This window comes from Kitasatospora sp. NPDC032757 (assembly GCF_055579305.1).
Map to the genome: position 1 here is coordinate 1 of NZ_JBVINN010000023.1, position 55,114 is coordinate 55,114.

Sequence of the window (55,114 nt, forward strand, 5' to 3'; positions counted from 1 at the left end):
TCCCCCCAACCCCCCCCGACAACCCCCGCCCCCCCCCACCCTGCTCTCCCCCGACAGAAAACCCCCCCCCCCCCCCCCCCTCCCCCCTCCACCCCCCCCCCCCCCCCCCAACACCCCCCCCCCCCCCCCCCCCCCCCCCCCCCCCCCCCCCGGGCCCGACGCGTTGTGCGGCCCATTCCGGCGGGTGCGAAGGCTGCCTCCGGCCTGCCTCCATTGCCGCCCGTCCGTTCGGCCTCGTCCGCCTAGCATGGGTATCCCCGAGGACGAGTTGCGCATATCTGGACAGCAATTCCTCGCACGATCTCCTGGGCGAATCCCCCCGCCGGCGCTGTGCAGCCTTTCACGCGGTGATCGCATTCCTCTGGGGTCCAATGAGCGAGTCAAGGAGTGAGCCATGCGTACGCAGTTGATCGGCAAGATCGACCTCGACCGGACGAAGCTGTCGGACGACCTGGAGGCGAGCTTCGGCATCAACTTCGGCGAGCCGTACGACGAGTTCGTCTGCGGCCGCCCGTGGAAGAGCGCCATGCTGATGACGCCCGGCGGCGGTGAGGGCACCGTCCTCTCGCAGTTCGACCCGTCCGAGCCGGCCGCGTTCACCGCCGACGGCGAGCGCCTGCCGTACGTCCAGGAGCTGATCCGGAAGCACTTCGCGACCGAGCACATCACCTTCGCCCGTCTGGTGGCACTCAGCAACAGCGTGCTGGTCCCGCACCGCGACTACGTCGAGCTGTCCGACGACGTCTCGAAGGCGCGGATCGCGCACCGCGTGCACATCGTGCTCTCCACCGCCGAGGACGCGATGTTCAACGAGTCCGACTCGGTCTACCGGATGAAGGAGGGCGAGGTCTGGTTCATCGACGTCACCAAGCCGCACAGCGCCGGTGTCGTCGGCGACACCCGCCGCGTCCACCTGCTGATCGACGTCGCCAACGTGGACGACGTGGAGAAGCTGTTCAAGTTCGAGCACGAGCTGACCGGCGGCATCCCGGAGGCCAACCTCTGCGAGCGTCCGGAGCTGACCGCCGAGGAGCGTGAGGGCATTCACGCGCTGTCGGGGGTCATCGACGAGGAGAACATCATGGAGGTGCTCGGCCTCGTCATCAGGAAGCACTACCGCAAGGACGGCGGCCCGAAGTTCGTCTGGAGCACCATGACGGAGATCGCCCGGCTGAGCGGCGACGAGCGGATCGTCAAGAAGGTGGCGGACCTGTACCACCACACCAACCTCGAGCGCATCGAGAAGTAGCGGCCACACGACGAGGGGCACTTTCCACTCGCGGAACGGGCCGATGCGGTGGCCAGGGACTCCTGACGGGCCCTGGCCACCGGCACGCACACCGCGCCACGAATCGGGCGAGCTGACGGGAATCATCAATGACAGTCCACCACCACCACATCGGCATACAGACTGCGGACCTGGACAACTGTCTGGCGTGGTACCGCGACTACTTCGGTGCCCGGGAGACCTGGACGCTGGACACCTTCTCGGAGCTGACGCTCAGCCGGCTTCCCGGGATCACCCGCCTGACCGAGGTGATGGTCGGGGACGTCCGGTTCCACCTGTTCGAGCAGACCGGTCAGGACGACCGGCTGCCCGGCGGAAACACCGTGCAGTTCCAGCACACCTGCCTGTCGGCCGACTCGCCGGAGCGGCTCCAGTGGTGGCGGGACCACTGGGTGGAGCTCCACGAGTCCGGGCGCTACCACTTCGCCCGGCCGGAGGGGCCCACCGACATCGTGATCGACGCGGACGGCATCCGGAGCTTCTACACCTACGACGTCAACGGCCTCGAATTCGAGTTCACCTACGTGCCGGATGGTTCATGAACATCAGCTTTGAGGCACTGTCCGCCGAGCTGTCCACGCCTGAGGGCTGGACCTTCGCCGGCCGCCCCTACGGCCTCGAACCGCTCATCCTGCCGCCGCCCGCGGCTGCCGACGAGGAGCTCGGGCGACTGCGGCTGGACGCCGCGTCGGGCCCCGACCTGCGCGAGCTCTGCCCGGCCCTGCTCGCGCACGGCGACTCCCCGCTGCCCGGAGGCCCGTCGTCCGGCGTGGACGCCGCCACGGACGCACCGGATCCGAGGGTCCACTGGTTCCGCTGGATCACCGGCCACCAGATCTCCTTCGTCATCTGGCGGCTGCTGGCGCAGGAGATGCGTACCGCGACCCTCACCGAGGGGGTCCGGCAGGCGAACGCCATCGCGGCGATGTCCGCGTACGTCCGCGGCTACTGCGCGATGCTGCTCTACACCGGATCCTGCTCGCGCGAGGTCTACGAGGAGCTGATCCGGCCCTCGATGTTCCTGGCGCACCCCGGCTTCAGCGGCACGTGGGCGCCCGACTTCACGGCCGTGCGCCAGGTGTTCCGCGGGAGGCAGCTGTCCTGGCTGGGCGGGGGGTCCGTGGTGGCCGAGCTGCGCCGTGCGGTCGCCGTCAGTCACCTGGTCCACTCGGGCGTCGCCGCCAAGCTCGTCCCGGCCGGCGGCTCGCTGCTCCAGGAGGCCGTCTCGACCGGCGGCAACCGGCGCTCGAACCTGCTCGGGATCCTGTACGACAACTACTTCATGACCGCCCGCGCGCACGACGCCGACGACCAGGTCGTCCCGCAGCTGCTGCGCCGGCTGGAGGCGGTCGCCCTCGACCTGGTCGCGCACGGCCTGAACTCCGGGGGCGAGGACGAGCAGCGGCCGCCGGAGCTGCGGGACGCGGACGTGCTGGAGGTCGAACGCGACCTCCTCGGAACCATGGTGCGGGTGGCCGAGCACGCTGCGGGGCTCGACTCCAGCGACCTCGACCTGCAGCCGCAGTCGGTCTGAGGGAAGTGACGAGATGCGATACGGTGCGCTGATTCTGCCCGACCGCCGCTGGGCGGACTCCCGGCGGCGATGGGTGCGGGCCGAGGAACTCGGCTTCGACCACGCGTGGACCTACGACCACCTGATGTGGCGCTGGCTGCGGGAGAAGCCCTGGTTCGGGGCGGTACCGACGCTGGCCGCGGCCGCCGCGGCCACGTCGCGGATCCGGCTGGGCACCATGGTGGCCAGCCCGACCTTCCGCCACCCGGTCACCTTCGCCAAGGAACTCATGGCGCTGGACGACATCTCCCAGGGCCGGATCATCTGCGGCCTCGGCGCGGGCGCCGGCGTCTACGACGACGAGGCGACCGGCGGGAAGTCGCCGAGCGCCCGTGAGCGCGGTGAGCGGTTCGCCGAGTTCGTGGAGCTCACCGACCGCCTGCTCCGCTCGCCCGAGACCAGCTACCGGGGCGCGTACTTCACCGCGCACGAGGTGCACCTGCACCCGGGGTGCGTGCAGCGCCCCCGGCTGCCGTTCGCCGTCGCGGCGACCGGCCCGCGTGGCATGCGGCTGGCCGCCGAGCACGGCGACCTCTGGGTGACGGCCGGCGAGGCGGGCAACTTCGAGCGCCGGCCGTACCAGGACCTGGTCCCGCTGTTCCGCCGGCAGATGGAGGCGCTGGACCGGGCCTGTGAGGCGGCCGGCCGGGACCCGGCGACCATCGACCGCGTGCTGCTCACCGGCGGGATGGTCGACGGCACCCTGGAGTCCGCCGGTTCCTTCTTCCACGCGGCCGAGCTGTACGCCGGGATCGGCTTCACCGACATGGTGGTCCACTGGCCCCGGGAGGAGTTCCCGTACGAGGGCCGGGAGACGATCATGGAGGAGATCGCCGCCCGCTTCCCGAGCCGGACCTGATGTCGATGACGCCCGCGGTCGGCTCGGGATCCCGCCCGGCCGTCCCGCGGACCCGCGTTCGCAGCCGGTCGTGGAGCTCGGCGACCAGGTCCTCGTTGCGCCAGCGCCGGAAGAAGGCCCATCTGCGGTGGCAGTAGCCCTCCGGCTGCCCGCCCCTACCCTCCAACCACGCCGGTACCGGCATTGCATCGCGCACGATCACGGACAGCTACCTGCTGCGGCGCTGCGAGGGCTGAGGTTTCTCCGAGGGACAAGAGGGTCGTCACAGTCCGTCGCGGCCCCATTCGGCCCCGATCGGCTCGCGCCCGTCGCCTGAACACAGTGTCGTTGTGTACGCGGACGTTCCGGTGCGCACGGAATGGGCTGCACCGGTCCCTCAACGGCGAGGAGGAATACGGAGCATGTCGATACGCGGATTCACAGTGGGCCGCCGGCGCCGTGCGGTGGCTCTCGCCGCAGTGGTGATCTGCTCGACGATGGTGACGGTGCCGGAGCTCGCCCGGGCCGACGGTAGGCCCTCACCGTCGGTTCTCGCCCCCCGGCTCGACTGGAGTCCCTGCATACCCGGCAGCCCTTTCGACTGCGCCACCGCCGAGGTGCCGCTGGACTACGGCAACCCCGGTGGTCGCACCATCGACCTGGCGGTCGTCCGGAGGGTGGCGACCGACCCCGGGCGGCGCATCGGCACCCTGTTCGTGAACCCCGGCGGCCCCGGCGGCCCCGGGACGGTGCAGGTGCCCCAGAACTACGAGGACCTCCCGCAGGAGGTGCGGGAACGGTTCGACATCGTCAGCTGGGACCCCCGCGGAGTCGGCAACAGCACCGCGGTCAACTGCTTCGGCAGCCCTGAGGAGGCCGCCGCCTGGGCGGCGACCAAGCCGGCCGGGTTCCCGGTGGGCGAGCAGGAGCGGGCGAGCTGGATCGCCGCGTTCAAGGAGCTGGGCCGGCGCTGCGAGCTGCGCGACCCCGAACTCCTGCTCCATGTGTCGACCGCCGACACCGCCCACGACCTCGACCTCCTCCGCCAAGCGGTGGGCGAACCGCAGCTCAACTACCTCGGGGTCTCCTACGGCACGATCCTCGGTGCGACCTACGCGAACCTCTACCCCGACAAGGTCCGCGCCATGGTCCTGGACAGCAATATCGACCCGCAGGCCTGGACGAACCACGGCTCGGACGACGCCCGGCTCCCGACGTTCCTGCGGATGGGGTCGGACGCGACGGCCGCGGCGACCCTGGACAAGTTCCTCACCCTGTGCGGGTCCACCGCCACCGCGCGCTGCGCCTTCTCCGCCGGCAGCCCGGAGGCGACCCGGGCCAAGTTCGACCAGCTGATGCAGCGGCTCCGGAAGCAGCCGGTGGGCGCGTGGACCTATGCCGGCACGGTCGCCGACACGGTGAACAGCCTCTACATCGCCAACCCCGGCTGGGCCGACCTCGCCGGCCGGCTCCAGGAGCTGTGGGAGGGCCGCGTGCCGGAGCCGTCCACCCCACCGCCCCCGCCGCCGGTCCGGAACCCCGCTCCGTACACGGGTGACGAACAGGGGGGTGCCGTGCTCTGCGGCGACAGCCCCAATCCGCGTGACCCCGCCGTCTACCACGCGTTGGAGGAGACCGCCGCCGCCCGCGCGGGCGACGCCGGACGCTTCTGGACCTGGGCAGCGGAGCCGTGTTCCACCTGGCCGGCCCGGGCGGCCGACCGGTACACGGGCCCGTGGAACAACCCCACGGCCGCCACCGTCCTGGTGGTCGGCACCGTCTACGACCCGTCCACCCCCTACAGCAACGCGCAGGCGATGGCCAAGGAGTTGGCCAAGGCCCGCCTGCTCACCAACAACGGGTACGGGCACACCGCGCTGTTCAACCCCACCAGCTGCATCCAGGCGCACGAGAGCCGGTACCTCGCCGACGGCACCCTCCCACCGCCCGGCACCGTGTGCGAGGCGGACACGCCGCCCTTCTCCACGGCCGAGCCGCACGGCGGCGTCGCCGCCGGTGGGGGCGGGATGGCGAGCACTGTCTCCTGAACCGACGCCGACACCGCCTTTTGCCGGTCCGGGCCCACGGCGGTCAGCTGCGCGGAGGACGGCCGGTCCAGTGCAGGAGGAGCAGACTCGCCAGTGCGGCCAGCGCGCACCAGGTGGAGACGAACGCCAGCCGCCACAGCAGCGCGCAGACGACGGCGCCCACCCCGGTGAGGAGGCCGAGGCGGCGGAGCAGGCGGTCGCCGCTGAGGAGGAGCGAACCGACGGTGGCGAGCAGGTAGCCGGTCAGCAGGACGGCCGGGTGGGGGAGACCGATGGCGTAGCTGAGGGTGTGGCCGTGTTCGGCGGCCGCCACCGGGTGGACGGCGACGGCCACGGCGAGCGGGACGGCGACGAGCAGCCCGAGGAGGACGAAGGGCAGGAGCACGCGCCGGCGGGCCGGTTCCCGGGCCGCGCACCAGACGCCCGCCGGGACGAGCACGGGCAGCAACGGCAGCGCGATCGCCGCCCAGGCCGTACGCGCCCACCCGGCCGGTCCGGCGGGTAGCCCGCCGTCGATGCCGTACCAGACTGCGGCCTCGACCAGCTGGTGCACGCCCAGGACGAGGGGGAGCGCGGCGAGCGGCAGCCGTTCCGGCCGGCCGGCGCGGTGGGTCCGGACCAGGCAGAGCACGCCGATGCCGGACACCACGCCGCCTGCGACCAGGTCCGCCTGCGCGCTCCAGCACATGCCGCCGCCTCTCCGCCGCCGTTGGTCCCGCGGTCGCCGGGCCGTTACCGGGAGCCGCCGGAGCGGCCGGAGCCATCGGAGTGGCCCGAGTGGCCCGAGCCGTCGGTGTCGTCGGCGGCGGGGCGGCCGCCGGTGGGGTGCGGCGGGTCCGGGGCGCCGCGGCCGCCGGACCCGGGCCCGCCCGCGGGCCCGCTCGTCGCGAGCCCCTCGTCCTCCACCGCCTCCCCGTCCACGTCCTCCGGAAGTTCGCCGACGGTCTCCAGGAGGTCGCGGGTGGTGCCGGGCATGGCGGGGTGGCGGCCGATCACGATCACGCCGATGACGATGGCCACCAGTCCGGCCGACTCCCAGGCCAGCGCACCGGGGGTCACCCGCAGGCGGTCCCCGAGGAAGCCGACCGCGCACACGATCCCGGAGATCGGCTGGGCGGCGGTCAGCGCGGGCAGCGACATCCGCAGCGGCGCGGCCTCGAACGCGCTCTGCACCAGCAGCAGTCCGACCACGCCGGCCGCCACCACCGCGTACGGCTGCCAGCTGCGCAGGACGGCGTCGAGTCCGTCGTGGTCGAGGCGCTGGGTGGTGGTCCGGGTGAGCGCGTCCTGGAGGCCGTAGAGCAGGCCGGCGGCCAGGGCGAGCAGGGTGGCCTCCTCGAACAGCGGCAGCCGGCGGGCGAGGGAGACCAGCAGCAGGGTCAGCCCGGTGACCGTGCCGACGACCAGCCAATGTCGCAGCTCCCCGGCCGGTGGACCGCCTCCGCTGGGACGGCCGGCCACGATGAAGGCGGTCACGCCGAGGCCGAGCAGCAGCACCCCGGCCCAGCCGGAGCGGCCGAGGCTCTGGTGGGTGAGCACCCGGGAGAGCGCCATCGCGAACAGCAGGTTGGTGGCGAGCAGCGGTTCGACCAACGAGACTTCGCCCTGGTTGAGGGCGAGCGCGGAGAGGATCAGACCGCTGACCATGAAGCCGGTGCCGAGCAGCCACTCCGGCATCCGCACCAGGTCGAGCAGCAGTCGCCAGTGCAGCAGGTCGGAGCGCGGCGCCCGCTGTGCCGCGTGCTGCTGGAGGACGAAGCCGAGGCCCAAGCAGCAGGCGGCGCTGAGTGCGAGAAGGAAGACCGCCACGGAGGGACCACCCGAACGTCGCTGCCGGCGCCGGACCGTCGGTCCGTGGTTCGACCGCGGCTGTGGCGCGCTGTCGCCAGCCTACCGCCGGGGCGGGACACCGACCCCCGGGACACCGCGGGCCGGGGCCGGGAGCGCGGGGCCGGGAGTGCCGGCGGAGCGCCGCGCCCGCCGCGCTTGCCGCCGCAGGCGCAGCGGGCGCACGCTGGTGTGAGCAGCCGCCACGGGGTCCGCATCCGTGCCGGTCTGAACAGGCACGTCGGGGGCCGGCACCAGGAGGTGTGGCATGCACAACCAATGGGACGTGGAGCTGAGCTTCGAGGAAGACGGTGTGCACACGGGGTGCAACGCGAGGCTGACCGGCGCCAGGGCTCCGGGCCTCAGCGCCCACGGGGAGGCGGTCAAGAGCGCGGAGGACCGCCCGCTCGCCCGGATCGGCGAGGAGGTGGCGGCCTCCCGCGCGCTGGAGGAGCTCTCCCGCAAGCTGCGGGCGCAGGCCACCGGCGAGATCGAGGACGAGGGGCACCGGCCCGGCTACCTGATCTACTGACGACCGCCCCCGCCGGCACCCGCCGGGCTCATCGCTCACCCACCGGGACCGCCGCCGGCCTGACCGGGCCCACGGAGAACGGCGGCGGCCCCCGGCGGGCGGGAAGGCGGCCGCGGGCGGGAGGAGCGGGGCATTGAAGCCGCGTGACGTCCGGTCATGTCCGGGCCTGTCGTCACGTTCGGTCAGGTCCACGCCTGGACCGGGGGGAGTGGTCAGGCGGGGGGTGTGGGGAGGGGAGCGTCGGCGGTGCTGCGGAGCGGGGCGTCGGCGCGGCCGCCGAGCCAGGCGAGCAGGGCGTGGCCGGGGGCGGCGACGGACGGGCCGGTCGGTGCGAGGGTCCGGTGGAGGGCGGAGGGGCCCGCAGGTCGGCGTCGGTCAGGCCGGCGAGTGTGTCGGCGAGCCGGGCACCGGAGCGGACGAGCTCGTCGACGAGGTCGGAGCGGGAGGCGGGAGGAGCTGTGGTCATGACGGCGGGACCGGGCCGCTCGCTCCCAGGACGCTGCGGCAGTGCGCCCGGGCCGGGTCGGACAGCAGTGGCCGCCACCGGGTGAACAGGTCGAGCAGGCCCGCGCCGTGGCGGGTGCGGAACTCCGGGCTGACGGCGGCGAGGTCCAGCTCGTTGGCCGCGGTGAGTTCGGCGAAGTCCCGGCGTTCCCGGAGGCTCGGGCACCGCTGCGTGCCGGTGAAGCGGTCGACGAACGGGCCTGCCTCGTCGGCCAGTCCGCGGTAGGAGGAGGCGCGGTCGCAGGAGGCGTAGAAGTGGACGAGCGCCTCGGCCTCGGTGCCGATCGCCTCGACCAGCTCCGCGCGGCGCCCGGGATCCAGCAGCGCGACCGGGAAGCCGTCCGTCCCGTAGAAGGCGTGGCAGAGGCCGGCCGAGACCAGCGCCGGGCGAGCGCCCCACGCGTCGAGAAGGGCGGCGACCCGCTGCAGGTGCGCGAGCAGTGTGCCGCCTGGGTGTTCCACCCCCTCGGCTCCGGCCGCCCGCAACATCGCCAGTGCTGCTGCCGTCATCTCGACCTCACCTGTCCGGACGATCGCGGGTGCGTGCGGGACCTGCCCCCGATCATAGGAGCCGCCGGCCGCCTGCCACACCGTCACCGGTGGGGTCGCGCCCGCCCGGAGCCCGGGCGGTGGCCCTCAGGCGCGTCCGGGGTGTGGAGCGAGGAACTCGGTGAGCCGGCGGTTGAGTTCGGCCGGCCGGGCCGTCAGGAGACTGTGGTGGGAGGCGCCGGGGAGGACGGTCACCGTGGCCTCGGGGAGGGCCTGCCGGGCGAGGGTGGCGACGCGGCGGGCGTCGTGCGGGCGGCTGTGCTCGGCGAGCAGCACCAGGGCCGGGGCGCCGAGGGTGCGCAGACGGGCGGTGTCCGGGCGGCGGCCGGTGACCGGGCGGACGGCGGGGTACTCGGCGTGGCCGAGGGCGTACACCTCGCGCCAGGCCGGGTCGAGGCCGGTGCCGCCGGTCTCCCAGTCGAGGTAGCGGCGCGCCTTGCCGGCGGTGCGGGGCGGCAGGAAGAGGGGGAGGACGCGGAACAGGTAGCCGGGGCGGAAACCGGTGAAGCACTGGGTGGGGTCCAGCAGTGCGAGCCGGCGGACGCGGGCCGGGGCGTGCAGCGCGTACTCCAGCGCGATCCAGCCGCCGTACGAGTGGCCGCAGAGGTCGGCCCGGGGGACGGCGAGGCCGTCGAGGACGGCGTCCAGCCAGCCCAGCAGGCCGGGCACGCCGGCGAGCGGCGGGCCGTCGAGGGTGCTGCGGCCGGGGTCGCCGATGAGGTCGACGGCGAGGACGCGGTGGCCGGCGGCGGCGAGCGGGCCGACGTTGGCGAGCCAGCCGGTGGAGGTGGCGCCGCCGCCGTGGAGCAGCACCAGCGGGCGGCCGTCGCGGTGGCCGCAGGCGTTGACCCGGGTGGTGCCGTGCGGGGTGCGGACGGTGAGGGCCTCGACGGGGACTGGCCAGCGGGCCAGGGCGGCGTCGTAGGCGGCGAAGAAGGCGTCGAGTCCGGCCTCCGGGGGAGCGGCGGTGCCGGTGGCGTCGGACGTTCTGGCGGAGCGTGCTGACATCATGCCCTCCGGTGGGCGGCGAACTTACTCGCTGAACAATAATCTCGCTGAGCGAGATAATAGTCGCACGGATGTGCCCGGGGAAGGACGACAGGGTGGACAGAACCGAGGAACCGATGCAGCTGGTCCATCTGCTGCGCGGGCTGACCGTCGAACTCGACCTGTTCGGCGCCGAGTTCGCCGGACGCAACGGCCTGCACCCGACCGACCTGCGGGCACTGATCCACCTGCTGGACGCCGCCCGGGCCGGCACGGTGGTGACCCCCGGGCGGCTCGGCGAGGCGATGCGGCTCAACTCGGCGGGCACCACCGGCCTGATCGACCGGCTGGAGCGGCTCGGCCTGATCCGCCGCGAGCGCGATCCTGGGGATCGCCGCAAGGTCCAACTGCTGGTGGAGGATCAGGCGATGGAGCTGGGGCAGACGTTCTTCGGGCGTCTGATCGCCGATCTGGTGGCCGCGATGGGCCGGTTCGACGAGGCGGAGCTGGCGACGGCCCGGCGGTTCCTGCTGGCCATGACGGAGGTGGTCGCCGCGGCCCGCGACGAGGAGTGACCGGGCCGACGCGAGGGCGGAGTGCCCGGGCCGACGCGACGGAGCCGACGCGACGGTGGAGGCGGACCCGGCCGGCGCGGGGTGCCTCAGGCCGGCCCGAGCGCCCAGCTGACGACCGAGAGCGTCGCCATCGAGACGAGGGTGGACCAGAGCACCGAGTCCCGGGCCAGCGCGGTGCCCTTCCCGTACTCGCGGGCGTAGGTGAAGACGTTCTGCGCCGTCGGCAGGGCGGAGAACAGTACGACGGTGAGCAGTTGGTGGGGCGGCAGGTGGAGGAGGAACGCGCCGACGGCGAACGCGGCCAGCGGCTGTATCAGCGTCTTGACCGCGACGGCCACCCCGACCTCCGCGTACCGGGCCGTGCCGGAGGCCGCCGGGCGGTGGTGCAGCGACATGCCGAGCGCCACCAGCGCGGTCGGCACGCCGGCGCCGCCGAGCAGCGTGCAGGAACGGTTGAGTTCGTCCGGCAGGTGCCACCCCGTCGCGGAGGTCACGGCGGAGACCACGGCGCCGGCGGCGACCGCCAGCAGGATCGGGTTGCGCAGCGGGAGCGTGCGCAGCGCGCGACGGCCGGCGCGCCCGTTGTCCAGCACGGTCAGCACGGCCGGCGTGACCAGCAGGATCTGGAACAACACCACCGGCGCGACGAAGGACGCGTCGCCGAGCACCTGCACGGCGACGGGGATGCCGAGGTTGGCCGAGTTGACGTAGCCGGCCGCCATGCCGCCGATCGCCCGCTCGGGGAGCTCCCGGCCGAACAGCCGGTGCGCGGCCAGCAGCCCGAGCCCCGTCGCGACCACCGTTCCGGCGGCGAAGGCGAGCATCGAGGGGTTGGCGAACCGGTCCAGCGGCTCGCGCGCGATCATCAGGAAGAGCGCGGCAGGCATGGCCACATGGAAGACGAACCGGTTCAGCACCGTGTCCGCGTGCGGCCCGAGCAGGCCGCTGCGGCCGACCAGGTAGCCGACCCCGGTGAGGGCCCAGACCGGGGCGAAGCCGGAGAGCAACGGATGCAGGCTGGGCATGGTTCCTCGGAGGGCTCGGGTCGCCCCGGTCGGGACGGCGACGTGGCGGCCTGGCGGCGTGGCGCGGTGGCGACACGCGTGTCGGCCGCCCGTGGGCGGTGCGTGGGTGCGGCCGGGGGTCGCCCGGCACCGCCGCAGTCAACCAGATGCCCGGAGGCCTACGATGACCTGGTGGACTATCTGAGCCTGGCCGAGGTGGAGACGATCGCACGGCGCGCGCACGAGGGGCAGGTCGACAAGAACGGCCACCCCTACGCCGAGCACCTCGCCGCGGTCGCCCACGGCGTGGCGGACCGCGGCGGCAGCGCGGAGCAGATCGCGGCAGGCTGGCTGCACGACGCGATCGAGGACGACGCGCTCACCCGGGACTGGCTGGCCGCGGCCGCGCTCCCGGACACCACCAAGGCGATCGTCGACGCCCTCACCAAACGCCCGGGCGAGCCGCTGGAGGAGTACACCGCCCGCATCCTGGCCACCCCCGGCGCCCTGTTGGTCAAGCAGGCCGACCTCGCGCACAACGCCGACCCGGTCCGGCTGGCCAGTCTCGACCCCGCGACGGCCGAGCGGCTGGCGGCCAAGTACCGCCGCACGCGCGCGCTGCTCGGCCTGGACGAGGGCTGACGCTCGGCTGACGGGCCGTCGGCTCCCGCTGCCGGCCGTCGGCGGTGGGACGAGCCGGTGAACGGCCGCCGGCGCCGGCGCGGTGACCGGCGGGTTGGGCGCCCGGCCCGGGAACGGGCGAGAGGGCCCGTGCACGCGGATCACGCGTGCACGGGCCCTCTCGGTCACCCCGGTTCTCCCTGTCCGATCCCCGGGGTGAGGGGGGACAGCGGTCTGACGGCGGGCGTCGGAGCCCCAGCGGCTCAGCGGCTCAGCGGCTCAGCTGCTCGCCTGCGCGGTGGCTCGGAGACTCGGTGACTCGGCGGCTCGACGGTCCGGCTTCTGCCGGAGTGGAGCGGCTTAGTACCAGTGGTGGGTCTGCCAGAACGACCAGGCGGCGTTCGGGCTGCCGTAGCGGGTGTTCATGTAGTCCAGCGCCCACTTGATCTGGGTCTTCGGGTTGGTCTTCCAGTCCGCGCCGGCCGAGGCCATCTTGGAGCCCGGCAGCGCCTGGGCCAGGCCGTACGCGCCCGAGCTCGGGTTGGTCGCGGTCACGTTCCAGCTGGACTCGTGGGAGATGATCTGGCTGAACGAGGAGAGCTGGTTGGCCGGCACGATCTGGGCGGCGATGGCCTGCGGAGAGGCGGTCGCGGCCGAGGCGGTGGCGGGCATCAGACCGGCACCCAGGGCGGTCACACCGGCGGCGCCGGCAAGAAGAGCAGCGGAAGTGCGCATACGGAGCTTGAAAGCGGGCATGAAGAACAGGACCTCAATCAGGTTGGGCCGGTGTCACGCCCCGCCTCGACCGATGGCCGGACAGGGGCCGATACGGTCGCGGGGCGTGACTCGGCAGCTAGCCGTTTCCCGGCGGGACAGGTGCCGGGCGGCTGACGACTGAGCCATTGTTGCCAGACCGGATCGGCCGTCGCCAAGACCCCCTGTTTACGATGCGTCGTCGTAGTGCGGGGCTGCGCCGTGGATTCGAAGGGCCCGCCACGGCGGCCGCCGAGGTGCCCGCTGACGTCGGCGGATGCGCCCGAGGAGCGTCCGCCCGGACTGCCGCCCGCCGACCACTACCGGTCGTCGTGGCGGCCAATCGCGTGTGAGCGCACTCACCGACCGCCCGCCCGGGGCCGTCACCCACCGGACGGCCGGCGCCACTGCGTGTACAGACGATCTGAGAGCGGCGCCACACCCCGGCGGGGCCGCGGCCCCCGGCTCAGCCCCGCGGGCGGACGTGCAGGTCCAGCCCGCTCGCCCCCGCCTCCTCCACCCCGGGCAGCAGCCGCATGTCGTGGTCGTAGTCGCCGCCGACGAGCGTGCGGAACGGCACCGGCTCGTCGGTGAAGAGGCCGTCGAGCCGTCGCGCGTACGCGCGACGCGCCTGCGCGAACCGCTCCTCGGGCAGGTCGTTCGACTCGAACACCCCGAACGGCTCCAGCGGTGCCACCCCGGCGAACCAGAACAGGCCGTGCTGGAGCGGGTACAGGACGTCGGCCAGGCGCCCGTGGATCCCCCGGTCCGAGAAGGCCGACTCGCGGGCGCCCATCGTCGCCGACACCAGCGCCCGCCGCCCCGCCAGTGCGCCCTCGCTGTAGGGCGGCGGAACGGCCGGGCCGTAGCCGAAGCCGGCGGTGAACACCCGGTCGATCCAGCCCTTCATGATCGCGGGAGCCGAGAACCACCACATCGGGAACTGCAGGATCACCGCGTCCGACCAGAGCACCTTCTCCTGCTCCGCCGCGATCTCCGGTGCCAGCCGCCCCGCCAGCGTGGCCCGCTCCGAGGCGGCCATCACCGCGAGCCGCCCGTCCGCCGCGTGCTGCGGGAAGTCGTCGGCGTCCACCGCGGCCTTCCACTTCATCGCGTAGAGGTCGGACACCTGCACCTCGTGCCCGGCCGCGCGCAGGTGCTCGACGGCGAAGGCGGTGAGGGAGGCGTTGAGCGAACGGGGCTCCGGGTGGGCGCTGACGACAAGGATCTTCTTCCGCGGCTGCGGCGTGGCATCGGTCATGCGGACCACACTCTCCCGGGCGCCGCCGGCCGGCCAGAACCCTGTTCGACCGTCGGACCGGTGGTCCTGGTACTGCGAGGGCCACCCATACTTGACCGTATGAACGGGGTGGACCGCATCGAGCGCACGGCTGTGACGGACAAGAGGGACGGGACCGGCCGCACGGACGGCGGCAGCACAATCGACGGGACCGAGGGGATCGACGGGGTGGGCGACGCCCGGCGCGCGCTGGGCGGCTTCCTGCGCGCCCGCCGCGGCCGCGTCGCGCCGGAGAACGTCGGGCTCGCCGGGGGCCGCCACCGGCGGGTGCGCGGGCTGCGCCGCGAGGAGCTGGCCCAGCTGGCCGGGATCAGCGTCGACTACTACGTGCGCCTCGAACAGGGCCGGGCCACCCAGCCGTCCCCCGAGGTGCTCGACGCACTCGCCCGGGCGCTCGGCCTCGACGCGGCGGAGCGCGGGCACCTCGCCACCCTGGCCGGGGCCAGGCGCGGCACCGCGCCCCGGGTGACGGCCAGCCCGCTGTTGCAGCGGCTCCTGGACACCATGGCCCCCTTCCCCGCCTTCGCGACCGACCACCGCCTCGACGTGGTGGCGTGGAACAGCCTGGGCGCGGAGCTGATCGGCGGCCTCGCCGACCCGCCCCGCCGCGGCCGCAACAACGCCGGCTTCCTCTTCCTCGACCCGGCCTCCCGCGACGTCCACCCCGACTGGGAGGACCGGGCCCGCGAGGCCGTCGGTCAGCTGAGGGTCGCCGCGGGCCGCTACCCGGACGACCTGGAGCTGGCCGCGCTGATCACCGAACTGTCGGCCCACAGTGCGGACTTCCGGCGGATCTGGGCCACCGGCGAGGTCGTGATGTGCTCGGCCGGGCGCAAGCGGCTGCGCCACCCGGTGACCGGGCCGCTGACCCTGGACTTCGAGACGCTGCACGTGCCGGCCGCGCCCGGCGAGACGGGCCTGGTGGTGCACGTGTTCAGCGCCGGGGAGGGCAGCCCGGAGGCCGCCGCCCTCGACCGGCTGGCCGCGTCCCTCACCGCCGCGCCGGCCCCGGCCGGGCACACTCCCTGACGAGTCCCGCGCGACCGGGCCGGGCCGGGCCGGGGGCGGATGCGGGCGGTGGTGTGGTGCCGGCCCGCCCGGCCGCCGTCCTGGCAGGATGGCGGCATGGAACATGTGCTTGGAATCGGTGGGTACTTCCTGCGGGCCGCCGACCCGGTGTCCCTGAATGCGTGGTACCGCGACTGCCTGGGCCTGGACGCCGATGAGCACGGCCTGTGGCGTCAGGGAGCCGGGCCGACGGTCTTCGCGACATTCGAGTCCGGGACCGACTACTTCGGCCCCCGCTCCCAGCAGACCATGCTCAACTTCCGCGTCCGCGACCTGGACGCGATGCTCGCGCAACTGCGCGCCAAGGGAGCGGACGTCGCCGAAGGGACGCAGGACATGGAGGGGGTCGGTCGATTCGGCTGGGTCACCGATCCCGAGGGCAACCGGGTCGAGTTGTGGCAGCCCGCCTGACCTCGCCCTCACCGCAGCACTGACTCGCGTCGGCCCGCCCCGACCCCGCCCGGGGAACTCGTCAGCCCAGGACGTCCCCCAGCCGGCGGTGCCGGGCGGCGCGGGTGGCGAGGCGCTGCGGCTCCGGGGTGGCGGTGAGGGCACCGAGCGCGGCGCCGATCGCCTGCCCGAGCCGGTCGCAGAAGGCGGCCGGCTCCTCGGCGGCGTCCGGCCGCTCGGGCACGACGGTGTCGACCAGGCCGACGTCCGCCAGGTCGTAGGCGCCGATGCCCTGCGAGCGGGCCAGTTCGGGCGCGTGCGCGCCGTCGCGGTGGACGATCGCCGAGGCGCCCTCGGGCGGCAGCGGGGCGAGCCAGGCACGTTCGGCGGCGAGCACCCGGTCGGCGGGCAGCAGGGCGAGCGCGCCGCCGCCCGAACCCTGGCCGAGCAGCACCGCGAGGACGGGTGTGCGCAGGGCGAGCAGGGTGGTGAGGCAGTGCGCGATCTCGATGGCGATGCCGTCCAGCTCGGCCTGGGCGGAGAGTTCGGCGCCGGCCGTGTCGACCACCGTGACCAGCGGCAGCCCGAGCTGTTCGGCGAGGCGGGCGCTGCGGCGGACGGCGCGCAGGTCGGCCGCGGTGAACGGGCGTTCCCGGCCCGGCTCCTGCCGCTGCTGCCCGATCACCAGCGCGGGCCGGCCGTTCAGCACGGCGAGCGCGCGCACCAGCGCACCGTCCCGGCCGCCGGGGGCGTCCAGCAGGACCAGCTCCTCGGCGGTGCGGCGCAGCAGCTCACGCGCGCCCGGCCGGTCGGGCCGGCGGGTGCTGCGCACGGCCTCCCAGGCGTCGGGGCGGACCGCGGGGCCGGTGGGCCGGGCGTCCGTCCGGGCGTCGCCGGGCGCGGGCGTCGGCTCGAGGGTGAGCACGGCCAGTGAGCGCCGCAGGACCTCGCGCAGCTCCTCCGGTGGGACCACCGCGTCCACCAGGCCGCGCCCGGCCAGCGTCTCGGCACGCTGCACGTCGGCGGGCAGCTCCACGCCGCGCAGTTCCTCGTACACCCGGGGTCCGAGGAACCCCAGCCGGGCGCCCGGTTCGGCGAAGACCAGCTGCCCGAGCGTCCCCCAGGAGGCGAACACGCCGCCCATGGTGGGGTTGCGCAGGTAGGTGAGGTAGGGGAGGCCGGCCGCGCGGTGGGCCTGGACGGCGGCGGTGATCCGCAGCATGCAGAGGAAGGCCGCCGAACCCTCCTGCATCCGCGTCCCGCCCGAGACCGGCAGGGCGACCAGCGGCAGCCGTTCGGCGGTCGCCCGCTCCACGGCCCGGGTGATCCGCTCGGCCGTGGCCACCCCGATCGACCCGCCGAGGAACCCGAACTCGGAGGCCACCAGCGCGACTGCCCGGCCGCCGATCAGTCCGGCTCCGGTGACGACCGCCTCGTCCGTGCCGGTCCGCTCCCGCGCCCGGGCCAGCGCGGCCCGGTAGCCGGCCTCGGCGGGCTCCGGGCCGAGTGGCTCGTCCCAGCTCCGGAAGGTGCCGGAATCGACCAGCAGGCCCAGCAGTTGACGAGCCGTCAGAGAAGTTCCCGTACCCAACGTCCACCCCGTCACCCGAGCGCCACCCGCACCGACAAGATCCACCCTACGCAGCGGCGGCGGGCCCGTCCCGGTCCGACGTGCGGATGTGAGCAGGCCGACAGGCTCGGGGAGCCGGCAAGCCCGTCGCAGCCCGCGCGGGCCTCCGGCACGCCCCGAGGGACCGGCCCGATCGCCCGGCCCCGGCCTCAGCCGCGGGCGATCGCCGGCTCCGGTCGCCGCCGGGCCGCGTCGTCGTACGTCCGGTCCTCGCATGCCCGGTCGTCGTACGCCGGGTCGTCGCGTGCCAGGTCGAGGCATGCGCGGTCGTAGCGGGCGGCGACCAGGCGGGCGAGGGTGTCGTGGGCGCCGAGCGGGGCGCTGGTCCAGCGGGCGGCGGTGCCGGCGGCGCGGTCGGCGAAGAAGCCGGGGCCGAGGAGGTGGGTGGCGACGGCGACGTGCTGGTGGCCCTCGGCGTGCAGGGCCTCGACGGCCTCGCGCGGCGTCGGGCGGGCGGCGGACAGGTAGGCGGGGACGACGGGCCGGCCGTCGGCGAGGCGCGCGGCGAGCAGGCGGGCCATCCGGCGGGTGTCGGTGACGGCCGCCGGGTCGGAGGAGCCGGCCGCGGCGAGCACCACCGGGCCGGCGCCCGCGGGCCGCCCGCTCTCGTCGAGCCGGTCGGCGAGCACGGAGGCCAGCAGCGGGTCGGGGCCCAGCGCGGGGGCGAGCCGGACGTGCGGCGGCCGGGCGGGGGCCAGCGCGCCGGGGATGTCGACCCGCAGGTGGTAGCCGGTGCCGAGCAGCAGCGGCACGAGGACGGCCGGCCGGTCGTCGCGGAGCCGGGCCAGTGCCTGGGGGAGCGAGGGCGTGGCGAGGTCCAGGAAGCAGCAGCGGACGTCCAGTCCGGGCCGCTGTGCGCGCACCCGTTCCAGCAGCGCCCTGGTCGTGGCGACCCCGGCCGGGTCCCGGCTGCCGTGCGCGACGGCGAGCAGCACCGGACGGTCACCCCGCCCCGGGCCCGCGCCCGGAGGCGCCCCCGGCCCCGGCCGCACGCCGGCGCCCATCAGCCCGCCGCCAGGCGGTAGCCGCGCTTGGGCACCGTCCGGATCAGCCCGCCGTGCGGTCCGAGCGCCGCCCGCAGCCGCCCGACCGCCGCCTCGACGGCGTGCTCGTCCGCCGTGGCGTCGGCCCAGGCGGTGCGGAGCAGTTCGGCGCGGCTGAGTACGCGGCCCGGCCGCTCGGCGAGGGCGCGCAGTACGGCGGCGCCGCGCGGGCTGAGCCAGTGGCTCCGGCCGTCGACCAGTACGGCGTTGCCCTGGAGGGTCAGCACCCGCCCGGCGAGGGCCACCTCCTGTCGGCCCCTCCCGGGCAGCGCCTCGGCGAGCAGGCGGACCAGCGAGCCGAGCCGGCCGCGTTCGGGGAAGACCACGGGCAGGCCGAGTTCGGCGAACGGCCGGGCGCAGAGCGCGCCGACGCAGACCGGCAGGACGTCCCCGCGCAGCGCGTCCAGCAGGGGTCCGCGCAGGCCCTCGGCGGTGGCGGTCTCCATGAACGCGGTGACCGCCGGGGCGCTGGTGAAGGTGAGCGCGTGGACCTGGCGCCGGACGGTCTGCTCGACCAGCCGCCGCACCGGTGCCGGGTCGTCCGGCGGCTCCCAGCGGTAGACGGGGACGGAGATCACCTCGGCGCCGCGCTCGCGCAGGGCGGCCGCGAAGGCGTCCAGCCGGATGCCGTGCTCCTGGACGGCGATCCGGCGGCCGGCCAGCGGGCGGGCCAGCAGCCAGGTGAGCAGCTCGTCGGTGGCCTCGGAGTCGGGCGAGAAGCCCTCGCCGAGGCCGCTGGCCCGGACCGCACCGGTGGCCTTGGGGCCGCGGCTGAGCACCACCGCGTCCCGGCAGGCGTCGGCGAGGGCGGCGCCCCGGCCCCAGCCCTCGGCGGCGCTCATCCAGCCGCGCCAGCCGACGCCGGTGGTGGCGACCACGTAGTCGAGCGGCGCCGCGAGACAGCGTTCGGTGGCCTGACGCAGGGCCAGGTCGTCGGCGAGCGGGGTGATCCGCAGGACCGGCGCCTCGACCACCTGGGCGCCGCGCCGGGTGAGCAGGGCGACCAGTTCGTCGCGGCGGCGCGCGGCGGTGACCCCGATGCTGAAGCCGGTGAGGGGGCCCGGCTGTGCAGGGGGACGCGGACCGGCGGGTGTGGGGGAGGGTGCCATGGCCGCAAGGGTGCGGTGGCCGCGTTACGCGGGGATTGCCCGCCCGTCACCTGCGCGTTAGCGAATCCGCCCGTCCGGTTACGACTGATGTCCGGCCGCGCACCCCGGTCCGGCGAGGGCGTGAGCGAGGCGTACCGCGCGCGCAACACGGGGGACCCGGCGGCGAAACGATCACCGGTCAGATTCGTCGCCATGACGACGACCACCGACACCCACTGCCCGTACTGCTCGCTGCAGTGCGGCATGCGGCTGCGCACCGGAGCTCAGGTGGGTGCGGCCCGGGCCGAGGTGCTGGAGCGGCCGGACTTCCCCGTCAACCGTGGCGCGCTCTGCGGCAAGGGCCGTTCGGCGCCCGCCCTGCTGGCGCGGGACGTCCGGCTGACCGGGCCGCTGCTGCGCGACCGGCCGGGCGGGCCGCTGCGGTCGGCGGGCTGGGCGGAGGCGCTGGACCGCGTGGCCGAGGGCCTGGCCGCGGTCCGCGAGCGCCACGGGGCGGACGCCGTCGGGGTGTTCGGCGGCGGCGGGCTGACCAACGAGAAGGCCTACCAGCTGGGCAAGTTCGCCCGGGTCGTGCTGCGCACCGCCAACATCGACTACAACGGCCGGTTCTGCATGTCCTCGGCGGCGGCCGCGCACCGCAGGGCGTTCGGACTGGACCGCGGACTGCCGTTCCCACTGGAGGACATCCCGCACACCGACTGCCTGATCCTGGTCGGCGGCAACCCGGCCGAGACGATGCCGCCGGCGCTCCGCTACTTCCGCGAACTCCGGGAGAACGGCGGCACGTTGATCGTGGTCGACCCGCGCCGCACCCGGACGGCGGACGAGGCGGACCTGCACCTCCAGCCCCGGCCCGGCGGGGACCTCGCGCTGGCGCTCGGCCTGCTCCACCTGGTGATCGCGGACGGCCGGGTCGACGAGGAGTTCGTCGCCGCCCGCACCACCGGCTTCGACCGGGCCCGGGCCGCCGCGATGGCGCACTGGCCGGACCGGGTGGAGCGGCTCACCGGCGTCCCGGTGGCGCAACTGCGCACCGCCGCCGAGCTGTTCGGCGGGGCGGCGACCGGCATGGTGCTGACCGCCCGCGGCCCGGAGCAGCAGAGCAAGGGGACGGACACCGTCGGCGCCTGGATCGACCTCTGCCTGGCCACCGGCAAGGCCGGCCGGCCCCGCTCCGGCTACGGCTGCCTGACCGGCCAGGGCAACGGCCAGGGCGGTCGCGAGCACGGCCAGAAGGCCGACCAGCTCCCCGGCTACCGCTCGATCGAGGATCCGGCGGCCCGGGCCCACGTGGCCGGCGTCTGGGGCGTGGACCCGGCGGCGCTGCCCGGCGCGGGCCGCTCCGCGTACGAGCTGCTGGACGGGCTCGGGCGGCCCGGCGGCGCCCGGGCGCTGCTGCTGATGGGCTCCAACCCGGTGGTCTCCGCGCCGAACGCCGCCCACGTGACGGCCCGGCTGCGCGCCCTGGACCTGCTGGTCGTCGCCGACCCGGTGCTCTCCGAGACCGCCCGGCTGGCGGACGTGGTGCTCCCGGTCACCCAGTGGGCCGAGGAGGACGGCACCACCACCAACCTGGAGGGCCGGGTCATCCTCCGCCGCCGTGCGCTGGACCCGCCCGACGGCGTACGCGGCGAGCTCTGGGTCATGCGCGAACTCGCCGCCCGCCTCGGCGTGGTGGACGGCTTCCCGGCCGAGGCCGAGCCGGTCTTCGAGGAGCTGCGCCGCGCGTCGGCCGGCGGGGACGCCGACTACGCGGGCATCAGCTACCGGAGGATCGCGGCGCAGGACGGCGTCTTCTGGCCCTGCCCGGACGAGGCGCACCCGGGCACGCCGCGGCTCTTCCTCGACCGGTTCGCCACCCCCGACGGCCGCGCCCGGTTCGCCGGCGTCACCCACCGCCCGGCGGCGGAGGAGCCGGACAGCGACTACCCGCTGTACCTGACCACCGGCCGGGTGCTCGCCCAGTACCAGAGCGGCGCGCAGACCCGGCGGGTGCCGGAGCTGAACGCCGCCGCGCCGGGCCCCTTCGTGGAGCTGCACCCGCGGCTGGCCGCCCGCCTCGCCGTCGCGGAGGGCGAGCTGGTCACGGTGGTCAGCCGGCGCGGCCGCGCGGTGGCGCCGGCCCGCGTCACCGACACCATCCGGCCGGACACCGTCTTCATGCCGTTCCACTGGCCGGGTGCCGGGCGGGCCAACACCCTCACCAACCCGGCGCTCGACCCGGTCTCCCGGATGCCGGAGTTCAAGCTCTGCGCGGTCCGGGTCGAACGGGCCGGGGAGGTGGCGTCATGAGGACCGCGAAGGACCGCAGGATCGCGGTGGTCGGCGGCGGCATGGCCGCGGCCCGCTTCGCCGAGCGCCACACCGCGCTGGGCGGCACCGGCAGGGTCACCGTCTACGGCGCCGAGGCCCGCGCCCCCTACAACCGGGTGCTGCTCGCCGACGTGCTCACCGGCCGCTACGACGCCGAGGCGATCGCGCTGCCGCTGGGCGGGGCCGAACCGCGCCCCGGCTGCGAGGTGGTGGCGCTCGACACCGCGGCCCGCACGCTCGGCCTCGCCGACGGCACCGTGGAACCGTGGGACGACCTGGTGCTCGCCACCGGCTCAAACCCGGTGCTGCCGCCCATTCGCGGCCTGCGCCGCGCGGACGGCCGCGGCCTCACCGAGGGCGTCCACACCCTGCGCAGCCTGGACGACTGCGCCCGGCTGGCCGAGGACGCCGTCGTCGCCCGCCGGGCGGTGGTGATCGGCGGCGGGGTGCTCGGCGTGAGCGCCGCCCGGGCGCTGGCCGTCCTCGGCGTCCCCGTCGAAGTCGTCCACCAGGGGCCCTATCTGATCGAGCGTCAACTCGATGCCGAGGCCGGATCGGTGCTCCGGGCCGGACTGCGTGCGCTCGGGGTCGAGACCTACACCGGCAACCGCGCCCGCGCCCTGCGGGGCGAGGAGCGCGTCACCGGCGTCGAGCTGGCGAGCGGGTACCTCCTGGAGTGCGACCTGGTGGTGCTCGCCTGCGGCACCCGGCCGCGGACCGCGCTCGCGCACGCCGCCGGCGTCCCGGTCGCCACCGGAGTCCTGGTGGACGACCGGCTCGCCACCGCGGTACCCGGCGTGTACGCGATCGGCGACTGCGCCGAACACCGCGAGACCGTCCACGGCCTGGCGCTCCCCGCCTGGGACCAGGCCGACGTGCTGGCGCTCCACCTCTCCGGCGCCGACCCGGACGCCCGCTACACCGGCTCCCGGCCGCCGGCCCGGCTCAGCACCGGCGGCCTGGAGTACGCGGCCTTCGGCGACGTGGACGAGACCCTCGACCCGGGCCTGGACGTGCTGCGGCTCACCGACGCGACCCGGGGCAGCTACAAGAAGCTCGTCCTGCGCGGCGACCGGCTGGTCGGCGCGATCCTGCTCGGCGACCTGTCCGGCGTCGACGGCCTGGCCGAGGCCTGGCAGCGCGACGACCCGCTCACCGGCCACCCCCTCCACCTGCTCACCTGAGCACCCACCCCTTCCACCTGCTCACCTGAGCACCTCCTGCTCACCCGCACACCCACCCCCCTCAACTCCCCACCCGCACGCCCGCACGACCCCGAGGAGTACCGCGATGACATCCCACACGCCCGACCGACCACGGGACCTCGTCCTCGTCGGCCACGGCATGGTAGGCCAGCGCTTCCTGGAGGCCTGGACCGAGCAGCCCGGCGCCGGACGCTGGCGGGTCACCGTGCTCGCCGAGGAGCCGCGCCCCGCGTACGACCGCGTCCACCTCAGCGCGCTGTTCGACGGTCGGACACCCGAGGACCTCGCGCTCTGCCCGCCCGGCTTCCTCGCCGAGCACGGCATCGACCTGCGCCTCGGCGACCCGGTCACCGCCGTGGACCGCGCGGCCCGCACCGTGACCACCCGGTCCGGCCGGGAGGTCCGGTACGACGCCCTGGTGCTGGCCACCGGCTCCGTCCCGTTCGTGCCCCCCGTCCCCGGCAAGGACGCGGCCGGCTGCCACGTCTACCGCACCATCGAGGACCTCGACGCGATCCGCGCCGACGCCGAGCACGCCAGGACCGGCGTGGTGGTCGGCGGCGGCCTGCTCGGCCTGGAGGCCGCGGGCGCCCTGCGGGCCATGGGCGTGGCCACCCACGTGGTCGAGTTCGCGCCCCGCCTGATGGCCGTCCAGGTCGACGACGGCGGCGGCGAAATGCTCCGGCGCAAGATCGAGGACCTCGGTGTCACCGTCCACACCGGCGCCGGCGCCAACGCCGTCGAGACCGCCGCCGACGGCCGGGTCCGCGCGCTCGCCCTCTCCGACGGCCGTGAACTCACCGCCGACCTGGTGGTGTTCTCGGCAGGCGTCCGCCCGCGCGACCAGCTGGCCCGCGACTGCGACCTGCCCGTCGGCCCGCGCGGCGGCATCGTGGTGGACGAGCACTGCCGCACCGCCGACCCGGACGTACTGGCCATCGGCGAGTGCGCCCAGACCGTGGACGGCCGGGTCTACGGCCTGGTGGCGCCCGGCTACCAGATGGCCGAGACCGCCGCCCGCGCGCTGGCCGGCAACCCCGGCCCCGGCTTCACCGGCGCCGACACCTCCACCAAGCTCAAGCTGCTCGGCGTCGACGTGGCCAGCTTCGGCGACCCGCACGGCAGCGCCGAAGGCGCCCTCGACGTGCTGTACAGCGACAGCCGTCTCGGCGTGTACCGCAAGCTCGTGATCGGCGCCGACGGCGCACTTCTCGGCGGTGTCCTGGTCGGCGACACCGAGGCGTACGGCACCCTGCGGCCGCTCGCGGTGGCCGGCAAGCCGCTCACCACGGCGCCCGAACAGCTGGTGCTGCCCGCCGGGTTCGCCGCCGCGGGCCCGATAGCGCTCCCCGACGAGGCGGTGCTCTGCTCCTGCCACAACGTCACCCAGGGCGCCGTCCGCGCGGCCGTCCACGAGCAGGGCTGCGAGAGCGTCGCCGGGGTCAAGAAGTGCACCCGGGCCGGCACCGGCTGCGGCAGCTGCATCAAGCAGCTCACCACCGTCGTCAACGAGGAGCTGGCGGCCACCGGCGTTGCCACCCAGACCGGCCTCTGCGAGCACTTCCCGCAGAGCCGCGCCGAGTTGTACGAGATCGTCAGGGTCACCGGCATCGCCGGCTTCTCCGAACTCCTCGACCGGTACGGCAGCGGCGAAGGCTGCGAGGTCTGCAAGCCGACCGTCGCCTCGATCCTGGCCAGCCTCGGCGGCGGCCACATCCTGGACGGCGAACAGGCCGCGCTCCAGGACTCCAACGACCACTTCCTCGCCAACCTCCAGCGCAACGGCTCCTATTCGGTCGTGCCGCGGGTACCCGGCGGCGAGATCACCCCGGAGGGCCTGATCACCATCGGTGAGATCGCCCGCGACTACGGCCTCTACACCAAGATCACCGGCGGCCAGCGGATCGACCTCTTCGGCGCCGGCGTCGACCAGCTCCCCGGCATCTGGAGCAGGCTGGTGGACGCCGGCTTCGAGTCCGGACACGCCTACGGCAAGGCGCTGCGCACCGTGAAGTCCTGCGTCGGCGAGACCTGGTGCCGGTACGGCGTCCAGGACTCCACCGCCCTCGCGATCGAACTGGAGCTCCGTTACCGGGGGTTGCGCTCCCCGCACAAGCTCAAGTCCGCCGTCTCCGGCTGCGCCCGCGAGTGCGCGGAGGCGCATAGCAAGGACTTCGGCATCATCGCCACCTCGGCCGGCTGGAACCTCTACGTCGGCGGTAATGGCGGCATGACGCCCCGTCACGCCGACCTGCTGGCCGCCGACCTGGACCGCGAGACGCTGATCCGCACCATCGACCGCTACCTGATGTTCTACATCCGCACCGCCGACCGTCTGGAGCGCACCTCGGTCTGGCTGGACCGGCTGGAGGGCGGCCTCGACCACCTGCGCGCCGTGGTGATCGACGACTCGCTCGGCATCGCCGCCGAACTGGACCAGCTGATGGCCAATCACATCGCTGGCTACCAGGACGAATGGGCCGCCACCCTGGCCGACCCCGACCGGCTGCGGCGCTTCTCCTCCTTCGTCAACGCCCCCGGCACCCCCGACCCGGCCGTCACGTTCGTCCCCGAACGCGGCCAGATCCGACCCGCCCGCCCCGGCGAGGACGGGCGCATCCTCACCACCCCCACCCTCGCCCCCACCCCGGTCCTGGTGGCCGGTCCCCGACTGGAGGTGCTCACCCCATGACCGTGGAGATCCACGACGGCACCCGCTGGCAGCCCGTCTGCACCCTCGACGACCTGCAACCCGGACGCGGCGTGGCCGTGTTGCTCGACGGCGCCCAGGTGGCCGTCTTCCGCGACCGCACCGGCGCCCTGCACGCCGTCGACAACCGCGACCCGTTCAGCGGCGCGCACGTCCTCTCCCGCGGCCTGCTCGGCAGCCGCGGCGACCGGCCCACCCTGGCCTCGCCGATGTACAAGCAGGTCTTCGACCTCACCGACGGCCGCTGCCTGGACGAGGACACCGCCCCCGACGGCAGCCCCGCCGTCCTGCGGCTCTGGCCGGTCCGCAGCAGTGACCCCCGCGCCACTTCCCGGACGGAGAACGCGGCATGAGCAACCGAACCATCAAAAGGTGCGCGCGGGCGACTGCCCCCGCCGAGGGAAGCGAGGAGGACGCATGAGCGAGCGGAGCGAGCGAGTCATTGAGGGGTGCGTGTGGGCGAATGCCCCCGCGGAGGGAAGCGAGGGGGACGCATGAGCGAGCGGAGCGAGCGAGTCATTGAGGGGTGCGCGCGGGCGACTGCCCCCGCCGAGGGAAGCGAGGAGGACGCATGAGCGCCGTCGTCGAGACGCAGTCCGCCGGCGGCAGAGCCGGCACCGGCCCGCTCACCCACTGGGACCCGGAGGACGCCACCTTCTGGGAGCGGACCGGAGCCCGGATCGCCCGCCGCAACCTGGTCTACTCGGTGCTCTCCGAGCACATCGGCTTCTCCGTCTGGAGCCTCTGGTCGGTCCTGGTGCTCTTCCTCGGCCCCGAGTACCACATCGACACCGCCGGCAAGTTCACCCTCACCGCCCTGCCCACCGCCCTCGGCGCCCTGCTGCGCCTGCCCTACACCTTCGCCGTGGCGCGGTTCGGCGGCCGGAACTGGACGGTGGCCAGCGCCCTGCTGCTGCTCCTCCCCACCGTGCTGGCCGCTCTGGTGCTCACCCCCGGCGTCTCCTACGGCACCCTGCTCGCCGTGGCCTGTGTCGCCGGGGTCGGCGGCGGCAACTTCGCCTCCTCGATGGCCAACATCAACGCCTTCTACCCGCACCGACTCAAGGGCTGGGCGCTCGGCATCAACGCGGGCGGCGGCAACCTGGGCGTTCCGGCCGTCCAACTGCTCGGCCTGTTCGTCCTGGCCACCGCGGGCGCGGCCCACCCCAGGCTGCTGCCGCTGCTCTACCTGCCGCTGATCGTGCTCGCGGCGGCCGGCGCCTGGGCACGGATGGACAACCTGGCCGCCCCGCCGCGCGGCCAGGCCAGGGCGCTGCGCGAGGTGGCCCGCGACCCGTACGGCTGGGCGGTCTCCACCCTGTACATCGGCACCTTCGGCTCGTTCATCGGCTTCGGCTTCGCCTTCGGCCAGGTGCTCCAGGTCCAGTTCCACGACCGATTCGACACCCCCGTGAAGGCGGCCGCGCTGACCTTCCTCGGCCCGCTGCTCGGCTCGCTGCTGCGCCCGGTCGGCGGCCGGCTGGCCGACCGCTGGGGCGGCGCCGTCGTCACCCTGGTGACCTTCGTCGCGATGGGCGCCGGGACGGCGGTCGTCCTGGCGGCCTCCCGGGCCCACTCGCTGCCGCTCTTCCTCTCCGGCTTCATCGCGCTCTTCGTGCTCAGCGGCATCGGCAACGGCTCCACCTACAAGATGATCCCGGCCCACTACCAGGCCCGCGCCCGGGCGGCCGTCGCGGCCGGCGCCGACCCCGGGGAGGCCGAATCCGACTCCCGCCGCCGCTCGGCCGCGCTGATCGGCCTCGCCGGCGCGGTGGGCGCGTTCGGCGGAGTGCTGGTCAACCTGGCCTTCCGGCAGTCCTTCCTCGCCAGCCACAACGGTGACGCCGCCTACCTGGGCTTCCTGGCGGCGTACCTGTTCTGTTCGGCGCTCACCTGGGCGGTCTGGCTGCGGCCCCGCGCGGCGCGCTGACGACAGGTCGATCGCGGGTGACCGGCCCCGGGGCGTCGAGCGCCCCGGGGCCGGCGCCCGACCGGGCAGTGCCGGGCTTCGCCTTCCGCGGCGCCGGGCCCCTCCGTCGGGGTTGCTAGGGTCCTGGCATGGCACCAGGCAGCGCACAGACCCCCGGACGGCTGCGGCGCGACGCGCAGCGCAACCGTGACCTGCTGCTCGCCACCGCCCGCGACCTCTTCGCCCGGCACGGTCTCGACGTGCCGCTGGACCAGATCGCCAAGGAGGCCGGGGTCGGAAACGCGACGCTGTACCGGCACTTCCCCACCCGGGAGGCGCTGATCGGCGAGGTGTTCGCGGACGTCGCCGCGGTGCTCGCCGACGCGGGGGAGGAGGCCCTGGCCGCCGAGGACTCCTGGGGTGCGATCGAGCACTACTTCGAGCGGATCTTCACGCTGGTCGCCGCGGACCGTGGCATCAACGACCTGGTCACCCAGGCCATCCCGGCCGTCCCCGCGATGACCGGGATCAGCCGGCAGAACGCCGAGACGGTGGGCGCGCTGGTCGCCCGGGCGCAGCAGCAGGGCACCATGCGCGCCGACGTCGTCACGCTGGACCTGCTCTTCCTGCTCGGTCCGCTCTGCCGTGCCCTGCCCGCCACCACCGAGCTGCGCCCGGATCTCTGGCGCCGCTACCTCGCCCTGCTGCTGGACGGCTTCCGCGCGCAGGCCGCCCACCCGCTGCCGGTGCCGCCGGTCGGCGAGGAGCACCTGGACGAGATGTTCGCGGGCCTCTGGGACGCGGACAGGCCGGGAACCGGCGGGCCTGGGGTTGGCGGGCCGGAGGCCTGAGCCGCCCCGACGCCCGATGGCACCCGCCGGGTCGTGGAGACTCGGTGCCGTACCCGCCGGGGAGGCGGACTGGTTGCCGATCGGCGACGACCGGGCCCGAGGCGGTCAATCCCCAACACGACGGAAGGCCAGGCAGACCACGGGAGTGTCGTCCTCCACCAGGGTGCCCAAGCGATCCAGTAGCGGCGGTGCCCGGCGCGCCACTCCTCCAACGAGGCCCGCCCCGAGGCCCGACGGCCTCACCCCCGCGGGCGGCGTCCGTGCAGCTCGCGGTGGGCCGCCAGCAGCCGGCCCGCGGCCGCCTCGTCCACCGGCCGGATCGCCTCGCGCAGGGTGAGCCCGGAGACCCGGTCCAGCCGCCGCCCCAGCCAGCCGGTGACCTCGGCGGGGTGGTGTTTGACCCCCTCGCGAAGCGTCCAGCCCACCGCCTTGCGGACGAAGAACCGGGGGTCGGTCAGCAGCGGATCGGCGAGTGCGGTGAACTCCTCGAAGTGGTGCGGGAATTCGCGCGGGTCGCGGAGCGCGAGGACGTACGTGAGCACTCCGCCGCGCCGCACCCACTGTTCCTCGTCGCGGCTCCAGCGCAGGAAGTCCGCCGCCGTCTCCGGTGCCCGCAGCAGCAGTGCGCCGGCCACCTTGGGCGCGAGCAGGTCGACGTGGGCCCAGGTCGCGCACTCCCGCAGCAGGCGCTCCAGAAAGGCGGTGTCCTCCGGGAGGAGCAGTTCGGCGCGGTACTCCAGGAGCAGCAGCGCGCAGGAGCGGGACTCGTGTACCGGCGGTGCCCACAGCTCCTCGGCGAGCTCCAGCACCCCGGCCCGGTCCAGCCCGGGCGCGGCCCGCAGGGTGTTCCGGACCAGCGCCCGTATCGCCGGCACCGGCACCCCGAGGTGGTCCAGCCCGCTCTTCAGGTACGCCCGCTCGGCCTCCGCCCGGCCCGGCACGGCACTGTCCTCCAGCGCGGCCCGCAGCCGCCCGGCCACCACCGCGGCCGGCTCCGGCGCCCGGCCGGGGTCTCCCAGGTGTGCCATCAACTCACCTCGTGGTAAGGAAACTTCAGTTCCGCAGCCCAAAGGTACTCGCAGGCCGGGCGGGCCCCGCGCGGTTCGGTCCGGCGGTAGACCTCCTGCCAGACCGCGCCGACCGGCTCGTTGCGGTACGCGATCCCCGGCCCCTCCCGGCGGTACCAGCGGACGACCTCCAGGAAGAACGGCCCGGTGTCGTCCTCGCCGTAGTACACCACGGCCCGGTCCCCGGTGGTCAGCCGCCACCGGCCTCGCGCTGCGGCACGCCGGCCCGCCCGAACTGATCCCCTTCGCCTACCTGCGCCTCGCGGTCACCGCCGCCACCCACGGCCTGCTCCCCACCGGCCGCCCGTCCCTCCCGTACTACCTGGAGTTCACGCCCACCCCCTCCCCGCACCCCGAACGGCAGGTCGCCGTCGACGTCTACGTCCTGCCGGGCAACCCGCCCGCGCCCGCCTGACGTCAGGGCCGCGTACGGATCCGCGCCCCGCGCGTCAGAAGTCCGTCAACGAACGGCCGGCCCGTGCACCGCCCGGCTTTGCTGGAGCCGACAGCACATCAGCACCAGCCGGAAGGACGGGCAGGGCCATGGCGGACAACGGCGCCGGAACCGACAGCGAAGCGCTCGACACGTACGAGGCACCCGAGGGCCACCGCCGGATCGTGGTCGGGGTCAGCGGCTCGCTGGGCAGCCTCGCCGCCCTGCACGGCGCCGTCGCCGAGGCCCGCCGCACCGACGCCGAGGTGCTGGCCGTGCACTGCTGGACCCCGCCCGGCGGCGAGTTCGGCTACCGCCGCTCCCCGTGCCCACCGCTGCTCAGCGCCTGCCGCGACGCGGCCGCCGCCCGGCTGCGGCAGGCCCTGGACGAGGCGTTCGGCGGCGGCTACGCGGGTGTGCGGCTGCGAAGCCAGGCCGTGCGCGGCGAGACCGGCCAGGCACTGGTCCGCTCCGCCGACCGCCCCGGCGACCTGCTCGTCCTCGGTGCCGGCGGCCGCGGGGTGCTTGCCCGCGCACTGCGCCCGTCCGTGACCGCCTACTGCGTCCGGCACGCCACCTGCCCGGTCCTCGCCGTCCCCAAGCCGCCGCTGCAGCGCGAACTCGAAGCGCTCCAACGCCACCACACCCTCCTGCGACCACTCGCCGTCGGGCGGTGACGACCCCATGACCCGGCCCTCCCGGCTCCCCGTTGCGATGTCCGCCGCGGTGACCCTGCTCGCCGCCGCCGCCCTGCTGCCCGCGCTCGCCGTCCTCGGGGAGCTGCGCCCGACGTGGGCCGCCCTCGCCGCCTACGCACTGCTCTGCGCCGCCGTCGGCCGCCACTCCCGCCCGGCCGCCGCCCCGCTGATCGCCCTGGCCGCCTGGCTCTTCCACAACGGTTTCGTCGAGCACCGCCACGGCGCCCTCGGCTGGGCCGGCCCCGCCCCCGAGGCCGGCCACCTCCTCCTCTTCACGGCGGCGGCCCTTCTCCTCTCCCTCCTCACCACCACCCGGAGCCCCGCCCGGGCGGCCGCCCGTGATGCCCGCGACGGCTGGCACCGGGCGGCCTGACCGGCTAGGCCATCCCGGCCGCCTCCGCCAGCACCCGCGCCGTCGCCCGCCCGGCGCGCACCGCGTGCTCGGCCCGTCCGGGCACACAGCGCTGGAGGGCCGGGTCGTACTCCGCGAGGACCACGCCGGCGTGGTCGGAGTCCAGCTCCAGAAGGTGCGAGCCCTGCGCAAGGGCGGTGTGCAGCTCCCGCGAGCACTCCACCGGCACCAGCTCGTCGCGCGTGCCGTGCACCAGCCAGAGCGGTATGGGGGAGGGGCGGCCGGCGAGCAGCGGCAGCGGCACCTCGCCGGTGGTGACGGCGGGGCGGACGTAGCTGGAGGCGATGCCGACCGCCGCCGTCGGGCGCACCCCGGCCGGCGTGCCCGGGTGGGTGGCCAGGGCGACCGCCTCCTTCCCGCCCATCGACCACCCGGCCAGCACGAACCGCGCCGGGTCGCCGCCGTATGCGGCCGCGTGCCGCCGCGCGTGGTCGAACGAGGCCCGCAGGTGCGCGGCGCCCCCGTCCTCCTCGTCCGACCGCCAGTCCGGGACCAGCACCAGCAGCCCCAGCTCCGCAGCCTCGCGTGCCAGCGGCCGCATCGCGTCCCGTTCGTCGGCCCCCCGGCCGTGCCAGAGCAGCACCACCGGCAGTGGCCCGCCGGCGTTCCCGGTCGGCCGGTGGATGTCCATGAGCCGGCCGGGGCCGTACTCGACGGTCTCGTGCGTGGTCTGGTCGTTGCTGGTCATGCGGGGTTCGCCTCCGGTCAGGGCAGGGGTTGTCAGCTGGTAGTGTTCTTCCTGTTGCGAGAGAGATGATCTCTCGTCAGGCGTCAGTGGTGCTACCGGAGCACGTCCTACTTTCAGTAGGAAGAGTCCGTTCAACCCGGGCCTGGCGCTCCACAGTCGGACGAGGTCCGGTGCCGTTCCAGGTGCCGGGCCTCGTCCGCGTTTCGCGGGGCATGCGGGCCGGTGGCCGGTGTGCGGCGCGGGTTGGGGGCAGGGGCGCTGACCTGCTAATGTTCTTCTCGTCGCGAGGGAGATCATTCCTCGTCAGGCGTCAGTGGTGCTACCGGAGCACGTCCTACTTTCAGTAGGAAGAGTCCGTTCAACCCGGGCCTGGCGCTCCACAGTCGGACGAGGTCCGGTGCCGTTCCAGGCGCCGGGCCTCGTTCGCGTTTCGCGGCGTCGCCGGGAAACAGGGATCCTGTTCCGGCTCCGAGCGGGAGTGCCCTGGCGTGATCTGCCCGAGCGTTTCGGGAGCTGGAAGACCGTTTACGAGCGGCATCGGCGCTGGTCCGCAGACGGGACCTGGGACAGGATCCTCCATGCCGTCCTGGCCGACGCCGATGCTCAGGGGCGAGTGGACCGGAGCATGGTGAGCGTCGACTCGGCCTCATGCCGGGCCCACCAGCACGCGGCCGGGGCCCGCACAGAACACCGCGGATCCCGAAAAAAGATCGACACCTCGGCAGCACCGCCCCGACGAGGGACTCGGACGCTCCCGGGGCGGCCTGACGAGCAAAGTCCACCTGGCGGGGGAAGGCGGCTGCAGGCCGCTGGCCCTACTGATCACGCCGGGCCAGTGGGGTGGCAGCCCCCAACTCATCCCTGTCCTGCAGCGCATTCGGGTCAAGCACCCCGGCGGCGGGCGTCCGCGCACCCGCCCTGACCACCTGGGCGGCGACAAGGCGTACAGCTCTCGCCGCAATCGCCACTACCTGCGCAGACGCCAGATCAAGCACACCATTCCGGAGCCCAAAGACCAGCGCGCCAACCGGCAACGTCGAGGCAGCCGGGGTGGCCGGCCGGCAGGCTTCAACAAGGACATGTACACGCGCCGCAATGAAGTCGAGCGCACGATCAATCGACTGAAGCACTTCCGCGCCGTCGCGACGCGCTATGACAAGCGCGCCTGCTTTCACGGGACTGTCAGTGTTGCGTCGATCCGGCTCTGGCTCCGCGGATAGATCAAGTATCCCAACATCCGGACGCGTCTGTCACCGTCCTCCGGGAGGAGATTTTGTCATGATTTGCGCACCTAAGGTTGCGAATGACCAGCGAAAACCTCGATCTGACTTGGAGTAGGGATGGCATCCGACGTCGCCGCAGTGGCCGCAGAGCTCACCGCCATGGTTGCGGCAGATCACCGGGCCGCGCGCCAGGCGAACAGCGCTGACCCGGCGGAGCAGTTGGCGTGGCGCCGCTTGACCGCGCAGCACGCGGATCGTCTCAGCGAGATCATGGACGCGCACGGGTGGCCGACCGCGGAACTGGTCGGCGAGGACGCCGCTCGGGCTGCGTGGCTGATCGCGCAGCACGCCGACCGTCAGCTCGACGTTCAGCGGCGCGCGCTGAGGCTGATGGAGCAGGCGGTGGCCAGCGGTGCTGCCAGCCCGTGCGATCTCGCCTTCCTGCGTGATCGCACGCTTGTGAACGAAGGGCAGAAGCAGATCTACGGCACGCAGATCGCCGGCGTGAAGGACGGCTCGCCGATCCCGTGGCCCTGCGAGGATCCCGAGCACATGGACGAGCGCCGTGCAGAAGTCGGCATCCCGGCGTTCGCTGAGTACGTCGCTCAGTTCTCGCAGACCTGAGTCACTCTGGGCATTCGGCGGATCACGCTCGCGCCTGATCCGCCGGACAGACCCTCATGCGGTGTCGAGGGACGCGGGGCGGGTGTAGCGTCCCGATCATGGATGTGGGATCTGTGAACCGGGAACGTGCCGACGGGCAACTCGCTCTGATCGCCGAGACGATGGGCCTCGCCCGCCGCCTCGGCATCGGCGTCTGGCTGCGTGGCGGCTGGGCGATGGACTTCTTCCTCGGTGAACTCACCCGGGACCACGAGGACATCGACTGGTTCGCCCCGGCCGCCGACGCCCCCGTCCTGGCCGCAGGCCTGCGCGAACTCGGCTACCGCCCGCTCGACGCCGGGCCGCCCGAGCAGCAACTCGACTTCATGAAGGACGACTTGGAGTCCAGCTTCGCCCTGCTGGACTTCGCCCCCGACGGCCGGGCGCTGGTCGCCGGCGGCCCCTGGGCGGGCACCCCCTGGCCGGCAGGCCTCCTGGACACCGCACCCGGACGGCTCGGCGACGTCGAGTGCCCGATCGTGAGCCCCGAGGCGCAGATCGAGATCAAGCGGATGATGCCGGTCTGGGACGCGCGCAGGCCGCGCCGCGCCAAGGACGCCGCGGACATCGCCCGGCTGCGGGCGGCGCTGGGCCGAGTCTCCTGACCGCCGGGCCAACACGTAGGGCTCGCGGTCGAGTCGGGCCCACAGCGCAGCACAGCACAGCCGAGCCCGGGCCTCGGTGAGCACGGTACTCCGCGCCGTCCCGGTCGCGTCAGGCCGTCTCGGCCCGTTCCCCCCTCCCCGCGGCATCCGTCGGCTCTGCTCCCTCCGCCGGCTCCGCCGAGTCGCCCCGGGGCACGGTGATCAGGGTGAACGCCGCCCCGCCGTCGTCCCGCACCACCGCCACCCGTCCGAACGGTGTCGGCTCCGGCCCGTCCAGCACGCTCCCGCCGAGCCGGACCGCCCGCTCCACCGTCCGGTCGGTGTCCGCCGTGCCGAAGTACACCGCCCAGAGCGCCGCCGGACCGTCCGGATCCACTCCCGGGTTCCCGCCGATCCCGCCGGCCGGCTGCCCGCCGGCCCGGAACACCGTGTAGTCGCCCGCCGGGCGCGCGTACTCGTACCCGAGGACCTGGCGGTAGAACGCCCGGGCGCCGTCCGGGTCGGGGGAGAGGTGCTCGTTCCAGGTGAACGTGGCCGGCTCGTTGACCAGGCCCGCCCCCGGGTTCAGCCGGGCCTGCCAGAGGCCGAAGACCGCGCCGAGCGGATCCACCGCGAGCGCGCTGCGCCCCAACTCGGCCACCTCGCCCGGCTCCCGGGCGATCCGTCCGCCGGCCTGCCGGACCGCCTCGGCGACCCGGTCGGCGTCGTCCACCGCGAGGTAGGTCAGCCAGGCGGAGCCGTCGCCCCCGGGCCCTCGGGCGATCCCCGCGACCTGCGCCCCGCGCAGCGTCGCCACGGTGTACCCGCCCGGACCGTCGTCCGGCTCGTCCTCCGGCTCGTCCTCCGGCCCGTTCTCCGAGCCTTCGCCCGGGCCGTCGTCCGCCCCGACGAACTCCCACCCGAACAGCCCGCCGTAGAACCGCCGGGCCCGGCCCAGGTCCGGCCCGGCGGCCAGTTCGACCCAGCACGGCACGCCCTCCCGGTACCTGTCCGCCTTCGGCATGCCGTCCTCCTCGGTCCTCCCGCCAGCCTCCGCCGCGCCCGGACCTCCGGCAACCGGACCTCCGGTAACCGGACCTCCCCACAGCCGGGATGCCCCCCGCTGTGCTCAGGCCACTCCGCGCGGCCGGAACTGGATGCTGATCCGCGGGCCCACCGGCCGGGCCGTCTTCGGAACGGCGTGCTCCCAGGTCCGCTGGCACGACCCGCCCATGACCAGCAGGTCCCCGTGCCCCACCAGGTGCCGCACCACCGGTCCGCCACCGCCGCGAGGCCGCAGCAGCAGCGCACGCGGCTCCCCGACCGAGACGATCGCCACCATGGTGTCCTCGCGTTCCCCGCGGCCGATCCGGTCCCCGTGCCAGGCCACGCTGTCCCGCCCGTCCCGGTAGTAGCAGAGCCCGAGTGTCCGGAACGGCTCGCCCAGCTCCGCCGCGTAGTGCGCGCTCAACGCCGCCCGCGCCGCCCCGACCACCGGATGCGGCGGCGCGTCCCCCTCCCCGTACGAGGCGAGCAGCCGCGGCACCTCCACCACGCGCTCGTACATCTCCCGCTGCTCCGCCCGCCACGGGACCTCCGCCGCCAGCTGTTCGAACAGCAGGTCCGCCCCCGTGACCCACCCCGTCACCACGTCCACCCAGGCCCCGTCCCCGAGCACCTGCCGCCGCACCCCGGCGAGCGTTCCGAGCGCGATCCCGCCCGGGCCGGCGTCGTCGAACAGCGAGGGCTGGAGGTGAACGGTGCTGCGCATGGCTCCAGCGTACGCCTTAATCGAACACATGCTCGATATCAAGGGAGCATCGGCTTCCCCTTCGACCGACCGGCACCAGTCGTCCCGTCGCGGCGGAGGCCGAGCGTTCTCGGCGGAAGGCCGGCCGGTGGGCTTCCGAAGGCCGCACGTGCTGGACAGCCGATTCCAGAAGTCTGAGCAAAACCCCTTGCCTAATGGTCAAGAAGTGTTGACCATTAGGGGCATGCCTACCGATGATCTTCCCGGGACGTTCCACGTCACCACTGACGAGCAGCTACGCGCCGTTTCCAATCTCACGCGTCACCGGATCATGGCCGTGCTCCGCTTCGAGCCCGCGACGATCACGCAGATCGCCGAGCGCGTGGGCCTTGCGAAGGGGAGTTCCAGCTACCACGTACGGCTGCTCGAACGGGCCGGCCTGGTGAAGGTGGTGCGAACGCGGAAGGTCCGGGGGGTCACCGAGCGGTACTACGCCATGGCCGCACGGGCGATCGTGCTGCCGGACCGGGGCGAGGGAGAGCCGGATGTGCTGATGCGGCATGCGGTGGCGGACCTGGAGGCGGCGCCGGTGGATGGCGAGCGACACGTCCGGATGGCGCATCTGCGGCTCACCGAGGAGCAGTTCGCGGAGCTGGGGGCGCGGCTGCAGGCACTGGCGGACGAGTACCGGGAGCTGTCCGATCCGTCGCTGCCGGACGCGTCACTCGTCTTCGCACTGTTCCACCCGACACCGCGCGAGCAGCCCGAAGGGGACGCCAAGTGACCTCAGACGTTCGGAAGTTGCCGACCGGGTTCGGACGGCTGTGGGCCGCGCAGACGGTGTCCTCGCTCGGTGACGGGGTGTCGCATGCCGCGCTGCCGCTGCTCGCGTTGACGTTGACGCGGGATCCGATGGCGCTCGCCGTCGTCACGGCTACCGGAACGCTGCCGTGGCTGCTCTTCGGGGTGGTCGGCGGTGCGCTGGTGGATCGTTGGGACCGTCGGCGCACGATGTGGGTCATGGACGCGGCGCGTGCGGTGCTGCTCGCGATACCGGCGGCAGCGGCCGCGCTCGACGTGCTGAGCATTCCACTGCTCGCGGCCGTCGCCTTCCTGCTCGGCCTCGGCGGACTCTTCTTCGACACGGCCGCGACGGCCTATCTGCCGGATCTGCTCGGCCGCGACCCCGCGCTCCTGGAGCGCGCCAACTCCCGTCTGCGCGGCGCCCAGACCGCCGCGTCCGGCTTCGCGGGGCCGCCGGCGGGCAGTGCCCTGCTCGCGCTCGGGCGGGCGGTTCCGCTGCTCGCCGACGCGGTGTCGTTCGCGCTCTCCGCACTGCTCGTAAGGTCGCTGCCTGCCGCACCCCGGCCCGTACCGCAGGCCCGTGAGTCGCTCTTGCGGCAGGCGCGGGCCGGCGCCTCGTACGTATTCCGTGATCAGCTGCTGCTCGGGCTCGCGCTGCGTCCGGCGGTCGGGAACATCGCCTTCCTCGCCGTGGAGACCGTACTCGCCCTCTTCGCGCACGATCGCCTCGGCGTCGGCACCTTCGGCTTCGGCCTGCTCCTCACGGCGGAGGCCACCGGCGGTCTGCTCGGCGCGGGCATCGCCTCCTTCCTCGGCCGACGACTCGGCACCGGCACCGCGCTCACCTGCACGGCCGCAGTCGAAGGACTCGCCATCCTGGGCCTGGCCGTCGCCCCGAACCCGTACGTCGCCGGCCTCGCGCTCGCCGTCTGCGGGGCGGGCATGGGCGCCACGATGGTGCTCGGCCCCTCCCTCCGACAGGCGATCGTCCCCGCCCACCTGATGGGCCGGGTCGCCTCCACCTCCCGCATGCTCGCCATGTGCGCCGCCCCGTTCGGCGCCTTCCTCGGCGGCTGGCTGGCCACCACCTACGACGTGCGCACCCCGCTCTACACCGCCGCCGGCCTCCTCCTCACCATGACCGCCGTCACGTCGACCATGACCAGCAACCGCCAGGTCGAGGCGGCGCTGAGCGCCGCCGCCCCGGCCGGTGATCCGCATCACGCGGAATCCGGGGATCCCGTTCAGGAGGGTGTCGTTGAGGGCTCCACGAGGTCGTTGAGCCCGTGCTGAGCCCGGCTCGGCGTTCCTGGCCTCGGCCCGGAGCGTCGGGCGCCCGGCCTCCACCACGGCCCGGGGTCCCATGGGCTCCGGGGGCTTCGAGGCCGCGCGGCGAGGCCCTACGGGAGGTCGCGGCGGACGAGCGCTTCGGCGACCGGTTCGCCCGTGCGGCGGGCGAAGGCCATCCGCTCGCGGACCTCGCCGAGGGTGCGGGGGCGGTAGCCGCCGCAGTGGTTCTTGTGGAAGCGCACGCCGGCGTCGAGCAGGACGGACAGGGTCCGCCAGGCGGCGGTGTCGCGGCGGCGTGGCGCCTCGAAGGCGGATCCCACGCGGATCAGTGGGCGGGTGCAGCGCGGGCAGGGGCGCTCGCGGGGGTGGGTGTCGTCGTATGGCTGCTTGTAGGAGGCGCGGCAGGTCAGGCAGACGAACGAGGTCTTGGTGTGGGCCACCCGGTCAGCCTAGGGCCACCACCGGCGGACTTCGACGACTTTCCGGCGCGGGGCTCCCCCATGCCCGACCGGCGGGGTCCGTGTCGGACCGGGGGCCCGTGCCCGACCGGCGGGGTCCGTGCCCGACCGCAGGGTCCCTCGTCCCACCCCACCGGTTCGATTTCTGAGCAGGCGTGATGTCCTGCTAATGTTCTTCCCGTCGAGAGGAAATGTCCTCTCGGACATGCGTCAGAGGTGCTACCGGAGCACGTCCTACTTTCAGTAGGAAGAGTCCGTTCAACCCGGGCCTGGCGCTCCACCCCGAGGGGGCCGTTCCGTACCGGAACGGCCCCCTCGTCGTTCCCCACGGTGCTGAGCGGACCTGACCTCACGCGCCCCGCCCCGTCCGGCGGCGGCGGACGCCCCGGAGCGAACCGCTTCCAGTGCCGTCAACGCATGTGCCGTCCGTCCGGCCCGGTACCGCCGCCGGCCCCTTGCGGGCGCTTCCGGCCGCGCGCCGGATTCCCTCTGCGACGCGGCGCCCGGGCAGGCGGGTGCGAAGCGGCGACGCCGCCCGCCCCGGCCACGGCGTCCGGCGGTGCGGTCGACGGATCGGTCTTATCGCAGTCCGTGGCCGGAACTCTTCCCCGTGGCCGACAACCGGCCAAGGTCCCGCTCCAGGTGGGCCGCTGGGTGGTGTCGCGAGGTCGGGCAGCGGGCGGCTCTCGCCAGCGCGTTTGGGTAGTCGGTGCGAGCTGATGGGCCGTCATAGCTTGGCTGAAATCAGCCCCTTGTGGTGTGAATATGCCATTGGAATGTTCGTCATACGGAATCGGCCAGTAGCCTTCCGTGTCGAACCCGCCACTCGTCGTGGCGGTCCGGCCGGCGCCGGCCCAGCGCGCCCGGCTGCCCAACCGCCCGAAGGAGCCCGAGTGCCGGGGATCGACGAATGCCTGTCCGGGGCCATGGCGATCGCCGGGGCCCGCGCGGCCAGCCTCATCGACTGGAGCAGCGGACTCGCCCTCGGCAGCGTCGGCGTCAGCCCAGCCGGCGACCACGAAACCTCGGCGGCCGAGACAACCGACTTGGTACGAACGGCTGTTGAGAGCGAGACCTTCACCGCGGCGGAGGACCGCCGGGTGCCGTTACAGGACATCATCGTCACTGCGGGCCGCAGTTACCACCTGATCTGCTTCATCGACACCGTCTTCGACAGCCCGCTCGTCCTGCACCTCTGGCTGGACCGGACCGAGGGCAACCTCGCCGCGGCCCGCTACCGGCTCCAGGCCCTCGCGGAGGAACTGGTGCTGGGATGACTGGTACGCGGATGACGAACGCCCTGCCGGGCCAACCCGGTGCCGCTCCCGCCCGCGGCGTCGCGTTTCGGCCAGCGGGCCGCGGTGCCGGGCCCGCCGCAGCCCCCGGGCGGCCGGCGTGAACGACGTCGACGCCATGGCCACCGGCGGGGCCTTCACCGCCGTCGAACAGCTGGCCGGGGAGCGCGCGACCGGTGTGCTGCACGGTCCCACCGGCACGCTCCACCTCGCCGACGGCCTGGTGGTGCACGCCGAGTCCGACCGCGCGCCCGACCTGGCGACCCTGCTCACCCGCTGCGGCCGGATCACCCGCGAGGCCTGGCAGGAGGCCGTCCGCTCCTTCGGCCCGCACGGCCGGGTCGGCGGCGCCCTGGTCGAACAACGGCTCCTCACCCGCGGCGAGTTGGAGGTCTGCCAGCTCGGCGTCCTCTACGACGCCGCGTTCTTCGTCCTCGGCGCCACGGGCACCCCGGCAGGCCCGTGGTCCTTCGAGTCGGGCGTACGGCACTGGCTCGGCCCGGTCGCGGCGGTGAGCGCCCGGCGGCTGCGGCGGGAGGTGGAGCGCCGGCACCGGCTGCTCGAACGGATCTGGCCCTGGCCGCAGCTCGACACCACGCCGGTCCGCCCGGCGGACACGGTCGGACCGGCCCGTCCGGGTGGCGCCCAGGAGCGGTGCGCCGCCCCGGGCACCCGCGTCGGGGGCCGGCCCTGCCCGCCCAGCCGCCGCCAGCGCGAACTGCTCGACCATGCGGACGGGCGAAGAACCCCGGCGGAGCTGGCCCGGCTGCTCGGCCGGTCGGCCTTCGCCACCACGGCCGATGTCCGCCGCCTCGCGGCCGCCGGACTGCTGGCCACCCCGGGCCGCGGCGCCCCGCGCCACGCCGCCTGGGCGGCGGCCGCCGCCGGCCGCGCCATGGCCGCCGGTACCTCCGGTGGCGCGCCGTCCGGACGGCCGCCCGGCCCGCAGCCCGAGCCGCGGCCGGGCCCGCAGCCCGGAGCGAGGCCCGCGCCCCAGCCCGAGCCCCAGCCCGAGCCGCAATCCGAGCCGCGGGCCGTAGCGCGGCCCGGACCGCAATCCGAACCGCGGCCCGGTCCAGTGTCCGGCCTGCACCGCCGTGTGCCCGGCGCGGCCCTGGCCGCGCTGCTCCCGGCGGGCGCCGCCCGCTCCGCCCACCACCGCCCGCCCACGGCCCTGGTCCACGCCCCGCCCCTGGTCCACCCGCCGGCCCCGGTCCACCCGCCGGGCCCGGCAGCGGCCCACCCGCTGACCGTCCCCGACCCGGACATCGCGCTGCTGACCCGGGTCCGAATCCTTCTGGAGGCCCGACTTTGAACCACTCTCCGCCCGCGACCCCGCTCTCACGGTCATGAGGCGGGCGCTCAAGCAGCGTGTCGGAAGGAGACAACTGATCGCCTTGGAGACGGACCTGTTGGCCGAACTGCGTGCCCTCAAGCACCGGGTCCCGCACCTCGCGGGCGGCCTGGTGGCCAGCGTGGACGGCCTGTTGGTCGCGCACGACACCCACGGGACCGAGCCCACCGGCCTGGCCGCGATGACCGCCGCCTCACTCGGCCTGGCCCAGCGGCTCGCCGACACCACCGGGCAGGGCGAGTTCCGGGAGTCGCTGGTCCGCGGCGAGCACGGGTACGTCGCCACCTACGCGGCCGGCGGCAGCTGTGTGCTGACCCTGCTGGCGCACCCGGACGTGAACGTCGGCCGCCTGCACCTGGAGGCCCGACGCTCCGCCCGGCGGATCGCCGGCCTCCTCAACGACGCGCTGACCCCGAAAGACCCTCCGTAAGCCGCTCCGAAGACCCCCTTCCCAAGGGCCGCCCTCACCCCGTCGACCCGGATCCCACCGGGCCGGACCCGGTGACGTGGCTCCGGTGACCCGGATCTAGTGACCTGGACCCACCGACCTTTTTCCGACCCTTGTGACCCTTCCGGCCTTCCGGCCCTTCTGATCTTCCGATCTTCCGAACGAACTGGAGATACCGCCATGACCGACGCAGCCGGCGCGCTCAAGCAGACCATGACCGTGATCGAAGGCGCCCTCGGTGCCGCCCTCGTCGACTACAACAGCGGGATGGCCCTCGCCACCCTCGACGGTCCCGGCGGCCTCGACCTCAACGTCGCCGCCGCAGGGAACACCGACGTGGTCCGGGCCAAGATGCGCACGATGGACATGCTCGGGCTGCAGGACGGCATCGAGGACATCCTCATCACCCTCAGCAGCCAGTACCACCTGATCCGCCCGCTCACCGGCCGCAGCGGCAAGGGCCTCTTCCTCTACCTCGCGCTGGACAAGAGCCGCGCCAACCTGGCGATGGCCCGGCACCAGCTCACGAAGATCGAGGCCGACCTGGAGGTCTGACGCCGCGAGGCCGGGGCTCCCGCCCCGGGTAGCCGTGTCCGATGGACGGACCCCGCGTCGCGCGGCGCGGGGTCCGTCCGGACGGTAGGTGACAACGCCCGGGCCCGAGCAGCGCCGGGCTCTGGGCGGTGCCAGGTCCTGGGCGGCGCCAAGTCCCGGGCAGGGCCCGGGCGTGGGCGGTGTTCTCGGCAGGGCAGCCCACCGCCCCGGACGGACCGGCTCACCCGTCCGATGCCGCCAGGCCCTCCGGCCCCTCCCGCCCCGCCGGCTCCTCCGCCCATGCCACCTCGCCGCCTGCCAGTCCCGCGCAGACGGCGCCGTCGGGCGTGAGCACGCTCCACGGCGCGACCTGCGCGTGCGGCGGCACGGACAGCACGGCATCACCGTCGAAGGCCAGCTCCAGCCCGCCCGCCATGGTCACCCGGGCGGCACCGACCGTCCGGCCCACCAGGCCGAGCAGCGTGCCGGACGGGCGGAAGGTCAGGGCGGGGAAGAAGTGGTCCACCTCGGACGGCGCCGCGAACACGAACTCGTGCGCCACCCGGACGGTCACCGGTCCGTCGAGCGTGATGTCGAGCCGGCCGCCGCCGCTGACCGCCTCGACCCGGCGTCCGGCCAGTACCTTCCCGATCGCGTTCTGCATGGGCCCAGTGTGGACCAGGAACACCGTTCGGGTCCGGCGGATCGGCCTGCCCGCAGGGCCGTCAGCCTGCGGTCGGTCCGCCGGCCAGCCGCCTGCCCGCCGCCGCCCGCCGCCGGTCCGCCCGGTCGTCAGTCCGCCGGTCGCCCGCCGACCAGTTCGGCCGGGCCGCCCTGGCGGGTGCGGGCGGCGAGCGCGGCAGCCGTACGGTCCCACGACGAGGCGGACAGCAGGGCCCGCGCCTCGGCCGGGTCGCAGAGCCGCCACTCGACCAGTTCGTCCTCGGCCATCGTGATCGAGGCGAGCCGCTCCTCCGTCACCGTCCCGCCGTCGAAGACGTAGACCAGTACGGCCGTGTCCCGCCGGCTCGCCGGGTCCGCGTCCCTCCCGGGCAGCCAGTCGAGGGCCAGCAGCCGGCCCGGTTCGCACTCCCAGCCGAGCTCCTCGCGCACCTCCCGGCGGGCCGCGGCCCGGGGCAGCTCCCGGTCCGCCTCGATGCCGCCGCCGGGCAGCACCCAGTACGGCTCCTCGCCGCCCGGGCCGGCCCAGGGCCGCAGCCGTACCAGCAGCACCCGCCCGGCCGCGTCGGTGAACAGCGTGCGCGCCTTCGCCCGGATCCGGGGGCGGGTGGCGATGTACGTCTCCCGGTCCAGCGGGGGAGCGGCGGGCTCGGCCTGGGGCAAGTCGGGCGTGCCGGTGAGCGTGACCCCCGCCGGCCCGGTGTACGCGGGCGCCGGCACGGCCGCCAGATGGTCGAGGGTGTGCCCGGCGGGCCGGCCGTCCTCCAGCTCCAGCGGCCAGGCCTCGCGCGGCGCCCGCAGGCAGGCGCTCACCCGGCGGGAGAGCCGGGGCGGCAGCGCGTGAGCCGCCTGCTCGGGCGTCAGCCACGCCCAGCCGCCGACCTCCGCGGTGTCCGGCGTGAAGGCGGCGCACTCCTCCGTGGTGAGCGGTTCGGCCCAGTAGAGGTGCGCGGCGATCGGCGGCCGGAAGTCGTCGAGCGTCCAGTCGATGCAGGCGAGCGGCCCGAGCCTGGGTGTGAACCCCAGCTCCTCCGCGATCTCCCGGACGGCCGTCCGGCGTGGTGAGAGGTCCTCCGGCTCCCAGCCGCCGCCCGAGATGGCCAGCGGATGCTTCCGGTCGTAGGGCAGCCGGACCACCAGTACCCGGCCCTGCCCGTCCGGGAACAGCACCCCGGCTGCGGCCAGCAACTCGCGCCCCGCACGACCGTCCTGGCTGCCTGAAGGCGGTGACGTCACCACAGCAAGTCCCTCCACCGAACCGGGCGGACCCCCGCCCGCCTGCCCACTACGACACCCCCGCCCATCTCAACGGTTCCCCGCCACCCCCGGGGATCGAACCAGGGGTCAGACCCGTTCGAGCGGCCGGTGCGGCCCCTCCGGCAGCTCCACGGCGATCGCGTCGCCGGGCCGCACCGTGCCGCCGGCCCGCACGACGCCCATGATGCCGGCCTTGCGCACGACGTTCCCGGCCTCGTCCCGGCCGACGACCTGCTTCAGCAGCCCGGCCTGGAAGTTGTCGATCTGCAGGCACGGATTGCGCAGCCCGGTGACCTCGACGACCGCCTCGCCGCCGATCCGCAGCAGCGCCCCGGTCGGCAGGCCGAGCAGGTCGATGCCCCGGGTGGTGACGTTCTCGCCCAGATCGCCGGCCCGCACGCCGAACCCCGCCGCGCCGACCTCGGCGAAGAGCTCCTCGTGGATGAGGTGGACCTGCCGGAGGTTCGGCTGGGTCGGGTCCTGGGCGACCCGCGAGCGGTGCTTGACCGTGACCCCGGCATGGACGTCCCCCTCCACCCCGAGCCCGGTGATCAGGGTGATGGCGGCCCGGTTGGGCTTGGTGAACGAGTACTCGCCGTTGCTGCTGACTGCTGTGACCGTTCCGCTCATTTCGGCGGTCCCCTCCGTTCGTGGCGCCGTTCGCGGCGCTGCCTCTGTTCGTGGTGCTGCCACTGTTCGTGGCGCCGTTCGTGGCGCCGCCTCTGTTCGTGGCCGTACCCCGTCAGGAGCGTAGCCCCGGGCCCCCGGCAGCGGGTCGCCCGCCCCGGCCCGCCCGATCGAGGCGAGCGCCGCCTCCGCCGCGCGGGCCATCCGCTCGTCCTGGCGGCCGGTGGCCCCGCGGAGCCGGGCGAAGCCCTCGACGGCGGCCAGCGCGAGCAGACCCGGGAGCAGATCGGTGCTGCGGTCGGCGACCCAGCGGGTGCCGCGGGTCGCCATCCACCAGAGGTCGGCCAGCGCGCCCGGCGGCGGCTCGGCGGGTTCGGCGGCGGGGGCCGGGCCGAGCGGGCGGCCGGCGGCGGCGAGCAGGTCGTGGAAACCGTGGGCGATCACATGATGCCCCTCGGCGCTGGGGTGGAGCCGGTCCACGCTCAGCAGCTGCCGCTGCGCCGTCCACGGCAGCTCGGCGATGTGCAGGTGGACCGTTCGGTGGCGCACGGAGAGGGCGTGCACCACCGTGTTCACCGCGCGCATCCGGCGGGCCAGCGGACGTGCGAGGGGCTGTGGCAGCCGCAGCAGCGTGCCCGGGTCGGGCAGGCACGCGGTGAGCACCAGCGCGCCGCTGCGGGAAAGTTCACCGAGAGTGGTGTCCAACTCCCGCGTGGTGCGGCCGATCTCGAACCCGGCGCGCAGGGTGTCGTTGCCCCCGACCACGACGGCCGCCACCGCCGGACGCAGCGCCAGCGCGGCGGGCAGCTGTTCCGTCGTCAGATCGGTGCTGAGCGCCCCGCTCCGCGCCAGGTTGGTGAACTCGACGCCGACCCCGGCCGGCGCCAACGACCGTGCGAGCAAGGCCGCCCAGCCCCGCCACCCGCCGGCCACCGGGTCGCCGACCCCCTCCGTGAGCGAGTCCCCGAGCGCCACGAACCGCACCGGCCCGGCCGCCCGCCGCTCGCCTGCTCCTCGCACCCCGCCCGGGAGCGTGCCGCCCGGGAGTGTCCCGCCCGGGGCCGTCCCGCCCGGGGCCGTCCCGCCCGGGGCCGTCCCGCCCGGGGCCGTCCCGCCACCCTCGTCCCCGACCACCGCCGTGCTCACTGCCTGCCTCCCGATTCCCCGTCCCTCGCCGCCGGAGCAGGAAGTCGGCCCGTCCGACTTCCTGTGCGCTGCCGGTTGCCCTCGCTCGCCCGGGACGCCGCCCCGGCACCGCCGCCCCCGCCTTCGCCCGTGCCCCCGGAGCCTCCGCCCGTCCCTGCCGCCCCCGCGCCGTGGGCGGCGAGGAAGGCGGCGACGGCCGCGGGCCAGCCGTACTGCTCCGCCTGCGCGCGGGCCGCGCCGCGGCGGGCGGCCTCGGGGCGGGCGAGGAGCACACGGACCGCCTCCGCGAAGCCCGCGCCGGTGTCCTCCGCGGCCACCCCGGCCGGCCCGACCAGCCCGGGGAGCGCCGAGGAGCGGCTGACCGCCACCGGTGTGCCGCAGGCGAGTGCCTCCATCGCGGCGAGGCCGAAGGTCTCCACCGGCCCCGGTGCGAGGACCACGTCGGCGCAGCCGAGCAGCCGGGCGAGGGCGTCGCGCCCGCCGACGTGCCCGAGGAAGTGCACGGGCAGCCGCAGCCGGGCGGCCCGGGCGGCCAGTCGCGAGCGGAGCGGTCCGGTGCCGGCCACCACGAGGACGGCCGGCACCCGGCGCGCGCGCAGTTCGGCCAAGGCGTCGACCGCCCGCTCGGGGTGCTTCTCGGCGGAGAGCCGCGAGCAGAGCACCAGCAGCACCTGCCCCGGCTGCGCGTACCGCGCCCGCTCCTGCGCCCGGTCCCCGTCGGCCGGCGGCCGCATCCCGGCGAGGTCCACACCGAGCGGTGCGCGCGCCAGGTTCCGTACGCCCAGGCGCCGGAACTCGGCCGCCGCCCAGTCCGTCGTGCAGACCACGGTGTCGTACGCCCGTGCAGTCCGGGCGTTGAGCCGGTCGGCGGCGGCGCCGGCGAGCGGGGCGGGCAGGCCCCAGGTGCGGAGCACCCCGGCGGCGCTCTCGTGCGACACCATGACCGAGCGGATGCCGTGCCGCCGCGCCCAGCCGCCGGTCCAGCGCAGGGTGGTGCGGTCGGAGACCTCCAGCCGGTCGGGCGCGAGCCGGGTCAGCTCGTGGGCGACGGCCCGCCGGTCGGTGAGCAGCCGGTACCCGCCGCTGCCCGGCAGGACGGGCCCGGGCAGGGTGACGACCAGGCCCTGCTCGGTCTCCTCCTCGCTGCGGTGCTCGCCGGGCACGACGAGTACCGGGACGTGCCCGGCGGCCCGGTAGCCGGCGCCGAGGTGACGCAGGGCGGTCCGCAGCCCGCCGGAGACCGGGGTGACGAAGTTCGCCAGCCGGACGATCCGCAGCGGGCCCCCGTGTCCGGTCATGCCGACAGCTCCTGCGCCATCGAGGCGTCCACCGCCGCGTCCACTGCCGGGGTGTTCACCGCCGGGACGGCCGCCGTCGGCGCGACCGGGGCGACCGGGGCGGCATCCGCGGCGACGGCGATCCTGCAGTGCTCCGCCAGCACCTCCGCGTAGTGCCGCAGCAGCAGGTCCCCGACCGCCTCCCAGGTGCGGGCGGTGACCTCCGCCCGCCCGGCGCGCCCGTAGCGTCCCCGCAGACCGGCGTCGGCGGCCAGCGTCCCGACCGCCCGGGCGACCGCGGCGCCGTCCCGGGGCGGTACCAGCAGACCGGTGCGGTGGTGGGCGACGAGGTCCAGCGGGCCGCCGGCGGCGGGGCCGACCACCGCCACGCCACTGGCCATCGCCTCCTGGATGGTCTGGCAGAAGGTCTCCAGCGGACCGGTGTGCACGAATACGTCCAGGGTGGCGAAGCAGCGGGCGAGTTCGTCGCCGGTCCGGCGGCCGAGGAAGACCGCGCCGGGCATCGCGGCCTTGAGCCCGGCGGCGGACGGCCCGTCGCCGATGACCACCACCCGGACCCCGGGCAGCGCCGACGTGGCGGCCAGCAGGTCGACCCGCTTCTCCGGCGCGAGCCGCCCGACGTAGCCGACCAGCACCTCCCCGCCGGGGGCGAGTGCCCGGTGCAGCGCCTCGTCGCGGTGGCGCGGGTGGAACCGGGCCGAGTCGACCCCGCGCGGCCAGAGCTGGACCCGGGGCACGCCGTGCGCCGTGAGGTCCTGCGCCGCCGGGGTGGACGGCGCGAGGGTGCGGGCGGCGGCCCGGTGGATGGTGCGGATCCGGTGCCAGGCGGCGGCCTCGCCGAGCCCGCGCCCGGCCCGGTAGGCGTGCGCGTAGCCGGCGAGGTCGGTCTGGTAGACGGCGACGGCGGGGACGCCGAGCCGGTCGGCTACCTGCATGCCGCGCGCGCCGAGCACGAACGGGCTGGCCAGGTGGACGAGGTCGGGCCGGTGCCCGGCGATGGCGGCGGTGAGCAGCCGGCTGGGCAGGGCGATCCGCACCTGCGGGTACCCGGGCAGCGGGACGGAGGGGATCCGGACGACCGGCAGTTCGGCGGCGGTCGGGCCGGCCCCGAAGGTGTGCGGCGGGCAGTCGGCGCCACGCGCGGGCGCCGGGGTGATGACGAGTGGCTGGTGGCCCCGGCGGACCAGATGCTCGGCCGTCCGCAGCACGCTGTGGGCGACTCCGTTGACCTCGGGAGGGAAGGATTCGGTGACGATGGCGACGCGCATGCCTGAGTTGTGTCCGGGTCCGGCGTGCAGGCGGCCAAAGGGATCTGTCGTACAAACGAACGCGGGTCGGCGATTTGTCCCGCCGACCCGCGTTCCCGCCCTCACCCCGCCGTCACCGGCGGGCGCCCGCTCAGGCCGGACCGGCCGCCGTCTCCTTCAGCTCCGCGTAGGGCGCGAGCTTGCGGATCGACTCGATGCTCCTGATGCAGTCGTCCCGGCTCTCGTGCGGGTCGCCGGTCACCACGACGGAGCCGTTGCTCGCCTTGAGCCGGAACCGGTGCATGCCGGTGTCGTCGGTGTACAGCTCGAACTTTCCTGCCATGGCAGTGTTCGCCTTTCCTTCGGGTAGCCCCCTCACGTGGCAACGTAGGCCCAAAGGGCTTCTGCTGCTTGTCAGATGAGGCATTCGGGCCTCCGCCGAACGGGTCACGGCCACTGTCCGGATCACCGATATCCACTTCCGGGCCCTGCCCGCCACCCGCCGACAGACCGCGTGACAGGCCCAACCCCTCCAAGGCCTGCCCGGCCCCCGGATCCATCACCGAGGCAACCGGGGGACCGGACGGGTGCTCACGACAGCCTTGTGTTCCCGTCGCCAGAGGCCACGTGCTGCCCGCTAATCCATGCGCCTCAACGTGCGACAGATTGCGTCGACCATCAGGCCGTTTGCCAGGAGCAGTAGCCACCCTCCGTCCATGAGCACGCTACGAACCTTGTATGCCGGGTTGTCATCCGAGATTTCCACGCCGAACGTCATCGCGAGAGGGAACAGAGCGCAGATTCCGGCGACGAGGATCCAGAGGAAAAGGAGCAGGAGTGCAGTCGTGCCCCACATCCTGACCTTGCGGTTCCCGGCCAGCCCCAGCAGGGACAGGACTGCGCAGACGAGCGCGGCCGCTGTGCCGATGAACCCGACCGATACCACCGGCCAGTCCGTGCCCACGCCGGGGATGCCGCTGGGAACCGGTTCCCACAGGTGGTGCAGGTCGAAGAACAGTGTCACGTGCGCCAATTGACTACTGGAGGACATCCCCCTCCAGGACTCCGACAAGATCGGCAGGGAGGACGCCCAGGTGAGTGCCACCGCTGCCAGGAGGATCTCTGTCACATGGGCGGCGATCATGCCGCCCACCGAGGCAGGCCCGGTCCGTTTCGACGTCTGCTCCGGCGTGGTCGCAGTGCCCGGCAGGGCGGGGGAAGCCGCCGGCGCGGCCGGCGTGGCGCCGCCTTCGCTCTCCACGGTGCCACGGGTGGAATCGGGTCGGCTGGGGGAGTCGGTGCCGGCTGCTTCCGAGCCGGGGAAGGTGAGGGCGCGCAGGGCGTAGGTGCGCTGCTGGATCGCCGCGCGGGCACCGGTGATCCCCATCCAGATGCCCGGACCGAACGCGTCACCCAGCTCCTCCTCGCACCATTCCTGCACACGTGCCGGTGTCGGGCGCTGGGCAGGATCCTTGTGCAGGCAGGCGGTGATCAGCCCGCGTAGGGGCGGGGCCAGGGGGGAGACGTCAGGGGCGTCCGCGACGATGCGGTGGACAACGGCCCACTCGTTCTCCGCGGCGAACGCCTCACGGCCGGTGGCTACGAAGTACAGGGTGGAGCCGAGCGCGAAGACGTCGGAGGCGACGCCTACTGCGTGGCCGGTGGCCTGCTCGGGCGACATGTACAGCGGAGTGCCGATCCGGGTGGAGTGACTGCTGTAGGTCACCGACTGGGTCAGGGACTTGACGATGCCGAAGTCGATGACCTTCGGTCCGCTCTCGTCCAGCATGATGTTTCCGGGCTTGAGATCCCGGTGCACCACCTTCGCGGCGTGGATGTCGGCGAGGGCGTGGGCGATGCCCCAGGCCAGTAGCATCACCTGGGCGGCCGGTAGCGGACCGTGGTCGATCACCAGGTCCCGCAGGGACGGCCCCGCCACATAGGTGGTGGCCAACCACGGCTGCTCGGCCTGGGGGGCGGCGTCGAGCAGCGGCGCGATGTGAGCGCCGCGCACCCTCTGCGCGGCACCCACCTCGCGTGCGAACCGCTGGCCGAACTCCGTATCCCTGGCGAACTCGTTGCGAACGATCTTCACAGCCGCCGGCTGCCCGCCCGGGGAGAGGGCGAGGAACACCTGCCCCATGCCGCCCTCGCCCAGCCGCGCCACCAACCGAAAGCCGCCGAGACTGTCCGGATCGTGAGCCTGCAGTGCAGGGAACCGAAACGCTGCCGTCGACATGTAGCCCTTCCCCCTCTTCTCCCCGCCCTGGAACGCCTCATGACCCGACCACCGGTGAAGGTGGGGCACGTCATGGCTTTCCGGCTGCAGCGTACTTCCGTCTCACCGGACTTCGACCTGTCTCACCGAAGATTGCCGGGTGCTCCGAGCAACACGCGACTGGGCCTGTGCTGCGGGGCGCGGTGGCCACGCCCGGGTCGGCTCGGACCTCGACGACCGACCCGGGCCGGACCCGTCGGCCACGCCGTCGCGGCGCCACCGGACCGTGCCGGGCGCGTCAGAAGAGGTCCAGGAGCTCCGTCAGGGAGGTGATGGAGGGTACGGGGGAGGCGGTCGCGTCCCGGTGCAGTGCGCGTCCCGCGTAGCCGAGGCGGATCGCCGCGGCGACCAGGTCGGGATCGTCGTCGACGAACAGGCACTCCGCGGGTGCGAGGTCCAGGGCGTCGCTGGCGTGGTGGTACATGCGCGGGTCCGGCTTGGTGCAGCCGAGGACGGCGGAGATGGCGTACGCCTCGAAGAACCGGTCGATCCCGAGTCCGGCGTGGAGCGCGGGCAGGTTGGGCCAGGCATCCGACACCACGGCCATCCGGACTCCCCGGCGGCTCAGCTCCCGCAGGGTCTCCTCGACCTCCGGGTACGTCTCCAGGAGTACGCGAGGGGGGACTTCGCGGCGCAGGTCGGCGAGCAGGTGCGGGGTCGGGTCCACGCCGAGGTGGTGGAGCATCACCCGGTGGTAGTCGTCGTAGTCGGGCGTCGACGACGAGGCGGCGAAGAAGTGGTCCCCCACCGCGATGGCTGCCGCGAACTCCTCCGCTGTGGTCGAAGGGGCATGGGCGAGGACGGTCTGCTCGAAGTCCGCTCGCGGGTTCCATCGGCCGCCGATCGGCCGTATGAGTACGCCGCCCGAGTCGAAGAGAACGGCGCGGAGACGGTCGGAAGAGGCCGGGGATGTCGTCACCCGTCCAGTCTGGTGGGCGAACGCCGTTGTCGACCCCCTTCGAATCGGACATCGGCAGCCACGCCCGCCCCGGCGAGGACGGGCCATTGCGCGTGCCGGACGCGCCGGTCGGGTCTCCCGCGCCGCGGGCCCCGTCCAGGGGGGCGATCGGCCTGCCCGGCCGCTGGTGGGCGGCCCCGAGCGCCGGCGCGGCGGCGGCGAACACGACCGTCCCGGCGGGGCGGTGACGGTCGGTCGCTATCATGGCGCCGGTCGACGAGGGGGTATGCGGTGGCAGCCGTACGCGACGGGGTGGCGGGCGAGGGGGAGCACGAGGGCCTGGTCATCGCCGGCAGATACCGGCTGGTCCGGCGGCTGGGTGCCGGCGGCTTCGGACAGGTCTGGCAGGCGTCCGACCTCGCTCTGCATGTCGACGTCGCGGTCAAGCAGGTCTGGCTGGCGCCTTCGATGAGCCCGGCCCAGGCCGAGGAACGGCTGGTCCGGGCGCAGCGGGAGGCCCGCAGTGCCGCCCGGCTGCGGGACCACCCGCACGTCGTCGCGGTGCACGACGTGATCGTGGCGGACGGTGTGCCGTGGACGGTGATGCAGCTGATCACCGGGGGCTCGCTGGCCGACCGGTTGGCGGCCGGGCCGCTGGAGCCCGAGGCGGTGTCCCGGATCGGTGCGGCGATGCTGTCGGCGCTGGGTGCGGCACACGCGGCGGGCATCGTCCACCGGGACGTGAAGCCGGCCAACATCATGCTCGCCGATGACGGTCAGGTGCTGCTGACCGACTTCGGCATCGCGCTGCGGCACGAGGACACCGCGCTCACCGCGACGGGCGCCGTCATCGGGTCGGTCGAGTACATGGCGCCGGAGCGCCTCCACGGACAGGAGGACGGGCCGGCCGGGGACCTCTTCTCGCTCGGCGTCTCGCTGTACCAGGCGGTGGAGGGCTGGTCCCCGTTCCAGCGCGGCACCCCGACCGCCTCGTTGCTGGCCGTGGTCTCGGACGAGGCGCCGCCACCGTGTCGCGCGGGGGCGCTCGCGCCCGTGATCGAGGGCCTGATGGCCAAGGACCCCCGGCGCAGGCTCACCCTTCACGAGGCCGCCGCGCTGCTGGCTCAGCCCGCCGGCGTCCCCGGTCCCGCTCGGGTGGTCCCCGGGCCGGTGGTCCCCGGGCCTGTGCTATCCGGGCCTGTCGTGCCCGGGGCGGTGGGTCCCGTTCCCGTTACCGGTCCGGTGCTGACCGGTCCGGTACACCCCGCTCCGTCGCCGATGGCCGCTGTGCCCGGACCGATGGCGGGCGACGCCACGTCGGCCGGCGTCATCGACGCGTACGCCGCACTCACCGTTCCCGCGCCGCCGCCCGCGTCGTCGGCGACCGCTGCCGTTCCTGCGCCGCCCGCCACCGCGGTCGCACCGCTCACCGCCATCACCCCCGGGACGGCCACCGCCCCGGGGCCGGCCTCGGGGCGGTCGTGGCGGCCGTGGGCGGTGATCACGGCGTCGCTCGTCGCGGGAGCCGCGGCGCTGGGTGTGGCGTTCGCCGTGCCCTACTTCTCCGAGGGTCGGGCGATGCAGACCAAGCTGCTCCAGAAGAGCGAGCTGCCGGCGGGCTACAAGGAGAACCTCGGTGCGGGGGACATGGGCTACGGGCGTCCTGTCGCGGGCACCTGGCCCTGCGAGGCCCGCAACCGGGAGACGCGGTGGAAGCACACCGCGGACGACACCGCGGAGTACTACTACAACCCGGCGGGCGGATCGAAGGAGCACTACTCGTTCAACGAGCAGCTCAAGAAGGCCGACGCCGCCGAGATCACCCGGTCGATGCAGGCGGTCCGGGACCAGCTCAGCAGCTGCCCGTCGTACACCGCGAACATCAAGTTCGGCAGTGACCCCCAGAGCTGCGAGGTCACCGTCAAGGCCCTGCCGGCTCCGGCGATCGGCGGGGACGTGGTGGCCCGCCGTGAGACGTACACCTGCACCTACGGCGGTACCACCTACGCACCTGCCGTCGTGGACAAGGTCACCACCAGCAAGGGTGGTTATCTCGTCGAGTTCTTCGCCACGGAGTCGTCCCCCTTCCCGCCCGGCGGTGTGGCCGAGGCCCTGATGACCAAAGCCCTCGGCAAGCTCCCCTGACGCCGGCACGACGACGCCGGCACGACGACGCCGGCACGACGACGCCGGCCGGACCGGGCCCGGGGCGGGCCTCAGAGGCGCCCTGCGGGGGTGCCCCGCAAACGTTGGCATGTGACAGAGATGACCCGGCCGGGTGAGCCGGCCGCGCATTCGGGTCAGCGGTGGCCGGTCGCGGGGCGTGCGGCCGGTCCCGCCGCCGCATCGTCCGCCGGCTCGGGCGAAGCCGCCGGAACAGGTAGCGACTCCGGCATCGCCGCCGGCCCAGGCGCAGACCCCGGCCCCGACACCGGCGCCGCCGCGCCGCTCGGCCGCATGGCCGTCAGCCGCCGTTCGCAGGCCCGCCGCTGGACGACGGACAGGCCGGCGACCGCCGCCCCGAGGCCGAGCCAGCCCGCCGGGCCGGTCGCCATCACCACGCCGGTCAGCAGCAGCGGTCCGGCGGACTTCTGGACGGACTGGGCCATGCCGGCCACGCCCAGGTACGAGGCCCGGGCCCGGTCGGGCGCGAGCGAGACGGCCAGCTCCCAGGAGGTCACCGACCGCACCAGCTCGGCGGCGGTCACCAGCGTCGCCGTGACCAGCAGGGCGATCGACGCGCTCCAGGGCCCGCCGCCGGTACCGAACGCCAGGACCACGCAGGACGCGAGCACCGCCACCCCGTACAGCGTCACCGCGGCCGCCGCCCGGTGCGGCCCCTCGGCCCGCGCCGAGACCCGCAGTTGCAGTACGACCACCAGCACGGTGTTGAGTGCCAGGAAGGCCGGGACGAAGGCGTGCGGCGCCGAGGTGTGGTTCACCAGCCAGAGCGGCAGTCCGACGTTGAGCAGCGAGTCGTCCAGGCACATCGGGATGTCCAGCAGGACGAAGCGCAGGTAGCCGGCGTCCCGCCAGGGGCTGGGCGCCGGCCCCGCCGTCGTGGCGTCCGGTGCGGCGGCGGTACCGGCGCGCGCCGCCACCCGCCCGCCGCCCTGGGGCTCCCGGGTGCGCCACACCAGCGCCGCGGTCACCGCGAAGGAGAGCGCGTTGGCCAGGACGAGCGCGCGGTAGGCGTTCTCCGTCCCCACGGCCAGGCCGATCGCCGCGATCCCGGCACCCAGCGCGTACCCGGCGTTGGCGGCACTGCGGGTGAGTGCCTGGTAGGTGGAGCGCCGCTCGCCCGTCGCCCGGGTGGCGAAGAGCATCTCCAGCGTCTTGGCCGCCCGCTCGGCC

At 74.5% G+C, this 55,114-nt stretch carries 52 protein-coding genes and 2 pseudogenes (1 of these 54 cut by a window edge); 28 read left to right on the forward strand and 26 right to left on the reverse strand.

Annotation, left to right across the window (positions count from 1 at the left end; genetic code table 11):
* Window positions 1–394: 394 nt before the first annotated feature.
* The 5 genes from ACZ5WK_RS23765 to ACZ5WK_RS23785 all read left to right on the forward strand — a co-directional run bounded on the left by ACZ5WK_RS23765 (window position 395) and on the right by ACZ5WK_RS23785 (window position 5,747).
* Window positions 395–1,249: an aspartyl/asparaginyl beta-hydroxylase domain-containing protein gene (locus ACZ5WK_RS23765; RefSeq protein ID WP_465549824.1), complete on the forward strand. Its 855-nt coding sequence runs from the start codon at window positions 395–397 to the stop codon at window positions 1,247–1,249.
* A gap of 128 nt (window positions 1,250–1,377) precedes the next feature.
* Entirely contained in the window at window positions 1,378–1,830 is a 453-nt protein-coding gene (locus ACZ5WK_RS23770; RefSeq protein ID WP_396322520.1) for a VOC family protein, read from the forward strand.
* Window positions 1,827–2,822 carry a hypothetical protein gene (locus ACZ5WK_RS23775; RefSeq protein WP_465549827.1) on the forward strand — a complete coding sequence of 332 codons (996 nt, stop codon included), beginning with the start codon at window positions 1,827–1,829 and terminating at the stop codon, window positions 2,820–2,822. The genes ACZ5WK_RS23770 and ACZ5WK_RS23775 overlap by 4 nt, the downstream gene beginning before the upstream one ends.
* Before the next feature lie 13 nt (window positions 2,823–2,835).
* Window positions 2,836–3,720, forward strand: coding sequence for an LLM class flavin-dependent oxidoreductase (locus tag ACZ5WK_RS23780; RefSeq protein ID WP_465549829.1), 885 nt, complete (start codon window positions 2,836–2,838; stop codon window positions 3,718–3,720).
* A gap of 401 nt (window positions 3,721–4,121) precedes the next feature.
* Window positions 4,122–5,747: an alpha/beta hydrolase gene (locus ACZ5WK_RS23785; RefSeq protein WP_465549831.1), complete on the forward strand. Its 1,626-nt coding sequence runs from the start codon at window positions 4,122–4,124 to the stop codon at window positions 5,745–5,747.
* Between the two features lie 43 nt (window positions 5,748–5,790).
* Here the strand turns inward: ACZ5WK_RS23785 and ACZ5WK_RS23790 are convergent, their stop codons facing one another.
* Window positions 5,791–6,435 (reverse strand): DUF6629 family protein, encoded by a 645-nt coding sequence (locus ACZ5WK_RS23790; protein WP_465549833.1) that lies wholly within the window; start codon window positions 6,433–6,435, stop codon window positions 5,791–5,793.
* Window positions 6,436–6,716: 281 nt separating this feature from the next.
* Window positions 6,717–7,556 (reverse strand): annotated as a pseudogene (locus ACZ5WK_RS23795) (DMT family transporter); the annotation flags it as partial.
* A gap of 286 nt (window positions 7,557–7,842) precedes the next feature.
* Between ACZ5WK_RS23795 and ACZ5WK_RS23800 the strand changes: the two are divergent.
* A complete protein-coding gene (locus tag ACZ5WK_RS23800) occupies window positions 7,843–8,106 on the forward strand; it encodes a dsRBD fold-containing protein (RefSeq protein WP_148641447.1) in 264 nt (87 codons plus the stop codon).
* A 462-nt stretch (window positions 8,107–8,568) separates the two neighbouring features.
* Here ACZ5WK_RS23800 and ACZ5WK_RS23805 read toward each other — a convergent pair whose 3' ends face one another.
* Window positions 8,569–9,120 carry a DUF6817 domain-containing protein gene (locus ACZ5WK_RS23805; protein ID WP_465549835.1) on the reverse strand — a complete coding sequence of 184 codons (552 nt, stop codon included), beginning with the start codon at window positions 9,118–9,120 and terminating at the stop codon, window positions 8,569–8,571.
* 126 nt (window positions 9,121–9,246) lie between these two features.
* Window positions 9,247–10,170 (reverse strand): alpha/beta fold hydrolase, encoded by a 924-nt coding sequence (locus ACZ5WK_RS23810; RefSeq protein ID WP_465549837.1) that lies wholly within the window; start codon window positions 10,168–10,170, stop codon window positions 9,247–9,249.
* Between the two features lie 113 nt (window positions 10,171–10,283).
* On the opposite strand from ACZ5WK_RS23810, the gene ACZ5WK_RS23815 reads away from it, so the two are divergent.
* Window positions 10,284–10,721, forward strand: coding sequence for a MarR family winged helix-turn-helix transcriptional regulator (locus ACZ5WK_RS23815; RefSeq protein ID WP_465550033.1), 438 nt, complete (start codon window positions 10,284–10,286; stop codon window positions 10,719–10,721).
* Window positions 10,722–10,807: 86 nt separating this feature from the next.
* Here ACZ5WK_RS23815 and ACZ5WK_RS23820 read toward each other — a convergent pair whose 3' ends face one another.
* Window positions 10,808–11,746, reverse strand: a complete 939-nt coding sequence (locus tag ACZ5WK_RS23820) for an AEC family transporter (protein ID WP_465549839.1) — start codon at window positions 11,744–11,746, stop codon at window positions 10,808–10,810.
* A gap of 171 nt (window positions 11,747–11,917) precedes the next feature.
* Here ACZ5WK_RS23820 and ACZ5WK_RS23825 point away from each other — a divergent pair, with 171 nt between their 5' ends.
* Window positions 11,918–12,367 carry an HD domain-containing protein gene (locus ACZ5WK_RS23825; RefSeq protein WP_396322512.1) on the forward strand — a complete coding sequence of 150 codons (450 nt, stop codon included), beginning with the start codon at window positions 11,918–11,920 and terminating at the stop codon, window positions 12,365–12,367.
* A gap of 339 nt (window positions 12,368–12,706) precedes the next feature.
* Here the strand turns inward: ACZ5WK_RS23825 and ACZ5WK_RS23830 are convergent, their stop codons facing one another.
* The gene (locus ACZ5WK_RS23830) at window positions 12,707–13,081 is read right to left on the reverse strand and encodes an aggregation-promoting factor C-terminal-like domain-containing protein (protein WP_396322511.1); all 375 of its coding nucleotides are present in this window, start codon (window positions 13,079–13,081) and stop codon (window positions 12,707–12,709) included.
* A gap of 484 nt (window positions 13,082–13,565) precedes the next feature.
* Complete coding sequence (locus ACZ5WK_RS23835) at window positions 13,566–14,360, reverse strand: NAD(P)H-dependent oxidoreductase (protein WP_465549842.1); 795 nt, start codon at window positions 14,358–14,360, stop codon at window positions 13,566–13,568.
* Window positions 14,361–14,459: 99 nt separating this feature from the next.
* Here ACZ5WK_RS23835 and ACZ5WK_RS23840 point away from each other — a divergent pair, with 99 nt between their 5' ends.
* Window positions 14,460–15,428 (forward strand): helix-turn-helix domain-containing protein, encoded by a 969-nt coding sequence (locus ACZ5WK_RS23840; RefSeq protein WP_465549844.1) that lies wholly within the window; start codon window positions 14,460–14,462, stop codon window positions 15,426–15,428.
* Between the two features lie 96 nt (window positions 15,429–15,524).
* Window positions 15,525–15,878 carry a VOC family protein gene (locus tag ACZ5WK_RS23845; protein WP_465549846.1) on the forward strand — a complete coding sequence of 118 codons (354 nt, stop codon included), beginning with the start codon at window positions 15,525–15,527 and terminating at the stop codon, window positions 15,876–15,878.
* A 61-nt stretch (window positions 15,879–15,939) separates the two neighbouring features.
* Here the strand turns inward: ACZ5WK_RS23845 and ACZ5WK_RS23850 are convergent, their stop codons facing one another.
* The 3 genes from ACZ5WK_RS23850 to ACZ5WK_RS23860 form a co-directional block, all read right to left on the reverse strand.
* On the reverse strand, window positions 15,940–17,448 hold the full coding sequence (locus ACZ5WK_RS23850) for a carboxyl transferase domain-containing protein (RefSeq protein WP_465549848.1): 1,509 nt from the start codon (window positions 17,446–17,448) through the stop codon (window positions 15,940–15,942).
* A gap of 188 nt (window positions 17,449–17,636) precedes the next feature.
* Window positions 17,637–18,422, reverse strand: coding sequence for a sirohydrochlorin chelatase (locus tag ACZ5WK_RS23855; protein WP_465549850.1), 786 nt, complete (start codon window positions 18,420–18,422; stop codon window positions 17,637–17,639).
* Window positions 18,423–18,490: 68 nt separating this feature from the next.
* Entirely contained in the window at window positions 18,491–19,639 is a 1,149-nt protein-coding gene (locus ACZ5WK_RS23860; protein ID WP_465549852.1) for a uroporphyrinogen-III synthase, read from the reverse strand.
* 192 nt (window positions 19,640–19,831) lie between these two features.
* Between ACZ5WK_RS23860 and ACZ5WK_RS23865 the strand changes: the two genes are divergently transcribed.
* The 6 genes from ACZ5WK_RS23865 to ACZ5WK_RS23890 all read left to right on the forward strand — a co-directional run bounded on the left by ACZ5WK_RS23865 (window position 19,832) and on the right by ACZ5WK_RS23890 (window position 28,627).
* Window positions 19,832–21,931 (forward strand): molybdopterin oxidoreductase family protein, encoded by a 2,100-nt coding sequence (locus tag ACZ5WK_RS23865; RefSeq protein WP_465549854.1) that lies wholly within the window; start codon window positions 19,832–19,834, stop codon window positions 21,929–21,931.
* Window positions 21,928–23,136, forward strand: coding sequence for an NAD(P)/FAD-dependent oxidoreductase (locus ACZ5WK_RS23870; protein WP_465549856.1), 1,209 nt, complete (start codon window positions 21,928–21,930; stop codon window positions 23,134–23,136). Before ACZ5WK_RS23865 ends, ACZ5WK_RS23870 begins: the two co-directional genes overlap by 4 nt.
* 106 nt (window positions 23,137–23,242) lie before the next feature.
* On the forward strand, window positions 23,243–25,849 hold the full coding sequence (nirB, locus tag ACZ5WK_RS23875; protein ID WP_465549858.1) for a nitrite reductase large subunit NirB: 2,607 nt from the start codon (window positions 23,243–23,245) through the stop codon (window positions 25,847–25,849).
* Window positions 25,846–26,220: a nitrite reductase small subunit NirD gene (gene nirD, locus ACZ5WK_RS23880; protein ID WP_396322503.1), complete on the forward strand. Its 375-nt coding sequence runs from the start codon at window positions 25,846–25,848 to the stop codon at window positions 26,218–26,220. The genes nirB and nirD overlap by 4 nt, the downstream gene beginning before the upstream one ends.
* Before the next feature lie 218 nt (window positions 26,221–26,438).
* Complete coding sequence (locus tag ACZ5WK_RS23885) at window positions 26,439–27,797, forward strand: nitrate/nitrite transporter (RefSeq protein ID WP_396322502.1); 1,359 nt, start codon at window positions 26,439–26,441, stop codon at window positions 27,795–27,797.
* A 128-nt stretch (window positions 27,798–27,925) separates the two neighbouring features.
* On the forward strand, window positions 27,926–28,627 hold the full coding sequence (locus ACZ5WK_RS23890) for a TetR/AcrR family transcriptional regulator (RefSeq protein ID WP_465549861.1): 702 nt from the start codon (window positions 27,926–27,928) through the stop codon (window positions 28,625–28,627).
* 239 nt (window positions 28,628–28,866) lie between these two features.
* On the opposite strand, the gene ACZ5WK_RS23895 is transcribed toward ACZ5WK_RS23890, so the two are convergent.
* Together ACZ5WK_RS23895 and ACZ5WK_RS23900 are read right to left on the reverse strand one after the other, a co-directional pair.
* A complete protein-coding gene (locus tag ACZ5WK_RS23895) occupies window positions 28,867–29,655 on the reverse strand; it encodes a DNA alkylation repair protein (protein ID WP_465549863.1) in 789 nt (262 codons plus the stop codon).
* Window positions 29,655–29,867 (reverse strand): hypothetical protein, encoded by a 213-nt coding sequence (locus ACZ5WK_RS23900; RefSeq protein ID WP_465549865.1) that lies wholly within the window; start codon window positions 29,865–29,867, stop codon window positions 29,655–29,657. The genes ACZ5WK_RS23895 and ACZ5WK_RS23900 overlap by 1 nt, the downstream gene beginning before the upstream one ends.
* 370 nt (window positions 29,868–30,237) lie before the next feature.
* On the opposite strand from ACZ5WK_RS23900, the gene ACZ5WK_RS23905 reads away from it, so the two are divergent.
* Window positions 30,238–30,804 carry a universal stress protein gene (locus tag ACZ5WK_RS23905; RefSeq protein ID WP_465549867.1) on the forward strand — a complete coding sequence of 189 codons (567 nt, stop codon included), beginning with the start codon at window positions 30,238–30,240 and terminating at the stop codon, window positions 30,802–30,804.
* A gap of 7 nt (window positions 30,805–30,811) precedes the next feature.
* On the forward strand, window positions 30,812–31,198 hold the full coding sequence (locus ACZ5WK_RS23910; RefSeq protein WP_465549869.1) for a hypothetical protein: 387 nt from the start codon (window positions 30,812–30,814) through the stop codon (window positions 31,196–31,198).
* Window positions 31,199–31,202: 4 nt separating this feature from the next.
* Here ACZ5WK_RS23910 and ACZ5WK_RS23915 read toward each other — a convergent pair whose 3' ends face one another.
* Entirely contained in the window at window positions 31,203–31,925 is a 723-nt protein-coding gene (locus ACZ5WK_RS23915; protein ID WP_465549870.1) for an alpha/beta hydrolase, read from the reverse strand.
* A 397-nt stretch (window positions 31,926–32,322) separates the two neighbouring features.
* Between ACZ5WK_RS23915 and ACZ5WK_RS23920 the strand changes: the two genes are divergently transcribed.
* The 3 genes from ACZ5WK_RS23920 (at window position 32,323) to ACZ5WK_RS23930 (ending at window position 34,416) form a co-directional block, all read left to right on the forward strand.
* Window positions 32,323–33,145 (forward strand): IS5 family transposase gene (locus ACZ5WK_RS23920; protein ID WP_465549872.1). Its coding sequence is split into 2 segments (ribosomal slippage): window positions 32,323–32,609 and window positions 32,608–33,145, totalling 825 coding nucleotides; the frame shifts between segments, so codons are not numbered across the junction.
* 120 nt (window positions 33,146–33,265) lie between these two features.
* On the forward strand, window positions 33,266–33,772 hold the full coding sequence (locus ACZ5WK_RS23925) for a DUF6624 domain-containing protein (RefSeq protein ID WP_465549874.1): 507 nt from the start codon (window positions 33,266–33,268) through the stop codon (window positions 33,770–33,772).
* 98 nt (window positions 33,773–33,870) lie between these two features.
* Window positions 33,871–34,416, forward strand: a complete 546-nt coding sequence (locus ACZ5WK_RS23930; protein ID WP_465549876.1) for a nucleotidyltransferase domain-containing protein — start codon at window positions 33,871–33,873, stop codon at window positions 34,414–34,416.
* Window positions 34,417–34,525: 109 nt separating this feature from the next.
* Here ACZ5WK_RS23930 and ACZ5WK_RS23935 read toward each other — a convergent pair whose 3' ends face one another.
* Together ACZ5WK_RS23935 and ACZ5WK_RS23940 are read right to left on the reverse strand one after the other, a co-directional pair.
* A complete protein-coding gene (locus ACZ5WK_RS23935) occupies window positions 34,526–35,419 on the reverse strand; it encodes a VOC family protein (RefSeq protein WP_465549878.1) in 894 nt (297 codons plus the stop codon).
* Window positions 35,420–35,524: 105 nt separating this feature from the next.
* Window positions 35,525–36,166 carry an alpha-ketoglutarate-dependent dioxygenase AlkB gene (locus ACZ5WK_RS23940; protein WP_465549880.1) on the reverse strand — a complete coding sequence of 214 codons (642 nt, stop codon included), beginning with the start codon at window positions 36,164–36,166 and terminating at the stop codon, window positions 35,525–35,527.
* Between the two features lie 223 nt (window positions 36,167–36,389).
* Here ACZ5WK_RS23940 and ACZ5WK_RS23945 point away from each other — a divergent pair, with 223 nt between their 5' ends.
* Window positions 36,390–36,929: an ArsR/SmtB family transcription factor gene (locus ACZ5WK_RS23945; protein ID WP_465550035.1), complete on the forward strand. Its 540-nt coding sequence runs from the start codon at window positions 36,390–36,392 to the stop codon at window positions 36,927–36,929.
* A complete protein-coding gene (locus tag ACZ5WK_RS23950) occupies window positions 36,926–38,242 on the forward strand; it encodes an MFS transporter (RefSeq protein ID WP_465549882.1) in 1,317 nt (438 codons plus the stop codon). Before ACZ5WK_RS23945 ends, ACZ5WK_RS23950 begins: the two co-directional genes overlap by 4 nt.
* Before the next feature lie 107 nt (window positions 38,243–38,349).
* Here ACZ5WK_RS23950 and ACZ5WK_RS23955 read toward each other — a convergent pair whose 3' ends face one another.
* Complete coding sequence (locus ACZ5WK_RS23955) at window positions 38,350–38,679, reverse strand: deoxyxylulose-5-phosphate synthase (RefSeq protein WP_465549884.1); 330 nt, start codon at window positions 38,677–38,679, stop codon at window positions 38,350–38,352.
* A 911-nt stretch (window positions 38,680–39,590) separates the two neighbouring features.
* Between ACZ5WK_RS23955 and ACZ5WK_RS23960 the strand changes: the two genes are divergently transcribed.
* The 4 genes from ACZ5WK_RS23960 (at window position 39,591) to ACZ5WK_RS23975 (ending at window position 42,349) form a co-directional block, all read left to right on the forward strand.
* A complete protein-coding gene (locus tag ACZ5WK_RS23960) occupies window positions 39,591–39,974 on the forward strand; it encodes a hypothetical protein (RefSeq protein WP_465549886.1) in 384 nt (127 codons plus the stop codon).
* 118 nt (window positions 39,975–40,092) lie between these two features.
* The gene (locus tag ACZ5WK_RS23965) at window positions 40,093–41,307 is read left to right on the forward strand and encodes a hypothetical protein (RefSeq protein ID WP_465549888.1); all 1,215 of its coding nucleotides are present in this window, start codon (window positions 40,093–40,095) and stop codon (window positions 41,305–41,307) included.
* 82 nt (window positions 41,308–41,389) lie between these two features.
* Window positions 41,390–41,776: a roadblock/LC7 domain-containing protein gene (locus ACZ5WK_RS23970; RefSeq protein ID WP_396322483.1), complete on the forward strand. Its 387-nt coding sequence runs from the start codon at window positions 41,390–41,392 to the stop codon at window positions 41,774–41,776.
* 198 nt (window positions 41,777–41,974) lie between these two features.
* Window positions 41,975–42,349 carry a hypothetical protein gene (locus ACZ5WK_RS23975; RefSeq protein ID WP_396322482.1) on the forward strand — a complete coding sequence of 125 codons (375 nt, stop codon included), beginning with the start codon at window positions 41,975–41,977 and terminating at the stop codon, window positions 42,347–42,349.
* A 220-nt stretch (window positions 42,350–42,569) separates the two neighbouring features.
* On the opposite strand, the gene ACZ5WK_RS23980 is transcribed toward ACZ5WK_RS23975, so the two are convergent.
* The 9 genes and pseudogenes from ACZ5WK_RS23980 to ACZ5WK_RS24020 all read right to left on the reverse strand — a co-directional run bounded on the left by ACZ5WK_RS23980 (window position 42,570) and on the right by ACZ5WK_RS24020 (window position 51,781).
* The gene (locus ACZ5WK_RS23980) at window positions 42,570–42,992 is read right to left on the reverse strand and encodes a DUF6188 family protein (RefSeq protein WP_465549890.1); all 423 of its coding nucleotides are present in this window, start codon (window positions 42,990–42,992) and stop codon (window positions 42,570–42,572) included.
* Window positions 42,993–43,120: 128 nt separating this feature from the next.
* Window positions 43,121–44,245 carry an NUDIX hydrolase gene (locus ACZ5WK_RS23985; protein ID WP_465549892.1) on the reverse strand — a complete coding sequence of 375 codons (1,125 nt, stop codon included), beginning with the start codon at window positions 44,243–44,245 and terminating at the stop codon, window positions 43,121–43,123.
* Window positions 44,246–44,353: 108 nt separating this feature from the next.
* Entirely contained in the window at window positions 44,354–44,896 is a 543-nt protein-coding gene (locus tag ACZ5WK_RS23990; protein WP_396322597.1) for an MOSC domain-containing protein, read from the reverse strand.
* 486 nt (window positions 44,897–45,382) lie between these two features.
* Window positions 45,383–46,039: pseudogene (locus ACZ5WK_RS23995) on the reverse strand (SGNH/GDSL hydrolase family protein); the annotation flags it as partial.
* Window positions 46,036–47,337, reverse strand: coding sequence for a glycosyltransferase (locus ACZ5WK_RS24000; protein ID WP_465549894.1), 1,302 nt, complete (start codon window positions 47,335–47,337; stop codon window positions 46,036–46,038). The pseudogene ACZ5WK_RS23995 and the gene ACZ5WK_RS24000, both read right to left, overlap by 4 nt.
* A complete protein-coding gene (locus ACZ5WK_RS24005; RefSeq protein WP_465549896.1) occupies window positions 47,334–48,605 on the reverse strand; it encodes a glycosyltransferase family 4 protein in 1,272 nt (423 codons plus the stop codon). Before ACZ5WK_RS24005 ends, ACZ5WK_RS24000 begins: the two co-directional genes overlap by 4 nt.
* A gap of 130 nt (window positions 48,606–48,735) precedes the next feature.
* Window positions 48,736–48,927, reverse strand: a complete 192-nt coding sequence (locus ACZ5WK_RS24010; RefSeq protein ID WP_396322477.1) for a YegP family protein — start codon at window positions 48,925–48,927, stop codon at window positions 48,736–48,738.
* A gap of 294 nt (window positions 48,928–49,221) precedes the next feature.
* On the reverse strand, window positions 49,222–50,823 hold the full coding sequence (locus tag ACZ5WK_RS24015) for a serine/threonine-protein kinase (protein ID WP_465549898.1): 1,602 nt from the start codon (window positions 50,821–50,823) through the stop codon (window positions 49,222–49,224).
* 277 nt (window positions 50,824–51,100) lie between these two features.
* Window positions 51,101–51,781, reverse strand: coding sequence for an HAD family hydrolase (locus ACZ5WK_RS24020; RefSeq protein WP_396322475.1), 681 nt, complete (start codon window positions 51,779–51,781; stop codon window positions 51,101–51,103).
* Between the two features lie 270 nt (window positions 51,782–52,051).
* Between ACZ5WK_RS24020 and ACZ5WK_RS24025 the strand changes: the two genes are divergently transcribed.
* Complete coding sequence (locus ACZ5WK_RS24025) at window positions 52,052–53,905, forward strand: serine/threonine-protein kinase (RefSeq protein ID WP_465549901.1); 1,854 nt, start codon at window positions 52,052–52,054, stop codon at window positions 53,903–53,905.
* Between the two features lie 155 nt (window positions 53,906–54,060).
* Here the strand turns inward: ACZ5WK_RS24025 and ACZ5WK_RS24030 are convergent, their stop codons facing one another.
* A protein-coding gene (locus tag ACZ5WK_RS24030) for an MFS transporter (RefSeq protein WP_465549903.1) crosses the window boundary here: on the reverse strand, window positions 54,061–55,114 show its 3' portion. Its footprint extends 359 nt past the window's final position; 1,054 of the gene's 1,413 nt are visible here — the last part of the coding sequence; its start codon lies beyond the right edge, outside the window — the gene reads right to left on this strand; its stop codon occupies window positions 54,061–54,063.

Bases quoted from the DNA above. Each gene is read 5' to 3' on its own strand.
- ACZ5WK_RS23765 (WP_465549824.1), top strand. From the start codon at position 395: ATGCGTACGCAGTTGATCGGCAAGATCGACCTCGACCGGACGAAGCTG.
- ACZ5WK_RS23770 (WP_396322520.1), top strand. From the start codon at position 1,378: ATGACAGTCCACCACCACCACATCGGCATACAGACTGCGGACCTGGAC.
- ACZ5WK_RS23775 (WP_465549827.1), top strand. From the start codon at position 1,827: ATGAACATCAGCTTTGAGGCACTGTCCGCCGAGCTGTCCACGCCTGAG.
- ACZ5WK_RS23780 (WP_465549829.1), top strand. From the start codon at position 2,836: ATGCGATACGGTGCGCTGATTCTGCCCGACCGCCGCTGGGCGGACTCC.
- ACZ5WK_RS23785 (WP_465549831.1), top strand. From the start codon at position 4,122: ATGTCGATACGCGGATTCACAGTGGGCCGCCGGCGCCGTGCGGTGGCT.
- ACZ5WK_RS23790 (WP_465549833.1), bottom strand. From the start codon at position 6,435: ATGTGCTGGAGCGCGCAGGCGGACCTGGTCGCAGGCGGCGTGGTGTCC.
- ACZ5WK_RS23800 (WP_148641447.1), top strand. From the start codon at position 7,843: ATGCACAACCAATGGGACGTGGAGCTGAGCTTCGAGGAAGACGGTGTG.
- ACZ5WK_RS23805 (WP_465549835.1), bottom strand. From the start codon at position 9,120: ATGACGGCAGCAGCACTGGCGATGTTGCGGGCGGCCGGAGCCGAGGGG.
- ACZ5WK_RS23810 (WP_465549837.1), bottom strand. From the start codon at position 10,170: ATGATGTCAGCACGCTCCGCCAGAACGTCCGACGCCACCGGCACCGCC.
- ACZ5WK_RS23815 (WP_465550033.1), top strand. From the start codon at position 10,284: ATGCAGCTGGTCCATCTGCTGCGCGGGCTGACCGTCGAACTCGACCTG.
- ACZ5WK_RS23820 (WP_465549839.1), bottom strand. From the start codon at position 11,746: ATGCCCAGCCTGCATCCGTTGCTCTCCGGCTTCGCCCCGGTCTGGGCC.
- ACZ5WK_RS23830 (WP_396322511.1), bottom strand. From the start codon at position 13,081: ATGCGCACTTCCGCTGCTCTTCTTGCCGGCGCCGCCGGTGTGACCGCC.
- ACZ5WK_RS23835 (WP_465549842.1), bottom strand. From the start codon at position 14,360: ATGACCGATGCCACGCCGCAGCCGCGGAAGAAGATCCTTGTCGTCAGC.
- ACZ5WK_RS23840 (WP_465549844.1), top strand. From the start codon at position 14,460: ATGAACGGGGTGGACCGCATCGAGCGCACGGCTGTGACGGACAAGAGG.
- ACZ5WK_RS23845 (WP_465549846.1), top strand. From the start codon at position 15,525: ATGGAACATGTGCTTGGAATCGGTGGGTACTTCCTGCGGGCCGCCGAC.
- ACZ5WK_RS23860 (WP_465549852.1), bottom strand. From the start codon at position 19,639: ATGGCACCCTCCCCCACACCCGCCGGTCCGCGTCCCCCTGCACAGCCG.
- ACZ5WK_RS23865 (WP_465549854.1), top strand. From the start codon at position 19,832: ATGACGACGACCACCGACACCCACTGCCCGTACTGCTCGCTGCAGTGC.
- ACZ5WK_RS23870 (WP_465549856.1), top strand. From the start codon at position 21,928: ATGAGGACCGCGAAGGACCGCAGGATCGCGGTGGTCGGCGGCGGCATG.
- nirB (WP_465549858.1), top strand. From the start codon at position 23,243: ATGACATCCCACACGCCCGACCGACCACGGGACCTCGTCCTCGTCGGC.
- nirD (WP_396322503.1), top strand. From the start codon at position 25,846: ATGACCGTGGAGATCCACGACGGCACCCGCTGGCAGCCCGTCTGCACC.
- ACZ5WK_RS23885 (WP_396322502.1), top strand. From the start codon at position 26,439: ATGAGCGCCGTCGTCGAGACGCAGTCCGCCGGCGGCAGAGCCGGCACC.
- ACZ5WK_RS23890 (WP_465549861.1), top strand. From the start codon at position 27,926: ATGGCACCAGGCAGCGCACAGACCCCCGGACGGCTGCGGCGCGACGCG.
- ACZ5WK_RS23895 (WP_465549863.1), bottom strand. From the start codon at position 29,655: ATGGCACACCTGGGAGACCCCGGCCGGGCGCCGGAGCCGGCCGCGGTG.
- ACZ5WK_RS23905 (WP_465549867.1), top strand. From the start codon at position 30,238: ATGGCGGACAACGGCGCCGGAACCGACAGCGAAGCGCTCGACACGTAC.
- ACZ5WK_RS23910 (WP_465549869.1), top strand. From the start codon at position 30,812: ATGACCCGGCCCTCCCGGCTCCCCGTTGCGATGTCCGCCGCGGTGACC.
- ACZ5WK_RS23915 (WP_465549870.1), bottom strand. From the start codon at position 31,925: ATGACCAGCAACGACCAGACCACGCACGAGACCGTCGAGTACGGCCCC.
- ACZ5WK_RS23925 (WP_465549874.1), top strand. From the start codon at position 33,266: ATGGCATCCGACGTCGCCGCAGTGGCCGCAGAGCTCACCGCCATGGTT.
- ACZ5WK_RS23930 (WP_465549876.1), top strand. From the start codon at position 33,871: ATGGATGTGGGATCTGTGAACCGGGAACGTGCCGACGGGCAACTCGCT.
- ACZ5WK_RS23935 (WP_465549878.1), bottom strand. From the start codon at position 35,419: ATGCCGAAGGCGGACAGGTACCGGGAGGGCGTGCCGTGCTGGGTCGAA.
- ACZ5WK_RS23940 (WP_465549880.1), bottom strand. From the start codon at position 36,166: ATGCGCAGCACCGTTCACCTCCAGCCCTCGCTGTTCGACGACGCCGGC.
- ACZ5WK_RS23945 (WP_465550035.1), top strand. From the start codon at position 36,390: ATGCCTACCGATGATCTTCCCGGGACGTTCCACGTCACCACTGACGAG.
- ACZ5WK_RS23975 (WP_396322482.1), top strand. From the start codon at position 41,975: ATGACCGACGCAGCCGGCGCGCTCAAGCAGACCATGACCGTGATCGAA.
- ACZ5WK_RS23980 (WP_465549890.1), bottom strand. From the start codon at position 42,992: ATGCAGAACGCGATCGGGAAGGTACTGGCCGGACGCCGGGTCGAGGCG.
- ACZ5WK_RS23990 (WP_396322597.1), bottom strand. From the start codon at position 44,896: ATGAGCGGAACGGTCACAGCAGTCAGCAGCAACGGCGAGTACTCGTTC.
- ACZ5WK_RS24000 (WP_465549894.1), bottom strand. From the start codon at position 47,337: ATGACCGGACACGGGGGCCCGCTGCGGATCGTCCGGCTGGCGAACTTC.
- ACZ5WK_RS24005 (WP_465549896.1), bottom strand. From the start codon at position 48,605: ATGCGCGTCGCCATCGTCACCGAATCCTTCCCTCCCGAGGTCAACGGA.
- ACZ5WK_RS24010 (WP_396322477.1), bottom strand. From the start codon at position 48,927: ATGGCAGGAAAGTTCGAGCTGTACACCGACGACACCGGCATGCACCGG.
- ACZ5WK_RS24015 (WP_465549898.1), bottom strand. From the start codon at position 50,823: ATGTCGACGGCAGCGTTTCGGTTCCCTGCACTGCAGGCTCACGATCCG.